Genomic DNA, 57,671 nt, shown 5'->3' on the forward strand with positions numbered 1-57,671 from the left:
GAGGCCGGCCCGATCCAGCGCCTGGCCTCCGCGCCGCGGCACCCGGTCACCCGGGCGCTGGTCGCCGCCGCGCCGCACTCGCGGACCGCCCGACTACGACCGCGCGCCGCCCCGGCCTCGCCGGGCGCCGGCGCGCGTGACCAGGCCGAAGCCAGGCCGTTGCTGCGGCTGGAGCAGGTCAACGTTGTCTACCGCCCCACCGATCGGCGGACCGAGCCGGTGCGGGCCGTCATCGACGTCGACGCGCACGTCCGACGCGGCGAGACCCTGGGCGTGGTGGGCGAGTCCGGCGCCGGCAAGTCGACGTTGGCGGCTCTCGCCCTGCGACTCGTCCCGCCGACCACGGGCCGGGTGCTCTTCGACGGCACCGACCTCGCCGGCCTGCGCGGTTCCGCCCTGCGCGCCTTCCGACGCCGGGCACAACTCGTGTTCCAGGACGCGTACGCGGCGTTGAACCCGCAGATGACGGCCGCCACCGCGATCGCCGAGCCGCTGCGGGCGCTGCGCCTGGCCAACCGGACGGAGCGCCGGATCCGGGTGCGCGAGGCCGCCGACCTCGTCGGCCTGCCGACGTCCACCCTGGACCGGCGGCCGCGCGAGCTGTCCGGCGGGGAGTGCCAGCGGGTCGTCCTGGCCCGCGCCCTGGTGCTCCGTCCCGACCTGCTGATCTGCGACGAACCGGCCTCGGCGCTCGACGCCGCCATGCAGGCCCAGGTGCTGCAACTGCTTGTCGACGTGCAGGCCGAACTCGACCTCGGCTACCTGTTCATCTCCCACGACCTGGCCGCTGTCCGGCAGGTCGCCGACCGGGTCCTGGTTCTCCGGCACGGCCAGGTCGTCGAACAGGGGGTGGCCGCCGACGTGCTCGAACGCCCGGCACATCCCTACACCACCGCGCTGGTCATGGCCACCCCCGGGTGCCGGCCCGCGCCGGAGCTCCCCGTGCACCACGTTCCAACAGGAGGTACGTAACCCATGTCCGTCAACCCCCGCGCCGCCTCGGCCGTCGACGTCGAGCAGTACGGCCCGTACCTGCCGAAGAACCGGGCCGGCGAACTGCTCAAGCGCAGCGACCCGGCATTTCGCGCGCGGATCACCGCTGACGGCTCCAGCGGTCACCCGGCCGAGCCCGGGCGGTACCACCTCTACGTGGCGGCGCCCTGCCCGTTCTCCCAGCGCTCCACCATCGTCCTGCACCTCAAGGGTCTGCGCGACGTGGTGACGGTCTCGGTCGCCGACCCGCTGCGCGACGGGCGCGGGTGGGCGTTCCGCGAGGGGACCGGCCACGGGCTGGACGAGGTGAACGGCTTCGCGTTCCTGTCCGAGGCATACGCGGCGACCGACCCCGAGTACGACAGCCACGTCTCGGTCCCGGCGCTCTGGGACCGGCAGACCGGCCGGATCGTCTGCAACGACTACCGGGTCCTCAGCACCGACCTCGCCACGGCGTTCGACAAGTACGCGACGAACGACATCGACCTCTACCCGGAGGACCTGCGCGCCGAGATCGACGAGCTGAACGATTTCCTCTTCACCAGGGTGCACGACGGGCCGTACCGGTGCGGCTTCGCGCGTGGTCAGGAAGCGTACGAGCGGGAGGTCCGGGACCTGTTCGAGGCACTGGACCAGCTCGAGGAGCGGCTGGGCGACAGGCACTACCTCTTCGGTGACCGGCTCACCGAATCCGACATCCGCCTCTACGTCACGCTGGCGCGCTTCGACACCGTCTACGTCACGCACTTCAAGGCGAACCTGCGGCGGATCGCCGACTATCCGCGACTGCGCGGCTACTTCCGCGATCTCTACCAGCTGCCGGCGTTCCGCGAGACCACCGACTTCGACCAGATCAAGACCCACTACTACCGGACGCACCCGTGGCTCAACCCCACCGGCATCGTCCCGGCCGGACCCACGCTCGAGGACCTGCTGGGCGACTGAGCGCGACCGGCCGCGGGGCGGGCCCCATCAGCGAATTCGATCCGAACAAGCCCGAGTGGATGATCCGTTGTTACGGTCGGCACCGCCGTCGGCGCGATGGCGCGGACGGCCGAAACGCTGAGGGGGCCTTCTCTGAACGCGCGATCGACAGGTTCTCTGTACGCGATCAGCGACCTGCACGTGTCCTATGCCGACAACCGCGCCCTGGTCGACCGACTGGAACCGGAGTCGGCCGACGACTGGCTCCTCGTCGGTGGCGACGTCGCCGACCTGTTCGGTGACGTCGAGCGCACCCTGCGGCAGCTGCGCGGCCGCTTCGCCACCGTGGTCTGGGCGCCGGGAAACCACGAGCTGTGGACCCATCCCAGTGACCCCGTGCAACTGCGCGGCGCGGAGCGCTACGAGGCGCTGGTCCAGATGTGCCGGGACAACGGTGTGCTCACCCCTGAGGACCCGTACCCGGTGTGGACCGGCCCGGACGGTCCGGTGGTGGTGGCGCCGCTGTTCCTGCTCTACGACTACACGTTCCGCGCCCCGGGCACGCACACGAAGGAGGAGTCGCTGCGCAAGGCGTACGACTCCGGTGTGGTCTGCACCGACGAGATGCTGCTGCACCCCGACCCGTACCCGGACCGCGAGTCGTGGTGCTGGGACCGGATCGCCGCGACCGAGGCGAAGCTCGACGCCGTCGACCCGGCGCTGCCCACCGTCCTGCTCAGCCACTGGCCGTTGGACCGCCGCCCGACCGACGTGCTGTGGTACCCGGAGTTCGCGCAGTGGTGCGGCACCGAGCGCACCGCCGGCTGGCACCTGCGCTTCCGGGCCACCGCTGCGGTCTACGGTCACCTGCACATCCCCCGCACCACCCACTACGACGGGGTGCGGTTCGAGGAGGTGTCCCTCGGCTATCCCCGCGAGTGGGGCCGTCGTGGCGGCCCACCGCTACAGCCCCGTCGCATCCTGGCCGGGTCGTCGTGATCGCGCACCTGCTGCCCCGTACGGTCGTGGCGGTCGAGACCTTCACCGACCGCCCCGGCGAGGCGGTCTTCCCCGGTGAGGCGGATCTGATCGCGAACGCCGTGGACGGGCGGCGTCGGGAGTTCATCACCGCGCGCCGGTGCGCCCGGGAGGCCCTGCTTCAGCTCGGCCGCCCGCCGGCCCCGATCCGCCCGGGTCCGCGCCGGGAGCCGCTGTGGCCGCCGGGCGTCGTGGGCAGCATCACGCACTGCGCCGGCTACCGGGCCGCCGCCGTCGGGCTGGCGACGGACATCGCCGCGTTGGGCATCGACGCCGAGCCGCACGGTCCCCTGCCGGACGGCGTCCTGGACTCGGTGACCGCCGCCGGCGACGCCGACCTGCTGACCGACCTCGCCCGGCACGATCCCACGACGCACTGGGACCGGCTGCTGTTCAGCGCGAAGGAGTCGATCTACAAGGCGTGGTACCCGCTCACCCGCCGCTGGCTCGGGTTCGAGGACGCGAGCCTGACGATCGACAGGGCCACCGCGACGTTCACCGGGCGGCTGCACGTGCCCGGCGACCGGCACGACGGTGGCCCGGACCTGCGCGAGCTGCGCGGCCGCTATGTCGTCACCGGTGGCCTGGTGCTGACGGCGGTGACGGTGCCGGACTGACCCGGCACCGGGCCGGCCGCGCACCGAGGTCCGCAGCGGGTGCCGGCCCCGACAGCGACGCCGGGGTCACCCCGGCAGCATGGTCACCCCGGCAGCGTGGTCAGGCCGGCGCGGGGGGCGTTGATGAGGACCGCGAGGTTGCCCGGCGGGTGCGCGTTGTCGCGCATCAGCTGGTGCGCCCGCCCGAGATCGTCCATCGTGCCCGTCCAGGCCAGGCAGGGGTCGACGCGTCCGGCGTCCACCAGCGCGGTGATCGCCCGGCACTCGGCGACGTTGGCGAAGTGCGAGCCCTGCAGCCGCTTCTGCCGCATCCAGAGGAAACGCAGGTCGACGTCGGCGTGGTAGCCGCTGGTGCCACCGCAGATGACCACCATGCCGGCGGTGTCGCAGAGGTACATGGACGTCGGGATGGTGTCCTGGCCCGGGTGCTCCAGCACGATGCGGGGCGCGCGCCGCTCGCCGAGGATCTCCCAGAACCGCTGCCCGAAGGCCCGCACCTGCTTGAGCCACACCTCGACGGCGGGTTGGTCGCCGAGGTCCGGCAGCCGGCCCCAGTGGTCGAACTCCCGCCGGTCGATGACCCCGGCCGCGCCCAGGCGGAGGCAGTGCTCGCGGCGCTCGTCACCGGAGACCACGGCGACCGGCACGCCCCCGTGCGCGCGGACGATCTGGATCGCCATGGACCCGAGCCCGCCGGCGCCACCCCAGATGAGCACCGGGTCGCCCGGGCGGACCACGTGCGGCGGCCAGCCGCAGAGCTGCCGGTAGGCGGTCGCCCCGGTCAGCAGGTACGCCGCCGCCTCCTCCCAGGTCAGCCGCGCCGGCTTGGGATGACACTGGTACTCGTCGACGACTGTGAACTGCGCGAACGCGCCGTAGTTCGCCTCGTACCCCCAGACCCGCTGGGTGGACGAGGTCATCGGGTCCGCGCCGGCCCGGATGTCCGGCGCCGACTCGTCCCACTGGCAGCCGGAGAGGACGACGTGGTCACCGGGCTTCACCTGGCGGGCGCCCTCGCCCACCGCCCACACCACGCCCGCTCCCTCGGAACCGCCGATGTGGAACCCGGTGTCGTCGTGCCGGCGGCGCGCGGCGATCACGTCGAGCGGCTTGCCCAGCGCCGCCCAGACGTTGTTGTAGTTGACCCCCGCGGCCATCATCATGACCAGCACCTGACCCGGCCCCAGCGGCGGGACGTCCACCACCTCGGTGCGGAAGGCGTCGACCGGTGGGCCGTAGCGTTCCGGCCTGATGACGGAGGCGTACATCCGCGCGGGCACGTCGCCCAGCGGCGGGATGTCCCCGATCTCGTAGCAGCTGGTGGTCATGGTGCTCCTCCCCGTTCGATGAGCCAGTCGTGCACTGTCCGTGCCGTCTCGACGGCGTGCGTCTCGAGCATCGTGAAGTGGTCGCCGGCGACCGTGAGCGTGGTCAGCGCGGACGGCCAGTCGGCCTGCCAGGCGCCCTCGGCGGTACGACCGGGCATCGGCTCGGCGGCCCGCACCAGCAGGGTCGGGGCCTTGATCGACGTCGGTGTCCAGTCGAACCGCAGGTAGCGCGCCATCGCGGTGAGCCACGCGTCGCCCCCGGAGTCCTCGCCGTCGCCGGTCATCCGGGCCTGCCGTTCGAGCAGGCCGCGCAGCACCTGCGGGATCAGCTCCCCGATCAGCTCGGTGTCGTCCGGTCGGTAGGTGTCCAGCAGGACCAGCGCGGCGCAGCGCTCGCCGCGCCGCTCCAGCTCGGCCGCCACCGCGTGCGCCACCAGGCCGCCGGACGAGTAGCCGGCGAGCGCGACGGGCTGCGCCGCCGCCTGCCGCAGGACGGCGTCGGCGTGCGCCCGCACCACCGCCTCGTACGTGGCGGGCAGCGGCTCACCGTCACGGAAGCCGCTGTGCGGCAGGACCGTCACGGCGCGCACCCCGCGCAACCCGGCGGCGAAGCGGGCGTACTGGTGCGGTCCGGAGCGGCCGACGATGGGCGGCAGGCAGACCAACGCGGGGCCGTCGCCGTCGGCCAGACGCACCGGACCGGGCCCGTCCACCAGGTCGGTCGGGTCCGTGAACGCCGGCCGGAAGTCCGCGAGCGTCCGCAACGAGGCCACGAACTCCGGTGTCCGACCGGTCTCGACGGCCGACCGGAGCAGCGCCGGCAGGCCGGTGCCCGCGCGTCGGTCACCGTCCGGTGCGGTCGGCGCGCCGTCCGGGAGCAGCAGTCGGGCGAGCAGGACGTCGGCGAGAGCGCCGGGGGTGGGGTGGTCGAAGACGAGGGCCGGCGGCAGTCGCAACCCGGTCGCCGCGGCGAGCCGGTTGCGCAGCTCCACAGCGGTCAGCGAGTCGAACCCGAGTTCCAGGAAGGCGGCCGTGGCGCCGACCGCCTCCGGGTCTCCGTGCCCCAGCGCCGTGGCGGCCTGCGCGCGTACCAACGAGAGCACGGCGGCGGCCCGCTCGGACGGCGGCAGCCCGGCCAGCCGGCGGCGCAGGGCGGTCCCGCCGTCGGCGGCGACCGCGCCGGGCTGGCTCACCCGGCGGCGGGTGGCGGCGCCGGTGACGCCGGTCAGCAGCGGCGGCAGGGCCGGCCCCTGCGCCCGCAGCGCGGCCCTGTCGAAACGGATCGGCAGCAGCACCGGCGCGTCCCGGGTCAGCGCCGCGTCGAGCAGCGCGAGCCCCTGCTCGGCGTCGAGGGGCAGGATTCCACCCCGGGCCATCCGGTGCCGGTCGGCGTCGCTCAGGTCGGCCATGCCGCTGTCCGCCGCCCACAGACCCCAGGCGAGCGACGTGGCGCTGAGGCCCTGGGCGCGTCGGTGCCCGGCGAGCGCGTCGAGGAACGTGTTGGCGGCGGCGTAGTTCGCCTGCCCCGGCCCGCCGAGCACCCCGGAGGCCGCCGAGAAGAGCACGAACGCCCGCAGCCCCGAGGTCAGGTGGTGCAGGTTCAGCGCCCCGTCGACCTTGGGCTGGAGCACCCTGTCGACCTGGTCGGTGGTGAGCGCGTCGGCCAGGCCGTCGGCCAGCACGCCGGCGACGTGGAACACGGCGTCCACCGGGTGCTCGGCGAGCACCGCGGCCAGCGCGGCGCGGTCGGCCACGTCGCAGGCGCGCATCGTCACGTCGACGCCGAGCGCGGTCAGCTCGGCCACCAGGTCGTCCGCCTGGCCGCGACGGCTGAGCAGCAGCAGGCGGCGCACGCCGTGCGCGGTGACGAGGTGGCGCGCCACCAGCCGGCCGAGCGCGCCGGTGGCGCCGGTGACCAGGACTGTGGCGTCCCCGTCCAGCACCGGCACGGTCAGCACGACCTTGCCGACGTGCCGGGCCTGGCTGAGGTGGCGCAGCGCGGCCGGCGCGCGTCGGACGTTCCACGCGGTCACCGGCAGCGGCCGCAGCGCACCGCTGGCGAACAGGTCGAGCAGCGTGCGCAGCATCGACCCGAGCCGGTCCGGGCCGGCCTCGTTGAGGTCGAACGCCCGGTAGCGCACGCCCTGCGGCATCGTCGCGGGATCACGCAGGTCGGTCTTGCCCATCTCCAGGAACCGTCCGCCGCGCGGCAGCAACCGCACCGACGCGTCGACGAAGTCGCCGGCGAGGGCGTTGAGCACGACGTCGACGCCCCGCCCGTCGGTCACCTGCCGGAACGACTCGGCGAAGTCCAGCGTGCGCGAGTCGCCGATCCGCTCGTCCGGCAGCCCGGCCGCGCGCAACACCGGCCACTTCGCCGCGCTGGCCGTGGCGTAGACCTCGGCCCCGAGATGCGTGGCGATCTGCACGGCGGCCATCCCCACCCCGCCCGTTGCCGCGTGGATCAGCACCGCCTCGCCGGCCCGCAGCCCACCCAACTCGACCAGGCCCCGGTAGGCGGTGAGGAACGCGACCGGCACGGTGGCCGCCTCGGCGAAGGACCACCCGGGCGGCATCGGGGCCACCACCCGGTGATCGGTGACGGCCACCGGCCCGAACGCGCCACAGGCGGCGAAGAGCCCCAGCACCCGGTCGCCGGGGGCCAGGCCCGTCACGTCCGGCCCCACCTCCAGCACCACGCCGGCACCCTCCCCGCCGAGCAGGGACTGCTCCGGATACATGCCGAGGGTGATCAGCACGTCGCGGAAGTTGACACCGGCGGCGTGCACGGCGACGCGTACCTGCCCCTCGGCGAGCGGCGCGACGGCCTCGGGAGCGGGCGCGAGCACCAGATCCTCCACGCCGGTGCCATCGTTCCCGGCCACGTCGAGCCGCCACGCGTCGGTTCCCGGTGGGGGCGCGAGGGCGCCCCCCGCGTCGTCCGGGACCACCCGCGGGACGTACCCGACCCCGCCGCGCAGCGCCACCTGCGGTTCGCCCGCCGCGAGCGCGGCGACCACGGCGCCGGGGAGCGCGGCCCAGGAGTCGTCGTCGATGTCGAGCACCGTGAGACGTCCCGGGTTCTCGGTCTGCGCGGAGCGCAGCAGACCCCACACCGGCGCGTGGACGAGGTCGGTGGCGGCCCGGTCCCGGACCGACACCGCGCCGCGGGTGACCACCACCAGGCGCGCGTCGGGGGCGGCCGTGGCCAGCCAGGTCCGCACGATGCCGAGAACCCGGTGTACGGCGGCGTGCACGGCCGCCGCGTCGAGAACGTCGGACCCGGGGTTACCGACGGCGGCGAGCGTGACGGCGGGCCGCGGATCGGCGGCGGCGGGCCGTGCATCCGCGGCGGCCACCAGGCGGACACCGGCGGTGAACAGGGCGGCGGCGAGGCCGAGGTCGTCGTCCAGCACCGCCCACGGCCGGTCCGGACCCGTCGGGGCGGTCGGCAACGCGACCCAGTCGAGCCGGTGCAGGAGGTCCCGCCGGGCCGGTCCGGTGGCGGCCGGCAGCCCGGCCGAGATCGTCCGGGTGGTCAGCGCCTCGACCGAGGCGACCGGACGGCCGCTCTCGTCCGCCACCTGCACGGCGAGCTGGTCGACGGCGGTCGGGACCAGTCGGACCCGGAGCGCGGCAGCGCCCACCGCGTACAGGTGAACGCCGGTCCAGGCGAACGGGAGCCGGGGCGCCGCGGTGTCCTCGGCCACCGCGACCACGGCGTGCAGGGCGGCGTCGAGCAGCGCCGGGTGCAGCCCGTACCGGGCGGCGTCGGTGTGCAGCGGACCCGGGAGCCGGACCTCGGCGAAGATCTCACCGGCGCGACGCCAGACCGCCCGCAGACCGCGGAACGCCGGCCCGTACCCGTGACCGGTGCCGGCCAGCCTGTCGTAGAGGCCGTCGACGGGCACCGGCTCGGCGTCCGGCGGCGGCCAGGCGGACAGGTCGAAGGTGGGCACGGGTGCGCCGGAGCGGAGCATCCCGGTGGCGTGCGCGGTCCAGTCCTCGTCGCCGTCGGTCGGCCGGGAGTGCACGGAGACCGGACGGCCACCGGACGGGTCGGCGGACCCGACGACGACCTGCACCTGGACGGCGCCACGGCCCGGCGTCAACGGTGTCTGGAGCACGAGTTCGTCGACCCGGTCGACGCCGGCCTCCTCGGCGGCGCGCAGTGCCAGTTCGAGCAGCGCCGTGCCGGGGACGAGCACCGTGCCGTCGATCGCGTGGTCGGCGAGCCACGGCACGTCGCGTACCCCGAGCCGACCGGTCAGCAGCAGGTCGTCACCGGCGGCGGCGGCGACCACCGCGCCCAGCAGCGGATGGTCGGCGGCGGTCAGCCCCGCCGCGCCCACGTCGGTGGCGCGCGCCGGCCCGGCCGCCAGCCAGTACCGCTGGCCCTGGAACGGGTACGTGGGCAGCTCGGCCCGGCGCGCCCCGGTGCCGGCGAAGACCCGTTCCCAGTCGACGTCGACCCCGTGCGCGTACGCCGCACCGAGCGACGTCAGGTACCGCCGCGCGCCGCCCTCGTCGCGGCGCAGCGTCCCGAGCACACCGGCCTGGTGGCCGACCGCCGCGGCGACCGCGTGCAGACCGAGCGTCAGCACGGGGTGCGGGCTCATCTCGATGAAGACGGTGTGCCCCGCCGCCATCAGCGCGCGGGCGGCGGGTTCGAAGCGGACCGTCTGGCGTACGTTGCGCCACCAGTAGCCCGGGTCGAGGCAGGTGGTGTCGAGGCGTTCGCCGGTCACCGTGGAGTAGAAGTCCACGTCGCTGGAGGTCGGCACGATCCCCTCGAACGCGGCCGCGAACGTCGGCCGCAGCGGGTCCAGGTGCGCGCTGTGACCGGCGGCGGTCGCCTCCACCCGGCGGGTCCGTACGCCCTCACCCGCCAGCCGCTCCAGCAGGTCGTCGACGGCGTCGACGTCGCCGGAGACCACCACCGACTCGGGGCCGTTGACGGCGGCGACGGTGACCCGTCCGCCCCACTCGGGCAGCCGCGCCGACAGCTCATCGTGCGACATCAGCACCGAACCCATCGCCCCGGTGCCGGCCAGCGTGACCAGCGCGGCGCTGCGCAGGGCCACCATCCGGGCGGCCTCGGTCAGCCCGATCGCCCCCGCCACGCAGGCGGCGGCCAGCTCTCCCTGACTGTGCCCCAGCACCGCCGCGGGCCGTACGCCGTGACTGCGCCACACCTCGGCGAGGGACACCATCACGGCGAACAGCACCGGCTGGATGACATCGGTCCGGGTCAGCGACGGGGCGTCCGGCTCGCCGCGCAGGACGGCGACCAGGGACCAGTCCACGTACGGGGCCAGCGCGGCGGCGCACTCACGCATCCGCGCCGCGAACACCGGCTCGGTGTCCAGCAGCTCCACGGCCATGCCGGGCCACTGTCCGCCCTGTCCGGGGAAGACGAACACCGGCCGGTCGGCGTTGGGCAGCGCGGTCCCCCGCGTCAGCCCGGACGGGGTCTCCCCCCGGGCCAGCGCGCGCAGGGCGGCCGGCACCTCGTCCGGGTCGGAGCTGACGAGCACGGCCCGGTGCGGCAGGTGGGCGCGGGTGGTCGCCAGCGAGTACGCCAGGTCCACGCCGGCCCGCCCGCTCGTCGGCAGGTACCCGCCGACCCGCTCCGCCCAGGCGTCCAGCGCCTCCGGGGTACGCGCGGAGAGCACCCAGGGCAGCGGCCGGTCGACGTCGGTCGACGTCGGCGGCGCGACGTCGGGCTCCGCGACGCTCTCCAGGATGGCGTGCGCGTTGGTGCCGCTGGCCCCGAACGACGAGATCGCGACCCGGCGGGCGCGGCCGGTGTCCGGCCACGGCACCGTCTCGGTGAGCAGCCGCACCGTGCCGGACGACCAGTCGACGTGCCCGGTGGGCTCGTCCACGTGCAGCGTGGGCGGCAGGACGCCGTGCCGCATCGCCTCGACCATCTTGAGCAGCCCGGCCATCCCGGAGGCCGCCTGGGTGTGCCCGATGTTGGACTTCACCGAGCCCAGCCAGAGGGGCCGGTCGGCGGGCCGGTCCTGCCCGTAGGTGGCCAGCAGCGCCTGCGCCTCGATCGGGTCACCGAGTCGGGTGCCGGTGCCGTGCGCCTCGACCGCGTCCACGTCGACGGGGGTCAGCCCGGCGTTCGCCAGCGCCTGCCGGATCACCCGCTGCTGGGCGGGGCCGCTGGGCGCGGTCAGACCGTTGCTCGCGCCGTCGGAGTTGACTGCCGAGCCGCGCAACCGGGCCAGGACCGGGTGACCGTGCCGCCGGGCCGTGGAGAGCCGCTCCAGCAGCACCAGGCCGGCGCCCTCGGACCAGCCGGTGCCGTCGGCCGCGGCGGCGAACGGTTTGCACCGCCCGTCCGGCGCGAGCCCGCGCTGGCGGCTGAACTCGATGAACGGCAGCGGCGTCGGCATCACCATCACCCCGCCCACCAGTGCGGTATCGCACTCGCCGTCGCGCAGCGACCGGGCGGCGAGGTGCAGCGCGACCAGCGACGACGAGCAGGCGGTGTCGATGGTGAGCGCCGGCCCGACCAGCCCGTAGGTGTAGGCGAGCCGCCCGGAGATGATGCTCGTGGCGTTGCCGGTGAGCAGGTACCCGCCGACGCCGTCGGGCACCTCGGTCAGGTCGGCCCCGTAGCCCTGCCCGGCCGCGCCCACGAAGACACCGACCCGACTGCCGCGCACTGTCGTCGGGTCGATCCCGGCCCGCTCGAAGACCTCCCACGACGTCTCCAGCAGCAACCGCTGCTGCGGGTCCATGGCCAGCGCCTCGCGCGGGTTGACGCCGAACAGCGCCGCGTCGAAGCGGTCGACGTCGGCGAGGAAACCACCCTGGTTCGCGTACGTGGTGCCGCCGTGGTCGGGGTCCGGGTGGTAGATCCCGTCGAGGTCCCAACCGCGATCGGTCGGGAAGGGGCCGATCGCGTCGATCCCGGCGGCGACCAGTCGCCACAGGTCGTCGGCGGAGCGGACGCCGCCGGGGAACCGGCAGCCGCTCGCCACGATGACCAGCGGATCGTCGTCGCCGGTGGACACGGTGGGCGTCGGGTCCGACCGTTCGCCTCCCTCGCCCAGCTCCGCGCCCAGGTGGCGGGCGAGAGCCGCGGCGGTCGGGTGGTCGAAGACGACGGTGCTCGGCAGCGTCAACCCGGTGGCCGTGGCCAGGGCGTCGCGCAGCTCCACGGCGGTCAGCGACTCCAGACCCAGCTCCCGCAGCGGCCGGTCGGCGACGACGTCAGCCGCGGACGGCAGGTCCAGCACCACAGCGACCTGCTCGCGCACGAGGTCGAGCAGCGGTCGGGCCCGGGGCGCGGCGGGCGGCGCGGGCGCGGACGCGGGTGGCGCGGCCGACACCAGGTCCTGGATCAGCGGGCGCGGCCGGGCGAGGGTGTACGAGGCGGCGAAGCGGTCCCAGTCCACGTCGGCGACGACGCGGGTGGCCGCGCCGGACTCGACGGACCGGCGCATCGCCTCCAGCGCCACCGTGGGCGCCATCGGGCCCAGGCCGGCGCGGCGCAGCAGCGGCTCGGCGCCCTCCGCCATGCCGCCGCCCGCCCACGGTCCCCACGCGATCGATGTCGCCGGTAGGCCCCGGGCGCGACGGCGTTCGGCGAGGGCGTCGAGGTGGGCGTTGGCGGCGGCGTACCCGGCCTGACCGGCGCTGCCCCAGGTGCCGGCGACCGACGAGAAGAGCACGAACGCGTCCAGCGCGACGCCGTCGAGCAGCTCGTCGAGCAGGTCCGCGCCGTCCACCTTGGCGCCCCGGGCGTCCGCCAGGACGTCGAGACCCGGATCGGCGAGCGGCATCGGACGACTGGTGCCGGCGGTGTGCACGACGGCGGTCGGCGGGTGGTCGCGGAGCAGCCCGGCCAGGAACTCCCGGTCGGTGACGTCGCCGGAGAGGATGGTCACGGCGGCCCCCTGCGCGACGAGATCGTCGCGCAGGGCGCCGGCCCCGGGCGCCTCGGCGCCCGAGCGGCTGGTCAGTACCAGGTGGGTGGCCCCGTTGGCGGCGAGCCAGCGGGCGGCACGCGCACCGAGCGCACCGGTGCCGCCGGTGACCCACACGGTGCCCCGGGGCGTCCAGGGCCGGGACGCGGGCGCGTCGGTGATCCGGCTCAGGCGGCGCACGAACACACCGTCGGGCCGGAGCGCGTACTGGTCCTCGTGGCCGGGGGCGGCCAGGATCGCCGGCAGTCGGTGCCAGGTGTCGCCGGACACGTCGACGAGACCGCCCCACCGGTCCGGGTGTTCCAGACCGATCACCCGGCCCAGCCCCCAGAGCTGCGCCTGGAGCGGGTCCGGTGGCGGATCGCCCGGCGCGACGGTCACCGCGTTTGTCGTCACCACCCACAGTGGCGCGTCGAGGTCGCTGGCCAGGGCGGCGGTGCCGGCCGCGTCCAGCAGGGAGAGCACCGCCTGCGGGCGGTCGCCGGGGCACACACCCCGACCGACGGTACGGACCTCCGCGCCGGCGGCGGTCAACGCCGCCACCACAGGTTCGGCGGCCTGCTCGGTGGGCGCGGCGACGAGCCAGATGCCGTCCAGCGACGCGGGTTCGGGTGCGGGCAGGGAGCGCCAGGTGACCCGGTAGTGCCAGCCGTCATCCGGCACCGGGGCGACCGGTTTCGGCGTGAGCCAGTGCCGCTGGCGCTGGAACGCGTACGTCGGCAGCGGCACCGGGTGACCGCCGGCCAGCACGGACGGCCAGTCCACGGGTACCCCGGCGAGGTGGACGCGGGCGAGCGCGGACAGCGCCTCGTCGGCCTCGTCCCGGTCGCGCCGCGACGACGGTACGAACAGCCCGTCGCGCCCCTGGGCGGACAGCACCCCGTCCGGGCCGACCTCCACGAAGACGCCGACACCGCGACCCGCGAGCAGGTCCAGACCCGCGCCGAACCGGACCGTCGACCGGACGTGCCGCACCCAGTAGTCGGCGCTGAACTCGCGGATCGGCTCACCGGTCACGTTGGAGATCACCGCGAGGGTCGGGCGTTCGTACCGGATGCCGGCGGCCACCTCGCCGAACTCGTCGAGCATCGGCTCCATCTGGGCGGAGTGGAACGCGTGCGAGACGTTCAGCCGCCGCACCCGGCGGCCACGGGCCCGCCACCGCGCCGCGACGTCCTCGATGAGCGACACCGGCCCGGAGATCACTACCGATCGCGGGCCGTTCACCGCCGCGACGGGCAGGCCGGCCACCTCCTCCTCGGTCGCCTCCACGGCGAGCATCGCGCCGCCGGCGGGCAGGGCCTCCATCAGCCGGCCGCGCGCGGACACCAGGCGGCAGGCGTCGGGCAGCGACATCACGCCGGCGACGTGCGCGGCGGCCAGCTCGCCGATCGAGTGGCCCAGCAGGTACTCCGGTCGCACCCCCCAGGACGCCCACAGCCGGCACATGGCGACCTCGAACGCGAAGAGCGCCTTCTGCGCGGCGGACGTGCGGGCCAGCGCCGCCTCGTCGGCGGTACGGACCTCCGCGCCGTCCAGCAGCGCCAGCGCCTCCTCCCACACCCGCGCGAAGACCGGGAAGGCGGCCGCCAACCCGCCACCCATGCCGGCGCGCTGACCGCCCTGACCGGTGAACAGGAACGCGGTCCGGTGCCGGCCGGCGACGCCACGCAGCACGCCGTGCGACGGTCGGTCCTCGGCCAGCGCGGCGAGTCGCTCGCGCAGTTCGGCGCGCCCCCGGCCGAGCACGGCGGCGCGCTGCGGCAGGGCGGCCCGTCCCACGGCGAGGGTGTACGCCACGTCGAGCGGGGACAGCTCCGGTCGGGCGTCCACCCGCTCCAGCAGTCGGGCCGCCTGCGCGCGCAGCGCCGGCTCGGTGTGCCCGGAGAGCAGCCACGGCAGGACCGGGCCGGCCGGCGGGGCCTCGGGCGGCTCCTCCGCCGGGGGCTCCTCGACGACGACGTGGGCGTTGGTGCCGCTCACCCCGAACGAGGACACGCCCGCCCGCCGGGGACGCCCGGACGCCGGCCACGGGTGCGCCTCGGTGAGCAGCCGGACCGCGCCGGCCGCCCAGTCCACGTGCGGGGTCGGCTGCGCGGCGTGCAGCGTACGCGGCAGCAGGCCGTGCCGCAGGGCGAGGACCATCTTGATCACCCCGCCGATGCCGGCGGCGGCCTGGGTGTGGCCGATGTTCGACTTCAGCGAGCCGAGCCACAGCGGACGGTCGCGGTCCGCGCCGAACACACCGATCAACGCGTCCGCCTCGATGGGGTCACCGAGGGCGGTGCCGGTGCCGTGCGCCTCGACCGCGTCCACGTCCTGCGGCGTGAGCCCGGCGGTGGCCAGCGCGTCCCGGATCACCCGCTGCTGCGCCAGGCCGTTCGGCGCGGTCAGGCCGTTGCTGGCCCCGTCGGAGTTGACGGCGCTGCCGCGCAGCAGGGCCAGCACGGGGTGACCGAGGCGGCGGGCCTCGGAGAGCCGTTCCAGCAGGACGAGCCCCACACCCTCGCCCCAGGAGGTGCCGTCGGCGGCGGCGGCGAACGCCTTGCACCGCCCGTCCGCCGCCAGGCCGCCCTGCCGGCTGAACTCGGTGAACGCCGTCGGGGTGGCCATCACCGTGGCGCCGCCGGCCAACGCCAGGTGGCACTCCCCCTGCCGCAGCGCCTGCGCGGCCAGGTGCAGCGCGACGAGCGACGCCGAGCAGGCCGTGTCCACGGTGACGGCGGGACCCTCGAACCCGAAGGTGTACGACAGCCGTCCGGACACGATGCTCGCCGCGTTGCCGGTGATCAGGTAGCCCTCGGCGCCGGCGTCGGCCTGTGCCAGCGCGCCGTAGTCCTGGCCGTTCGTCCCCACGAACACCCCGGTACGGCTGCCCCGCAGTCCGGTCGGGTCGACACCGGCGTTCTCCAACGTCTCCCAGGCCACCTCGAGCAGCAGTCGCTGCTGCGGGTCCATCGACCGGGCCTCGCGGGGGCTGATGCCGAAGAAGCCGGGGTCGAAGCCACCGGCGTCGGCGAGGAATCCGCCCTCGGTGTGCCCGACGGCCGGAACCGCCCAGCCCCGGTCGGCCGGGACCGGCCCGATGGCGTCCGCGCCCTCGGCCAGCAGCTCCCAGAACTCGTCCGGGCCCGTGACGCCGCCCGGGAAACGGCAGCCGAGCGCCACTATCGCGATCGGCTCGGTCGCCGTCTCGGTGAGCCGCTGGTTGGTCTCCTTGAGGCGCTTGTTGTCCCGCAGCGCGGCGCGTAGCGCCTGCACCAGTTCGGTGGTGTCGCTCACCGGTCCCCGCCTTCCAGTGCCAGGCGGACCAGTGCCGCGGCGGACATGCTGTCGAACTCGTCGGCGGCCCCGGCGGTCCCCGCGTCGTCGGTGGACTCCGCTTCGGCCGGTGCGAGCAGCCCGTGCAGATGCTCGGCGAGTGCCGCCGGTGTCGGATGGTCGTAGAGGACGGTCGCGGGTAGCCGTACTCCGGTGACGGCGGCGAGTCGGTTGCGCAACTCCATGAGGGTGAGGGAGTCGAAACCCAGTTCCCGGAAGACGACGTCCGGACCGACGGTCTGCGTCGGGTCGTGCCGCAACACCGTCGCGGTGTGCGTCCGCACGACGTCGAGGAGCAGGTCGGCCCGTTCGGCCGGGGTGCGCGCCGCGAGCTGGTCCGCGAGTGCCGGACCGGTCGGCACGTCCGCGTCGGGCGGCACGAGATCGCGGAGCAGCGGGCTGGGGCGCGCCTCGGTGAAGGCCGCGCCGAACCGGGTCCAGTCGATGTCGGCCACCGCGACGCAGGTCTCGTCGGCGTCGAGGACGCCCCGCAGCGCGGACAGCGCCCGCTCCGGCGCCATCGGCACGATCCCGCGCTGGCGCAACCGCTCGCCGACCTCGCCGTCGGCCAGCCCGCCGTCGGCCCAGGCGCCCCAGGCCACCGACGTCGCGGTGCGACCCTCCGTGCGCCGGTGCCGGGCCAGGGCGTCCAGGTAGGCGTTGGCCGCCGCGTAGTTCGCCTGACCGGCGTTGCCGACCAGGCCGGCGAAGGAGGAGAACAGCACGAACGCGTCCAGGTCGTACCCGGCGGTCAGCTCGTGCAGGTGGCGGGCGGCAGCGGCCTTCGGCGCGTCCACGGCGGCGAACCGCTGCGGGGTCAGGTCCGCGACGACCCCGTCGTCGAGGATGCCGGCGGTGTGGAAGACGGCGGTCAGCGGCACCTCCTGCGGCACGCCGTCGAGCACCCGGGCCAGCGCCGACCGGTCGCCCGCGTCGGCGGCGCACACGGTGACGCGACTACCGAGCGCTGTCAACTCCTCGGTCAGCGCCGCCGCGCCGGGCGCGTCCGGGCCGCGTCGGCTGAGCAGGATCAGGTGGGGCGCGCCGGCCCGGGCCAGCCAGCGGGCCACGTGGGCGCCGAGCGCGCCGGTGCCGCCGGTGACGAGCACGGTGCCGCGCGGGGTCCAGTGGCGTCGGGCGGCCTGGGGTCCGGCGACGCCGAGGCGGCGGGCGTACGCGCCGGTGCGGCGCACCGCGACCTGGTCCTCCGCACCGCCGAGGACGGCGACCAGAGCCGACGGGTCGACGTCGTCGGTGATGTCGACGAGGCCGCCCCACTGTCCTTCGAGGGCCGCCGCGCGACCGAATCCCCACAGTCGTGCCCGGTCCGGGTCGGTGAGCGGGTCGTCCGGCGCGATCGACACGGCGCCCCTGGTGACGCACCAGAGCGGCGCCTCGCCGAGCAGGGCGACGGTCTCCGGGATCTCCGCGTGCAGGGAGAGAATCCCGTCGAGGCGGGCACCGGCCGGGGCGTCGCGGACGGCGTCGGCGCCGGCTGCCCGGATCGCCGCGACGCAGGCGTCGGCGAGACCGTCGCCGGAGTCCCCGGCCACCAGCCAGGTGCCGGTCAGCGCCGCCGGCGCTCCGGTCAGCGGTTCCCATCGTTCCTGGTAGCGCCACCCGGTGACGGCGGAGCGCTCGCGCCAGGTGGCGAGCGCGGGCAGCACCCGCTGCCAGGCGTCCCGGTCGGCTCCGGTGGCCAGCGTGGCGAGGTCGCCGGCCTCGACGGCGGCCCAGAAGGCGGTGTCGGACGCGGCGCGGGGCGGTACGTCCAGCCAGTAGCGGCGGCGTTGGAACTGGTACGTCGGCAGCACCACCCGGCGGGCGTCGCGACCGGCGAACACCGCCTCCCAGTCCACGGACGCGCCGCGCGCCCAGACCCGGGCCACCGAGTCGAGGAACCGACCCAACCCACCGTCATCACGACGCACCGACCCCAACTCACGGGCCAGGATCGGATGCGGACTGACCTCGACCAGCGTCTCCAACCCGGCGGTCGCGTCGGCGTAACGGACCGTCTCGCGCAGGTTCCGAAACCAGTACTCGGCGTCCAGCCCGGCCGTGTCCAACAGCCCGCCCGTCACCGTGGAGTAGAACGGCACCTCCGCCGAGCGCGGCGCGATGTCCTTCAACGCGGTCAGGATCTCCTCGCGCACCGCGTCCACGTGCGGCGAGTGCGACGCGTAATCCACAGCGACCCGCCTCGCGCGCGGCTCGGCCGCCAGGAACCGCTGCACCGCCTCGGCGTCACCGGACAGGACCGTGGAATCCGGGCCGTTGATGGCCGCGACGGACAGCTCACCCGGATCGACGTCGGCGAACGGCACCGACACCATGCCGCCCCGACCCGCGATGGCCCGCAACGCCCGACTCCGCAACGCCACCACCCGCGCCGCGTCCTCCAACGACAACGCCCCCGCCACATACGCGGCCGCGATCTCCCCCTGCGAATGACCCACCACCGCCGACGGCTGCACACCGTGCGAGCGCCACAACGCGGCCAGCGACACCATCACGGCGAACAACGCGGGCTGCACCACGTCCACCCGGTCCAGCGGCCCCGCCAGCACGTCGCGCAACGACCACCCGGTATGCGGACGCAACGCCTCCGCACACGCCTCCATCGAGGCCGCGAACACCGGCGCGGTATCCCACAACTCCAGACCCATTCCGGTCCACTGCGAACCCTGACCCGGGAACACGAAGGCGATCCGACCGTCACCGGCCCGAACCGGCAGGTCCTCCCCCACCACCCACCGCCACGGCAACCCCGCCCGACCCACCGCCAGGGTGAACGCCACATCCACCGACCGCAAACCCGCCGACGACCGCAGCTTCGCGACCGCCCGCGCCTGCGCGTCCAGGGCCTCCCGGGACGCCGCCGACACCACCCACGGCACCTCCGGTCCGGCCGCCTCTGACGGCGACGGGGCCGGCGGTGGCGCCTCCACGATCACGTGCGCGTTCGTCCCGCTCATCCCGAACGCCGACACACCCGCCCGTCGCCTCTCCCCCGACCACGGCACCTCGTCGGTCGCCAACCGCACCGCACCCGCCGACCAGTCCACCGCCGACGACGGCGCATCCACGTGCACCGACCGCGGCAGAACACCATGACCCATGGCGAGGACCATCTTCATCAGCCCGGCAACCCCGGCCGCCGCCTGCGTATGACCCAGATTCGACTTCACCGACCCCAACCACAACGGCCGAACCCGACCCCGCCCATACGCGGCGATCACCGCCTGCGCCTCGATCGGATCACCCAACCGCGTCCCCGTACCGTGCGCCTCCACCACATCCACATCCGCCGGAGACAAACCCGCATCCGCCAACGCCGCCGCGATCACCCGCTCCTGCGCCGGACCACTCGGCGCCGTCAACCCGTTCGACGCACCGTCCTGATTCACCGCCGAACCCCGCACCACAGCGAGGACCGGGTGGCCGTGGCGGCGAGCGTCGGACAACCGCTCCAGCAGCAGCATGCCGGCCCCCTCGGACCAGCCGGTGCCGTCCGCCGCCTCCGCGAACGCCTTGCACCGGCCGTCGGCGGCCAGACCACCCTGACGGCTGAACTCCACGAACAGGCTGGGCATGGACATCACCGTCACGCCGCCGGCCAGCGCCAGGTCGCACTCGCCCTGCCGCAACGCCCGGCTCGCCAGGTGCAGCGCGACCAGCGACGAGGAGCACGCCGTGTCGACGGTGATCGCCGGTCCTTCCAGGCCCAACACGTACGCCACCCGCCCGGTCGCCACACTCCCGGCGCTGCCACTGCTCAGATAGCCCTCGAACTCCTCGGGGATCTCGTGCAGGCGGGCCGCGTAGTCGTGGTGCATGATCCCGGCGAACACCCCGGTACGGCTGCCGCGCAGCGACCTCGGATCGATCCCGGCCCGCTCGAACGCCTCCCACGACGTCTCCAACAGCAACCGCTGCTGCGGATCCATCGCCACCGCCTCGCGCGGACTGATCCCGAAGAACCCCGCGTCGAAATCGGCCGCCCCGTCCAGGAACCCGCCGTGACGGACCCGGCTGCGGCCGACGGCGTCGGGGTCCCAGCCCCGGTCGGTGGGGAACGGGCCAAGCACCTCCCCACCCTCGGCCACCAGCCGCCACAGATCCTCCGGTGCGGCGATCCCGCCGGGGTACCGGCAGGACATGGCGACGATCGCGATCGGCTCGGCGATCGGCGGCAGCGTCGGCGCGGCGTGGGTGGGTTCCGGCGCGCCGGTCAGACGGGACCGCAGGTGTACGGCGAGCGCGGCCGGGCTCGGATGGTCGAAGACGGCGGTGACCGGCAGGCGTACCCCGGTGGCGGCGGCGAGCCGGTTGCGCAGCTCCACGGCGGTCAGCGAGTCGAAGCCCAGCTCCTTGAACGCCCGGTCGGCGTCGACGGGGGTGTCCCGCCGCAGGACCGCGCCGACGTGCCGGCGGATCAGGTCCAGCAGGAGACGATCGGCGTCCTGCGCGGGCATCCGACCGAGCCGGTCGGCGAGGCCGGAATCGGTGGCGGGCGCGGCCGCTGGTCGCCGGGGGCGGGCGGGCACGAGGGCGCGGAGCACTGCGGGCGGGTCGTCGCGGAGGACGGACGGCGTCAGGCGTACGGGCACCAGCGCCGGGTCCTCGATGCCGATCGCCGCGTCGAACAGCGCCAACGCCTCGCTGGTGCTCAGCGGTTCCAGGCCGGATCGGCGCATCCGGGCCAGGTCGGTGTCGGTGAGGTGGCCGGTGAGCCCGCTCGGCTCCGCCCAGAGCCCCCAGGCCAGCGAGCTGGCCGGTAGGCCGGCGGCACGACGGTGGTGGGCCAGGGCGTCGAGGAACGCGTTCGCCCCGGCGTAGTTCGCCTGCCCGGGACTGCCCAGGACACCGGCGGTGGAGGAGAACAGCACGAACGCGGCGAGGTCGAGGTCGTGGGTCAGCTCGTGCAGGTGCCAGGCCGCGTCGATCTTCGGCCGGGCGACCCGGTTCAGGCGGTCCGGGTCCAGCGTCTCGATCAGCCCGTCGTCGACGGTTCCGGCGGCGTGCACGACGGCGCTGAGCGCACGGTCGGCCGGGATGGTGGCGAGCAGCGCCTGAAGGGCCGTACGGTCGGCCACGTCGCAGGCCGCGACGGTGACCTCGGCGTCGAGCGCGGCCAGGTCGTCGGGGACCGCGCCCCCGCGACGCGAGACCAGCAACAGGTGGCGGACGCCGTGCGCGGTCACCAGGTGCCGGGCCAGCCGGCGGCCCAGGGTGCCGGTGCCACCGGTGACCAGCACCGTGCCCGCCGCGATCGGGGGCGTCGTACCCCTGTCCCGCTGCCGGACGAGGCGCGGCGCGTGCCAGGTGTCGCCGCGCAGCGCCAGCTCGGACTCGTCCGGCGGGACCGCCGTCGGCAGCGGCGCGTCGGTCGGGAGGTCGAGCAGCAGGAACCGGTCGGGATGCTCCCGTTGCGCCGACCGGACCAGCCCCCACACCGGCGCGGCGGCCAGGTCGGTGAGCGGGCCCGGGCCGGCGGCGCCACGCGTGACGACGGCCAGGCGACTGTCGTCGTCGTGGTCGTCGGCGAGCCAACGCTGGATGCCGTCGAGGACCACCCGGGTGGCGGTGGCGGCCCGCTCGGGCAGCGGGGTGTCCGGATCGGCGGTGGCGACGGACAGGAACTCGATCCGGGGGTCGGTGACCACCGGGGCGGTGAGTTCCGGCCAGGCGACCCGGAACAGGTGGTCACTGCCGGGTACCTGCCGGAACTCCCGGGTGATCAGGGCGTCGACCGAGACGACTGGCGTGCCGCTCGGGTCGGTGCCGTGCAGGGCCACCGAACCGTCGGCGCGCACGCTCGCCCGTACCCGCAGGGCGCTCGCGCCGGTGGCGTGCAGTCGTACGCCGCTCCAGCTGAACGGCAGCCGCCCGGGACCGGCGGCGTCACCGGCGGGGACCAGCGCCACGGCGTGCAGGGCGGCGTCCAGCAGCGCCGGGTGCACGCCGAAGAGGTGGGCGTCGAGGCCGTCCGGGAGGATCACCTCGGCGAGGACGTCGTCACCGTGCCGCCACACCGCGCGCAGACCCCGGAACGCCGGCCCGTAGTCAAAGCCGGCGGCCGCCGCGCGCTCGTAGACGCCGTCGAGCGGCACCGGCTCGGCGTCGGCGGGTGGCCAGGGCGCGTCGTCGTTCGGCGGCGCGGGGGCGTCGTCGGGCAGCAGGGTGCCGGAGGCGTGCAGTGTCCAGTCCTGGCCGGTGCGGGAGTGCACCGACGCGGCGCGTCGGCCGGTGTCGTCGGGCCGCCCGACGACCATCTGCACCGTCGCCGGTGGGTGCAGCGGGGCGTGCAGTGTCAGCTCCTCGACCCGACCGCCCGCGCGCAGCACCAACTCCACCAGCCCGGTGCCGGGCACCAGCGCGGTCCCGTCGACAGCGTGGTGGGCCAGCCAGTCCCCGTCCACCCGACCGTCGAAGACGGTGCCCTGCGCCCCCTCGACGGGCTCGTCGAGCCAGCCGCCGCCGGTCAGCCAGTACCGGCGGCGCTGGAACGGGTACGTCGGCAGCACCACCCGCCGGGCGTCCCGACCGGCGAACACCGCAGGCCAGTCGACCGACGCCCCCCGCGCCCAGGCGCGGGCGACCGAGTCGAGGAACCGGCCCGACCCGCCGTCGTCGCGGCGCAACGACCCCAGCTCGCGGGCCAGGATCGGGTGCGGGCTCACCTCGATCAGGGTGTCCATCCCGGCGGTCGCGTCGGCGTAGCGGACCGTCTCGCGCAGGTTCCGGAACCAGTAGTCGGCATCCAACCCGGCCGTGTCCAACAGCCCTCCGGTCACCGTCGAGGAGAACGGCACCGCCGACGTCCGGGGTTCGATGTCCTTCAGCGCGGTGAGGATGTCGTCGCGGACGCCGTCGACGTGCGGCGAGTGCGAGGCGTAGTCCACGGCGATCCGCCTCGCGCGCGGTTCGGACGCCAGGAACCGCTCCACCGCGTCGGTGTCACCGGACAGGATCGTCGAGTCCGGGCCGTTGATGGCCGCGACCGACAACTCCCCCGGCTCCACGTCGGCGAACGGCACCGACACCATGCCACCCCGCCCGGCGATGGCCCGCAACGCCCGACTGCGCAGCGCGACGACCCGCGCCGCGTCGTCCAACGACAGCGCCCCGGCGACGTAGGCCGCCGCGATCTCACCCTGCGAGTGCCCCACCACCGCCGACGGTTCGACACCGTAGGACCGCCACAGCGCGGCGAGGGACACCATCACCGCGAACAACGCCGGCTGCACCACGTCCACCCGGTCCAACGGGCCCGCCAGCGCCTCGCGCAACGACCAACCGGTGTACGGGCGCAACGCCTCCTCGCACGCCCGCATCTCGGCGGCGAACACCGGCGAGGTGTCCCACAGCTCCAGACCCATCCCGGTCCACTGCGAACCCTGACCCGGGAACACGAACAGCACCCGGCCGTCACCGGCACGAACCGGCAGGTCCTCCCCCACCACCCACCGCCACGGCAACCCCGCCCGACCCACCGCCAACGTGAAACCCACATCCACCGGCCGCAAACCCGATCCGGAACGCAGCGCGGACAGCGCCCGCACCTGCGCGTCCAACGCCTCCGGCGTCGCCGCCGAGGCCACCCACGGCACCTCGGGACCGGCGTCGCCGCCCGGCGGAGCGTCGAGCGGGGCCGCCTCCACGATCACGTGCGCGTTCGTCCCACTCATCCCGAACGCCGACACACCCGCCCGCCGCACGTCACCCGACCACGGCACCTCATCGGTCAACAACCGCACCGCACCCGCCGACCAGTCCACCGCCGACGACGGCGAATCCACATGCAACGACCGCGGCAACACACCATGCCGCATCGCCAGGACCGTCTTGATCACCCCGGCTACACCCGCCGCCGCCTGCGTGTGACCCAGGTTCGACTTCACCGACCCCAACCACAACGGCCGATCCCGACCCCGCCCATACACGGCGATCACCGCCTGCGCCTCGATCGGATCACCCAACCGCGTCCCCGTACCGTGCGCCTCCACCACATCCACATCCGCCGGAGAGAGGCGCGCGTCGGCCAGCGCCCGTTCGATGACCCGCTGCTGAGCCGGCCCGTTCGGCGCGGTCAGGCCACTGCTGGCACCGTCGGAGTTCACCGCCGAACCCCGGACCACGGCGAGGACGGGGTGGCCGTGGCGGCGGGCGTCGGACAACCGCTCCAGCAGCAGCATGCCGGCGCCCTCGGACCAGCCGGTGCCGTCCGCCGCCTCCGCGAACGGCTTGCACCGCCCGTCGGCGGCCAACCCCCGCTGCCGGCTGAACTCCACGAACATCCCGGGGGTCGCCATCACCGTGACGCCGCCGGCCAACGCCAGGTCGCACTCGCCCTGCCGCAACGCCCGGCTCGCCAGGTGGATCGCCACCAGCGACGAGGAGCATGCCGTGTCCACGGTGACCGCCGGACCCTCCAGGCCCAACACGTACGCCACCCGCCCGGTCGCCACACTCCCGGCGCTGCCACTGCCCAGGTAGCCCTCCAACTGGGGGTCCGCTCGGCCGGCCGAGGTGTAGTCGCTGTAGGCGACGCCCGCGTACACGCCGACGGGACGACCGCGCAACGAGCCCGGGTCGATGCCGGCGCGCTCGATCGCCTCCCAGGACGTCTCCAGCAGCAGCCGTTGCTGCGGGTCCATTGCCTGGGCCTCGCGGGGACTGATCCCGAAGAAGTCGGCGTCGAAGAGGTCGACGCCGTCGAGGAAACCGCCGTGCCGGGCGTACGACGTGCCGGCACGTTCCGGGTCCGGGTCGTACACCGCGTCCAGGTCCCAACCCCTGTCGGTCGGGAACCCGGTGACGGCGTCGCGCCCCTCGGCGAGCAGACGCCACAGGTCCTCCGGGGAGCGGACACCGCCGGGCAGCCGGCAGCTCATCGCCACGATGGCGACGGGCTCCGGCTCCTCCAGCTCCCGAACGCGTTGCCGGGTCCGGCGCAGGTCGTCGGTGACCAGCCGCAGGTACTCGCGGAGCTTGTTCTCGTTCGACATCCCTGTGGCTCCCCGGTTCACGACAGTCCGAGCTCGTGGTCGATGAGGGCGAACAACTCGTCGTCGTCGGCCGGTGCCGGTGCGTCCGTCTCCGGTCCGGCACGCCGTACCTTCGACAGCAGCGCCTCCAGACGCGCGGCGACCCGACGCCGCGTGTCCTCGTCGGCGGCGGCCGACGCGACCGCCGTCGCCAGCCGGTCCAGCTCGACGAGCGCGTCCGCGCCGGCCGTCCCGCCCAGCTCGGCGTCGAGTTGGCGGGCCAGTGCGCTGGGCGTGGGGTGGTCGAACAGCACGGTGGCCGGCAGCGGCAGCCCGGTGCTCCGCACGAGCTGGTTACGCAGCTCCACGGCGGTCAGCGAGTCGAAGCCGGCGTCGAGGAAACCCTTGTCCGGGTCCACGCCGGAGGCGTCGGGATGGCCGAGCACGGCGGCGGCGGTCGCGCGTACCAGATCGAGCAGGACCTCGGTGCGCGCGGACGCGGACCGGCCGGTCAGCCGCCGCCGCAGCGCGGCCCCGCCGGACACCGTGCCGGCGGCGGTCCGGCGGGCCGGGCGGACCAGGCCGCGCAGCACGGCCGGCAGGCCGTCGGCACGGGAACCCCAGGCGGCCAGGTCGAGGCGGGCCGGCAGCAGGCAGGGCGGCGCGTCCGCGCCGGTGGCCGCGTCGAAGAGGGCGAGCGCGGTGTCCAGGTCGAGCGGCAGCACACCGGTACGCGCGAGGCGGGCCCGGGCCGCGTCGTCGAGGCGGCCGGCCATGCCGTCCGGCGCGTGCCACGCGCCCCAGGCGAGGGAGTGCGCCGGCAGCCCGGCGGCCCGGCGGTGCGCGGCGAGCGCGTCGAGGTAGGCGTTGCCGGCCGCGTACGGTGACTGACCCGCCGCGCCCAACACCCCGGCGGCGGAGGAAAACAGCACGAAGGCGGTGAGGGGCAGGTCCCGGGTCAGCTCGTGCAGGTGCCGGGCGCCGTCCACCTTGGCCCGCAGTACCCGGTCCAGGTGCTCGGGGGTCACGTTGGCCAGCACCGCGTCCTCGACCACACCGGCGGCGTGCACGACACCCCGCAGCGGGCGGTCCGCCGCGATGCCACCGATCAGCGCTGCCAGCGCGGCCCGGTCCCCCACGTCGCACGCGACCACCCGCGCCTCGACGCCGGGCGCGGTCAGCTCGGCGACGAGCCCGCCGTCGTCGCCGGAGCGGCTGACCAGGAGCAGGTGGCGCACGCCGTGCCGGGCGACGAGGTGTCGGGCGACGTGCCCGCCGAGCGCGCCGACGCCGCCGGTGACCAGGACCGTCCCGTCCGGGTCCCACGGCGGCGGGCCTGACCCGTCGGCGCGCGCCGGGCTGAGGCGGGGCACGAGGACGACACCGTCGCGGATCGCGACCTGGTCCTCGCCGGTCGCGGCGAGCAGCCGGTCGAGGGATTCGGGCGCGGCTGCGGCGTCAAGGTCGACGAGCGCGAAACGGCCCGGCTGCTCGGCCTGCGCGGCGCGCAGCAGCCCCCAGACCGGCGCCGCGTCCAGCCCGCCGACCCGGTCGCCGTCGCGGGCCGCGAGCGCGTCGCGGGTGACGAAGGCCAGTCGGGTGCCGGGTTCGCGCTGCGCGATCTCCAACGCCCGGTGTACGTCGTCGACGTGGTGCACGGCGACCGGCGGACCGTCGCCGGTGCTGGCGCTGGCGCTGGCGCTGGCGCTGGCGGGCAGCGGCACCCAGTCCAGCCGGTACAGCGCTCCGGCGCGCCGATCCGGCCCGGCGGCCGGCAACGCCCGGGTGACCAACCGGTCGACGTCCGCCACCGGCGCGCCCGTCGGGTCGGTCATGGTGATCGCCATCCCGTCGCCGGACGGGTCCGGGGTGAGGCGTACGCGCAGCGCTGTCGCCCCGGTCGCGTACAGGCGCACCCCCCGCCAGGCGAACGGCACCCGGCCGCGTACGGCGTCGGCCCCCTCGGCCAGCGCGGTGAGCCCACCGGCGTGCAGGGCGGCGTCGAACAGGGCCGGGTGGACGCCGAAGCGGCTGGCCCCCTGGTGTTCCGGCTGCGGGAGGACCACCTCGGCGTAGGTGTGCCCGCCGTGCCGCCAGGCGGCGCGCAGCCCCTGGAAGGCCGGGCCCAACGCGAAGCCGGCGTCGGCGAACCGCGCGTAGTGGTCGTGCACGTCGATCGGCTCGGCCCCCTCCGGCGGCCACACCGGCTCCGGCGTGGCGGGCGCGTCGACGGTCCCGGCCAGCCGGCCGGTGGCGTGCCGGGTCCACGACTCGCCGGGCCGGCGGGCGTGCACGGCGAAGGTTCGCCCGCCGTCCGGACCGGCCGGCCCGACCCGCACCTGCACGGCGACCGGGACGCCGTCCGGCACCGTCAGCGGCGCGTCGTGGACCAGCTCGGCGAGGCCCTCGGCGCCGGCCCGCTCGGCGGCGTACAGGGCCAGCTCGGTCAGCGCGACACCGGGCACGATGACCGTGTCGGCGATGACGTGGTCGGCGAGCCACCGCTGCTCCGCCGTCGACAGGTGGCCGGTGAGCAGCAGGCCGTCGTCGTCGGCGAGTTCCGCGACGCCGTCGACGAGCGGGTGGCCGGTCTTTGTCGATGGCGCGGTGGAGAGCCAGTACCGCCCACGCTGGAACGGGTACGTCGGCACCGGCGCCGGCGGACCGGCCGGCAGCACCGCCGCCCAGTCGACGGGCACACCGGCCACGTGCGCCCGGGCCAGCGCCGCCACCACCGTCTCCACCTCGTCGCGGTCCCGGCGCGACGACGGCACGTACCGGCCGTGCCGACCGTACGCGCAGAGCGCGCCGTCGGGGCCGACCTCCACGAATGTCGACACACCACGGGCGGTCAGCAGGTCCAGCCCGTCGCCGAAGCGGACGGTCTCGCGCACCTGCCGCACCCAGTAGTCGGCGTCGAACTCCCGGATCAGGTCACCGGTCACGTTGGACACGACGGCGATGCGCGGCCGTTCGTAGGTGATGCCGGCGGCCACCTCGCCGAACTCCGCGAGCATCGGCTCCATCGCCGCGGAGTGGAAGGCGTGCGAGACGGTCAGCCGGCGGACCCGGCGACCCCGGGCGCGCCACCGGTCGGCGGCCTCGTCGATCAGCTCCACCGGCCCGGAGATCACCACCGCGTCGGGGCCGTTGACTGCGGCCACCGGCAGGCCCGCCACCTCGGCCTCGGACGCCTCGATCGCCAGCATCGCGCCGCCGGCCGGCAGCGCCTGCATCAGCCGGGCGCGGGCCGACACCAGGCGACACGCGTCGGCCAGCGACAGCGCGCCCGCGACGTGCGCGGCGGCCAGCTCACCGATCGAGTGGCCGAGCAGGTAGGCGGGGGTCACGCCGTACGACTCCCAGAGTCGGAACATGGCGACCTCGAACGCGAACAGCGCCGGCTGCGCCAGCCCGGTACGGGCCAGTGTCGCGTCGTCGGCGGTGCGGACGGCGTCGGCGTCCAGCAGCGCCAGCGTCTCGTCCCAGACCCGGGCGAAGACGCCGAAGCTGGCCGCCAACCCGCCACCCATGCCGGGCCGCTGCGCGCCCTGCCCAGAGAAGAGGAAGGCGAGGTCGCCACCGGCGGTGTCCGGTCCGATGACGCCGGGAGCGGTGCCGCCGTTCGCGAGCGCGTCGAGGCCACGGCGCAGCGCCGCCGGGTCGCGGGAGACGACAGCGGCGCGGTGCTCGAGCGCGGCCCGGCCGGTCGCCAGCGTGGCGGCGATCCGCAGAGGCCCGGTGTCGTCCGCGTCGTCGCTGTCGTCCGCGTCGTCGAGGAACGCGCGCAGCCGGGTGGCCTGCGCGCGCAACGCCGCCTCGGAATGGCCGGACAGCAGCCAGGGCGCCGGCAGGTCCGGGCCGGGCTCGGCGGGCGGCGGCCCGGCCGGGGCCTCCTCCACGATCACGTGCGCGTTGGTGCCGCTCACTCCGAACGACGAGACGCCGGCCCGTCGGGGACGGTCGCCGGCCGGCCACGGTGTCGCGGCGGTCAGCAGCCGCACGGCGCCGGCCGACCAGTCGACGTGTGCGGACGGGCGGTCCGCGTGCAGTGTGCGCGGCAGCAGGCCGTGCCGCAGGGCGAGGACCATCTTGATGACGCCGCCCACCCCGGCGGCGGCCTGGGCGTGCCCGATGTTCGACTTCAGCGAGCCCAGCAGCAGCGGCTCGGCGCGGTCGACGCCGTAGGTGGCGAGGATCGCGTCCGCCTCGATCGGGTCGCCGAGGGTGGTGCCGGTGCCGTGCGCCTCGACGGCGTCCACGTCGGCGGGGGTCAGGCGGGCGCTGGCCAGCGCCTCGCGGATCACCCGCTGCTGGGCGAGGCCGTTCGGCGCGGTGAGTCCGTTGCTGGCGCCGTCGGAGTTGACGGCGCTGCCGCGCAGGACGGCGAGCACCGGCTGCCCGTCGCGCCGGGCGTCGGCGAGGCGGCGCAGCAGCAGGACGCCGGCGCCCTCGGCCCAGGCGGTGCCGTCGGCGTCCGCGCCGAACGCCTTGCACCGTCCGTCGGGCGCGAGCCCTCGCTGGCGACTGAACTCGACGAACGCGCCCGGAGTGGCCATCACCGTGACGCCGCCGGCCAGCGCCGCGTCGCACTCGCCCTGCCGTAGCGACTGCACGGCCAGGTGCAGCGCGACGAGCGACGAGGAGCAGGCGGTGTCGACGGTGAGCGCCGGGCCCTCCAGACCCAGCGTGTACGCCACCCGGCCGGAGGCGACGCTGCCGGCGCTGCCCTGCCCGAGGTAGCCCTCGACGTCGCCGGGCGCGGGGCCGGCCTGGGCGGCGTACCCGCCGGGGATCAGGCCGGTGAAGACGCCGGTTCGGCTACCCCGGGCCGAGGTGGGGTCGATGCCGGCCCGTTCGAAGACCTCCCACGCCACCTCCAGGAACAGCCGTTGCTGCGGGTCCATCGCGACCGCCTCGCGGGGGCTGATGCCGAAGAAACCCGGGTCGAACAGCGCCGCGTCGTGCAGGAATCCCCCGTGCCGGGTGTACGTGGTGCCGGCCCGACCGGGGTCCGGGTCGTAGAGCGCGTCCAGGTCCCAGCCCCGGTCGACGGGGAAGCCGGTGATCGCGTCCCGGCCCTCGACCACCAACCGCCAGAGCGCCTCGGGGCTGTCCACGCCGCCGGGGTAGCGGCAGGCCATCGCCACGATGGCGATGTCCGCGCCAGCGGCGTCCCCGCCGGCCGGCCGGTCGGCGGTCGGGTCGGCGGTCGGCGCGCCGGTGAGCAGGCCCGCCAGGTGGGCGGCGAGCCGGGCCGGGGTCGGCTGATCGAAGACGACAGTGGCGGGCAGCCGTAGCCCGGTGGCGGCGGCGACCCGGTTGCGCAGCTCCAGCGCGGTGAGCGAGTCGAAACCGAGGCTCTTGAACGGGCGGTCGTCCAGGCCCTCCGCGCTGGGGTGCCCGAGGACGGCCGCGGCCTGCGTACGGATCAGGTCGGTGAGGACCCGGGCCCGCTCCGCGCCGGTCAGCGGGCCCAGCCGGGCGGCGAGGTCGCCGGTCGGCGCTGCCGCCGCCCGCTGTAGCTCGCGGCGTCGGGCGGCGAAGCGGGCCGGCACGAGCAGCGCGTCCGGCGCGACGCTGCCGACGTCGAACAGCCGCAGCCCGTCCGCCACGGCAAGCGGCCGGACGTCGGCGCGGGCGAGCTGACGCCGGTCCAGGTGCCCGGTCATCGCGCTGGGCGGCGCCCACAGGCCCCAGGCCAGGGAGACCGCCGGCAGGCCGAGGGTACGACGGTGCGCGGCGAGCGCGTCGAGGTAGCTGTTCGCCGCCGCGTAGCCGGCCTGCCCCGGGCTGCCCAGCACCCCGGCCGCCGAGGAGAACAGCACGAACGCGCGGAAGTCCGCGTCCCGGGTCAGCTCGTGCAGGTGCCGGGCCCCGTCCACCTTGGGCCGCAGCACCCGGTCCAGCCGGTCGTCGGTGAGTTCGGTGACCAGCCCGTCGTCGAGGACGCCGGCGGTGTGCACGACGATCCGCAGCGGATGGTCGGCGGGGATCGCGGCGAGCGCGGCGGCCAACGCGGCCCGGTCGGCGACGTCGCACGCCACCGCCGTCGCCTCCGCCCCCAGGGCGGTCAGCTCCTCGGCGAGGCGGTCGGCCGGTTGCCGGCTGAGCAGCAGCAGACGGCGGACGCCCCAGCCGGTCACCAGGTGCCGGGCCACGATGCCGCCGAGGGTGCCGCGCGCCCCGGTGACCACCGCGGTGCCCGCCGCGTCGACCGGCCGGGGCATGGTGAGCACGATCTTGCCGATGTGTCGGGCCTGGCTGAGCTGCCGGAACGCGTCGCGGGCCCGGCGCACGTCGACAGCCGTGTACGGCAGCGGGCGCAGCGTCCCGGCCGCGAAGACCGTCAGCAGGGTGTCGAGCAGCTCGGCGATCCGGTCCGGCCCCGCCTCCTTGAGGTCGAACGCCCGGTAGCGCAGCCGCTGGTGCGCGGCCGGGTCGCGGATGTCGGTCTTGCCCATCTCGATGAACCGGCCGCCGTCGCGGACCAGCCGCAGCGAGGCGTCGGCGAACTCGTGCGCGAGGCTGTTGAGGACGACGTCGACGCCGCGTCCGCCGGTGACCGCCCGGATGTGCTCCTCGAAGCCGAGGTCGCGGGAGGAGGCGATCCGCTCCGCCGGCACCCCCAGCGCCCGGACGGCGGCGTGCTTGCCGGGGCTGGCGGTCGCGTACACCTCGGCGCCGAGGAACTGGGCGAGCTGGACGGCGGCCATCCCGACCCCGCCAGCGGCGGCGTGCACGAGGACCGTCTCGCCGGGACTGATCGCGGCCAGGTCGACCAGGCCGTAGTAGGCGGTGAGGAAAGCGATCGGCGCGGTGGCCGCCTCGGCGAACGACCAGGCCGCGGGGATCGGCGCGAGCAGCCGACGGTCGGTCACCGCGACCGGGCCGAACGAGCCGGACAGCAGGCCGAACACCCGGTCGCCGGGGCGCAGGCCGGTGACGTCGGGGCCGGTCTCCAGGACGACGCCGGCGCCCTCGCCGCCCAACCCGGTCTCCCCGGGTACGGCCCCCAGCGCGACCATGACGTCGCGGAAGTTGAGGCCGGCGGCCCGGACGGCGACGCGTACCTGACCGGCCTCCAGCGGACCGGTCGGGGCCGGATCGGTGGCCAGCCGCAGGTTCTCCAGGGTGCCCGGCTCGCTGATGTCGAGGTGCCAGGGCGTGGGCGGAACCGGTTCGGCGGTGGCCGGCACGAGGTGGGGCACGAGGACCGCACCGGCGCGGACCGCCACCCGGGCGTCGGGCCCGGCGACGATCCGCGCCAGGGCGCGGGGCAGCACGGCGTCATCCGGGTCGGCGTCGTCCAGGTCGACAAGTCCGAACCGGGCGGGATGCTCGGCGGCGGCGGCGGTGAGCAGCCCCCAGAGCGGGGCGGTGACCGGGTCGGGCCCCTCGCAGGGGCCGGTGGCGACCGCGTGGCGGGTGGTGACCACCAGCCGGGAACCGGCGAACCGTTCGTCGGCGAGCCAGGCCCGGGTCAGCGCGAGGCCGTGGCGCAGCACCTCCCGGACCGTGCCGCCCGACGCCGGCCGCACGACCACCAGCGGCGGCACCGGGTCGGGCACCTCGGCCAGGTCGTCGACGACCGGCGCGCCGGGGTGCTCAGCGACCACCGGCGCCGGCGTCCAGGCCACCCGGTGCAGGGCACCGACGGGGTCCGGGCCGGCGCTCAGGTCGGCGGCGGCGAACGGTCGCAGCGCCAGCGCCGCCACCGTGGCGACCGGCGCGCCCGCGTGGTCGGCCACGTCGATGCCGAACCGGTCCGCACCGGCGCGGCGCAGGCGTACCCGCAGCCCGGTCGCGCCGACCGCGTGCACGGTGACGCCGCTGAAGGCGAACGGCAGGCGGCCCTCGCCGGTCTCGTCCAGCACCGACCCGGCGCGTACCGCCTGGACCGCCGCGTCGAGCAACGCCGGATGCACCAGGTACCCGGCGGCGTCGGTGTGCTCGTCCGCCGGCAGCGACACCTCGGCGTACACCTCGTCGCCGCGTCGCCACGCGGCCCGCAGCCCCTGGAAGGCCGGCCCGTAGTGGAAACCGTCGGCGGCGGCGCGCCGGTAGAAGTCGTCGAGCGCGACGGCGGTGGCACCGGCCGGCGGCCAGGCGGTCAGCTCGGCCCCCGGCGAGCCGGTCGGGGCGAGCACGCCGGTGGCGTGCCGACGCCACGGCCCGTCCGGCGCGTCCACCTGTGCGTGCAGGCTGATCGGACGGCGTCCGGTCTGGTCGGCCTCGTCGACCCGGACCTGGATCGGTACGCCGCCGGACGCGGGCAGCGCCAGCGGCGCCTCCAGGGTCAACTCCTCCACAGCCGCGCAGTCGGTCTGCTCGGCGGCGGCGAGGGCGAGTTCGAGGAACGCCGTGCCGGGCAGCAGGACGGTGTCGCCGACGGCGTGGTCGGCCAGCCACCGGTGGTCCTGGGGGGAGAGCCGGCCGGTGAACAGGCGACCGCCGGTGCCGGCCAGCGGTGTGCTGGTCGCCAGCAGCGGATGACCGGCGGTGCCGGCGGCCGGCGCGCCGGTCAGCCAGTACCGCTCCCCCTGGAACGGGTAGGTGGGCAGGTCGGCGAGCCGGGCGTCGGCACCCGCGTACGCCGGGTGCCAGTCGACGGTGAGCCCGTGGGCGTACCCGGTGGCGAGCGACTCGAGCAGCCGCTGCGGACCGCCGTCGTCACGGCGCAGCGACCCGGTGCCGACGGCGTCGTCCGGCAGCGCCGGCAGCAGGACGGGGTGCGGGCTGATCTCGACGAACACCGTCGGCTCGGCGTCGGCCAACTCCCGCACCACCGGCCCGAAGAGCACCGTCTCGCGCAGGTTGCGGAACCAGTACCCGGCGTCCAGCCCGCTCGGGTCGACCGGCGCGCCGGTGACCGTGGAGTGCAGCGGCACCGTGCCGGCGCGGGGAGCGAGGTCGGCGAGCGCGTGCAGCAGGTCGTCGCGGACGGCGTCCATCTCCGGCGAGTGGGAGGCGTAGTCGACCGGGATGCGCCGGGCGTGGACGTCGGCGGCGGCGCAGGTGGCAAGCAGCCGGTCCAGGACGTCCACCGCCCCGGAGACGACAGTCGCGCGGGGGCCGTTGACCGCGGCGATCGACACCTCGGGGCCGAAGCGGGTGGCGACCTCGTCCGCCGGCAGCGACACCGACACCATCCCGCCCCTGCCGGTGAGGGCGGCCAGGCACCGGCTGCGCAGCGCGACGACACGCGCCGCGTCCTCCAACGACAGGGCGCCCGCGACGTACGCGGCGGCGATCTCGCCCTGCGAGTGGCCGACGACGGCGGACGGCCGCACGCCGTACGACCGCCACAGCGCGGCGAGGGACACCAGCACCGCGAACAGAGCGGGTTGCACCACGTCGACCCGGTCCAGCGGACCGGCCAGCGCCTCCCGCAGCGACCAGCCGGTGTGCGGGCGCAACGCCTCGTCGCACGCCCGCATCTGCGCGGCGAACACCGGCGAGGAGTCCCACAGCTCGAGGCCCATCCCGGTCCACTGGGAACCCTGCCCGGGGAAGACGAAGACGGCCCGGCGGGGCGTCGCGGCGGTGGCCGGGGTGGTCGTCAGCTCGTCGAGTCGGCGTACCAGCGTGTCCCGGTCGGCGGCGACGGCGACCGCCCGGTACGGCAGCGCCGCCCGTCCGGCGAGGGTGTGCGCCACGTCCCGCAGCGGCGGGGCGTCCGGCTCGGCCACGACGGCGGCCAGCCGTGCCGCCTGGGCGTGCAGCGCGGCCTCGCTGCGGGCCGACAGGACGAACGGCAGGGCCTCGCCGCCCGGGTCGTCCGGGGTCGGCGTCGGCTCCGGTGCCTGCTCCAGGATGACGTGCGCGTTGGTGCCGCTGACGCCGAACGACGAGACACCCGCCCGGCGTGTGCCGGCGCGCCACTCGACCGGCTCGGTGAGCAGCCGCACCGGGCCCGCCGACCAGTCCACGTGCGGCGACGGTTCGGTGGCGTGCAGGGTGCGGGGCAGCGTCGCGTGCCGCAGGGCCAGGGCCATCTTGATGATCCCGCCGACACCGGCGGCGGCCTGGGTGTGCCCGACGTTCGACTTCAGCGAGCCGAGCCACAGTGGTCGGTCGCGGCCCTGCCCGTACGTGGCGAGCACCGCCCGCGCCTCGATCGGGTCGCCGAGGGTGGTGCCGGTGCCGTGCGCCTCGACGGCGTCGATGTCGGCGGGCGTCAACCCGGCGTCGGCGAGCGCCGCCCGGATCACCCGCTCCTGCGCCGGCCCGCTCGGGGCGGTCAGACCGTTGCTCGCGCCGTCGGAGTTCACCGCGCTGCCGCGCAGCACGGCGACCACCGGGTAGCCGAGCCGGCGCGCGTCGGAGAGCCGGGCCAGCAGCAGCACGCCGGCGCCCTCGGCGAAGCCGGCCCCGTCCGCGTCGGCCGAGAAGGACCGGCAGCGGCCGTCCGGTGACAGCCCTCGCTGCCGGCTGAACTCGGTGAACAGCCTCGGCGTCGCCATGACCGTGACGCCACCGGCCAGGGCGGTGTCGCACTCGCCGCGACGCAGCGCCTGGGCGGCCAGGTGCACGGCGACGAGCGACGACGAGCAGGCCGTGTCGATCGTGAGAGCCGGCCCTTCCAGCCCGAAGGTGTAGGCGACCCGGCCGGAGACCACGCTGCTCGACCCGCCGGTGCCGAGGAAGCCCTCCACCTCCGGGGACACCTGCGGCAGCCGGCTCGCGTAGTCGTGGTACATGACACCGGCGAAGACGCCGGTACGGCTGCCGCGTACGCCGGTGGGGTCGATGCCGGCCCGCTCGAACACCTCCCAGCACAGCTCCAGCAGGATGCGTTGCTGCGGGTCCATGGCGAGGGCCTCGCGGGGGCTGATGCCGAAGAACCCGGCGTCGAACCGGCCCACGTCGTCCAGGAAGCCGCCCCGCCGGGTGTACGAGGTGCCCGGGTGCTCCGGGTCGCTGTGGTACAGGGAGTCGACGTCCCAGCCCCGGTCCTCGGGGAAGCCGGTGGTCGCGTCGACGCCGTCGGCCAGCAGCCGCCACAGGTCGTCGGGCGTGCCGACACCACCCGGGTAGCGGCAGCCCATCGCGACGATGGCGATCGGCTCGTCGGCGGACGCCGGACCCACCGGCGCGGCCGGGCCGGTGACGGCGCGGCCGGCCAGCCGGTCGGCGAGGTGGGCGGCGAGGGCGTTCGTCGTCGGATGGTCGAAGACCAGCGTCGCCGGCAGGGTCAGCCCGGTCGCGGCGGCCAGGCGGTTGCGCAGCTCGACGGCGGTGAGCGAGTCGAACCCCAGGTCGCGGAAGGCGAGGTCGGCGTCGATGGCGTTCGGCGCGCCGTGCCGCAGCACCGCCGCGACGTGCTGGCGGACGAGGACCAGCGGGTCGCCGACGGGTCCCCGCGGCAACTGCCGTGCCGCGTCGATCCGGTCCCGGCGGCCGCCGGCACGGCCCTGGTCGGCGGTGTCGAGGCGGGCGGCGACGACGGCGGCCTCGTCGGCGTCCAGGGCGGCGTCGAGCAGGGCGAGACCGTCGGCGTCGCTCAGCGGGGCCATGCCGGACGCGGCCATCCGGGCGAGGTCGACCTCGCCCAGCCCGGCGGTGAGGCCGCTGGGGCCCGCCCACAGTCCCCAGGCGATCGAGACCGCCGGACGGCCGGCGGCCCGCAGGTGCCCGGCGTACGCGTCCAGCGCGGCGTTGGCGGCGGCGTACCCGGCCTGGCCCGGCGCTCCGGCCGTCCCGGCGTACGAGGAGAACAGCACGAACGCCGCCAGGTCGGTGTCAGCGGTCAGCTCGTGCAGCAGGCGGGCAGCGTCGATCTTGGGCCGCAGGACGGTGTCCACCCGTTGCGGCGTCAGCGCGGTGACCACCCCGTCGTCGAGCACGCCCGCCGCGTGCACCACGACCCGCGGCCGGTGACCGGTCAGCGCCGCCCGCAGCGCGTCGGCGTCGGTGACGTCCGCCGTCACCACCGTCACCTCGGCGCCCAACCCGGTCAGCTCGTCGGCGAGAGTGGTCGCCGGGGTTCGGCTGAGCAGCAGCACCCGGCGCACCCCGTGTGCGGTCACCAGGTGCCGCGCGGCGAGCCCGCCGAGCCGGCCGCTCGCGCCGGTGACCAGGGCGACGTCGTCGTCGCCGAACCGGTCGACTCGGCTGCCGTTCCCGTCGGACCGGCCGGCGGCGGGGCCGGCCGGCAGGACCTCCAGCCGGGGAGCGTGGGGGCGGCCGTCGCGGACCGCCACCTCCGTCGCGCCGGCCGCGACCGCCGGCACCGCTACCGAACCGTCGCCGTCGTCGTCGACCAGCGCGAACCGGTCCGGGTGCTCGGCGCGGGCCGAGCGGATCAGGCCCCACACCGCGGCCCCGGCGACCCCGGTGGCCGGGATCGGGTCGTCCGGGCCGACGGAGACCGCGCCCCGGGTCACGAAGACCAGTCGCGAGCAGGCGTTCCGCTCGTCGGCGAGCCACGCCTGCGCGGCGGCGAGCGCGGCGTGCGCGGCGGCGTGCGGCTCGTCCGCGACCACCGGCAGGAGCACTGTGGCGGGTACCGGGTCGACGCCGGTGAACGTGGTCGGGTCACCGACCGCCCAGTCGCCGGCCGGCACCGGCGCGGCGACGGGCAGCGGCTCCCAGACGAGGCGGCGCAGCGGCGTCAGCGTTGCGGGCAGGGGGCGGGTGGTCAACTCCGCGACGTCGACGACCGGACGCCCGGCGGGATCGGTCACGGTCAGCGACACCGCGCCCTCGCCGGTCGGCCGGAGCCGGACCCGCAGCGCGGAGGCGCCCGTCGCGTGCAGGCTGACCCCGCTGAACGAGAACGGCAGCCGGCCCGGCGCGTCGTCGGCCGCGCCCGCCGCCATGGCCTGCACCGCGGCGTCGAGGAGAGCCGGGTGCAGACCGAATCGGCTCGCCTCGACGCCCAGCTCCGGCGGCAGCTCGACGTCGGCGTACAGGTCGGCGCCGGTCCGCCAGAGCGCCCGCAGCCCCTGGAACGCCGGGCCGTACCGGAACCCGGCCGCGCCCAGCCGGTCGCGCAGCACGTCCACGTCGACCGGCTCGGCGTCGGCGGGTGGCCAGTCACCGGCTGCGGCGGCCCCGGCCGGCGTGCCGGGCGCCAGGACGCCCGTCGCATGCGTGGTCCACGGCTCGTCGTCGCCCTCCGGCCGGGCCCAGACGGTCACGCTCCGGCGACCGGCGTCGTCCGTCGCGCCGACCGCGACCTGCAACTGGACGCCGCCGCGCTCCGGCAACGTGAGCGGCGCGGAGATCACCAGCTCGTCGACGCGCCGGCAGCCGACCGGAGCGCCCGCCTGGAACAGCAGTTCCAGCACGGCGGTGGCGGGCAGCAGCACTGTGTCGCGGACCGCGTGGTCGAGGAGCCACGGGTGGGTCAGCCGCCCGACCCGTCCGGTGCAGACCAGCTCACCGTCGCCCCCGGCCAGACTCACGGTGACGTCGAGCAGGGGGTGCCCGGTCGGCCCGGCGTACGGGGGCGCGTCCAGCCAGTGCCGTCGCCGCTGGAACGGGTAGGTCGGCAGGACGGCGGGCCGACCGCCGGGCACCGCGTCCAGCGTCACGGCGCCACGTACCTGCGCCTCGGCCAGGGCCCGCAGGAAGCGCTCCGCGTCGCCGTCGTCGCGGTGCAGCGACCCGACGGCGGCCGCCTCCACGGGCAGCGCGGCGAGCACCACCGGGTGCGGACTGACCTCGACGAACAGGTCCTTGCGCAGCCGCTGGACGACGGGACCGAACCGGACCGTCTGCCGCAGGTTGCGGTACCAGTAGTCCCCGTCCAGCGGGCCGGGTTCGTCCGCCACCGTGGAGTGGAACGGCACCAGCGGCTCGCGCGGCTGGAGTCCGGCGAGGGCGGTCCGGATCTCGTCGCGGACGACCTCGACGTGCGGCGAGTGCGACGCGTAGTCCACGGCGATGCGCCGGGCGCGCGGCTCGGCCGCCAGGAACCGCTCCACCGCCTCGGCGTCACCGGACAGGATCGTCGAATCCGGACCGTTCACCGCAGCGACGGACAGCTCACCCGGGTCGACGTCGGCGAACGGCACCGACACCATGCCGCCACGCCCGGCGATGGCCCGCAACGCCCGACTCCGCAACGCCACCACCCGCGCCGCGTCGTCCAACGACAACGCGCCCGCCACGTACGCGGCGGCGATCTCCCCCTGGGAGTGCCCAACGACCGCCGACGGCTCGACGCCGTAGGACCGCCACAACGCGGCCAGGGACACCATCACCGCGAACAGCGCGGGCTGCACCACGTCCACCCGGTCCAGCGGCCCCGCCAGCACGTCGCGCAACGACCAACCCGTGTACGGCTTCAGCGCCTCCGCACACGCCTCCATCGACGCGGCGAACACCGGCGCGGTGTCCCACAGCTCCAGACCCATCCCGGTCCACTGCGAACCCTGACCGGGAAAGACGAACACGACCCGGCGGGTGCCGGCCGGCGCTGTCGCGCGTACGGTGGCGGGCCCGGGAGTCCCGGCGGCGAGCGCCCGCAGCTCGTCGACGAGCGTCTCCCGGTCGCCGGCCAGCACGACCGCGCGCTCGGCGAAGCGGGCCCGGCCGGCGGCGAGCGTGTGCGCCACGTCGACCAGCCGGGGGGCGGTCGGGACGTGCGCGGCGAGCCGGGCCGCCTGCTCGCGCAGCGCCGCGTCGTCGCGGGCCGACAGCAGGTACGGCAGCACCCCGCCCACCGGGGGCAGCTCGGGCTCGGCGGGGGCCTCCTCGATGATGGCGTGGGCGTTCGTGCCACTCGCTCCGAACGACGAGACGCCGCCCCGGCGGAGCCGGTCGTTGCCGCCCGGCCAGGGCGTCTGCTCGGTCAGCAGCGACACCGCGCCGGCCGACCAGTCGATCCGGCTGGACGCCTCGCCGGCGTGCAGGGTGCGCGGCAGCACCCCGTTGCGCAGGGCCAGCACGGTCTTGATCACACCGCCGACACCGGCGGCGGCCTGGGTGTGGCCGATGTTCGACTTCAACGACCCCAGCCACAGTGGCCGGTCCCGGTCCTGCCCGTACGTGGCGAGCAGCGCCTGCGCCTCGATCGGATCGCCGAGCGGGGTGCCGGTGCCGTGCGCCTCGACGACGTCGACGTCCCGGGGGGAGACTCCCGCGTCGGCGAGCGCGGCGCGGATCACGCGCTGCTGGGCGGGCCCGTTCGGGGCGGTCAGCCCGCTGCTCGCCCCGTCGGAGTTGATCGCGGTGCCCCGGACCACGGCGAGCACCGGGTGCCCGTTGCGGCGGGCGTCGTCCAGCCGTTCCAGCAGCAGGATGCCGGCGCCCTCGGCGAAGCCGGCGCCGTCCGCGCCCTCGGCGAACGCCTTGCACCGGCCGTCCCGGGCGAGGCCACGCTGCCGGGCGGCCTCGATCAGCATGTTCGGGGTGGCCATCACCGTCACGCCGCCGGCCAACGCCATCGCGCAGTCGCCGTTGCGCAGCGCCCGTACGGCCAGGTGCAGGCTGACCAGCGACGACGAGCAGGCCGTGTCGACGGTCACGGCGGGCCCCTCCAGGCCCAGGGTGTACGCGATCCGGCCGGAGGCGATGCTGCCCGCGCTGCCGTTGGCGAAGTAGCCCTCGCTGCCCTCCGGCGCCCGGGGCAGCCGGGCGGCGTAGTCGTGCGACATGACACCGGCGAACACACCGGTCTGGCTTCCCCGGGCGGCCGACGGGTCGATCCCGGCCCGTTCGAACGCCTCCCACGAGACCTCCAGCAGCAGGCGTTGCTGGGGGTCCATCGCCACCGCCTCGCGGGGGCTGATCCGGAAGAACGCCGGCTCGAAGTCGGCGGCGTCGGTCAGGAAGCCGCCCGCGCGGGCGTAGCAGGTGCCGGGCCGGTCCGGGTCGGGGTCGTAGAGGGCGTCGAGGTCCCAGCCACGGTCGGTCGGGAAGCCCGCCACCGCGTCGCCACCGGCGGTCAGCAGCGACCACAGCTCCTCGGGCGACCGCACGCCACCGGGGTACCGGCAGGCCATCGAGACGATCGCGACCGGCTCCCGCTCCCGGCTCTCCAGCTCGTGGACGCGTTCGCGTGCCGAGGCGAGGTCGGCGGTCACCCACTTGAGATAGTCGAGCAGCTTCTCCTCGTTGCTCACCGGACGCCACCTTCCCGCGCGGTACGACGACCGAGCTGCTCGTCGATGAAGGCGAACACCTCGTCGGCTGTCGCGTCGCCGAGCACCGCCGGTTCGGGTCGCGCCGGTTCGGGCCGTTCCGGCGCGGGGGCCGCAGCCGGCCCGGGTTGCACCGGCGTCAGGAGGGTCGCCAGGTGCTCGGCGAGCCGCTGCGGGGTGGGATGGTCGAACAGGAGCGTGGCCGGCAACCGCTGGCCGGTCACCGTGGCCAGGCGGTTGCGCAGTTCGACGGCGGTCAGCGAGTCGAACCCCAGCTCGAGGAATCCGTGCGTCTCCGGGACCGCGTCGGCGGCGCCGTGACCGAGCACCACCGCCGCGTGTTCACGGACCAGGTCGAGCAGCGAGGACGGACTGTGGGGGGTGCCCCGGGCCACTGGGGGGGTTTCAGCGGCCCGGGGCACCGCGCGAGCCCGGGGTTCACCGAGGCCGCGCAGGAGGGCGGACGCTCCCGTTTCGGGGAGCGCCGCCAGGTCGAGGTGGGCGGCGACGACGGCCGGCGCCGTCATCGCCAGGGCGGCGTCGAGGAGGGCGAGCCCCTGCGCCGGGGAGAGCGCCCGTACGCCGGCGCGACGGACCCGTGCGACGTCGGAGTCGGTGAGATGGCCGGTCATCCCGCCGCCGCCCGCCCACAGGCCCCAGGCGACCGCCACCGCGGGTAGCCCCTGCGCCCGGCGGTGCTGGGCGAGGGCGTCCAGGAAGGTGTTCGCCGCCGCGTAGTTGGCCTGTCCCGGTCGACCGAGCACGCCGGCCGCCGCGGAGAAGAGCACGAACGCGCTGAGCTTGTCGTCGCGGGTCAGCTCGTGCAGGTGCGCCGCACCGTCGATCTTGGGACGGGCGACCCGGTCGAGCTGCGCGGCGGTCATCGTCTCCAGGAGTCCGTCGTCGAGCACCCCGGCCAGGTGGATCACCGCGGTCAGCGGATGCGCGGCGGGAACCCGACCGAGCAGCCGGGCGGTCGCCTCCCGGTCGCCGATGTCGCACGCCACCACCGCCACGTTCGCGCCCAGCGCGCCGAGTTCGGCGACGAGGTCGTCGCCCCCGCCGCGCCGGCTCGCCAACAGCAGGTGGCGGACGCCGTGCGCGACGACCAGGTGCCGGGCGACCAGGGCGCCCAGCGTGCCGGTGCCGCCGGTGACGAGGACGGTCCCGTCGCGGTCCAGGGCGTCCCGGCGCTCCCGGGGCGCCGCCGCCCGGACGAGCCGGGGTACGAGCGGCGCGCCGGCCCGGACGGCCAGCTGCGGCTCGGTAGCGCTGAGCAGGTCGGGCAGCGCCCGCTGCGACTCGGCCGTGTCGTCCACATCGACCAGGACGAACCGGTCCGGGTGCTCCGACTGCGCCGAGCGGACGAGTCCCCAGGCGGCGGCGTGGGCCAGGTCGGTGACGTCGGCGTCCGGATCGGTGGCCACCGCGTGCCGGGTCACGATCACCAGTCGGGACGGGGTCAGCGCCGGATCGGCGAGGAACGCCTGCGTCAGGCGGAGGACCCGGTGCACCGCCGACCGCGCCGAGGCGGTCGGGTCGTTCGGATCGGACAGGCAGGTCGCCAGGACGTAGCGGGGCGCGGGCGCGCCCTGCGTGACAGCTCGACCCAACGCCGCCAGGTCGGCGTACGTCGGCGCGCCGTTGGCCAGCGCCAGCGGATCGGGGCCGACGACGACAAGGTCGCCGGGGGTCGCGGCGGCGGTGGACGGCGACCAGGCGACGCGGAACAGCGCGTCGGCCGGCAGCGCGGTCAGCGGCCGGCTGACCAGCGCGTCCACGGTGGCCACCGGCGCGCCGGTCACGTCGGACAGGGCGAGCGACACCGCCCCGGACGGGGTGTGCCGTAGCCGTACCCGGACGGTCGTCGCGCCGGTGGCGTGCAGCCGTACCCCGGTGAAGGTGAACGGCACCCGGGCCGGGTCGCCGGCGGCGACCCCGGTCAGCGCGGCGGCGTGGGTGGCGGCGTCGAGCAGCGCCGGGTGCAGCCCGAAGTGGTGGGCGTCGAGGCCGTCCGGGAGCGCCACCTCGGCGAGAGTGTCGTCGCCATGCCGCCACACCGCGCGCAGACCCCGGAACGCCGGCCCGTAGCGCAGACCGGTGTCCGCCAGCCGGTCCAGGATCTGTCGCGGGTCGACAGGTACGGCGTCGGCGGGTGGCCAGGGCGCGTCGTCGTTCGGCGGCGCGGGGGCGTCGTCGGGCAGCAGGGTGCCGGAGGCGTGCAGTGTCCAGTCCTGGCCGGTGCGGGAGTGCACCGACACGGCGCGTCGGCCGGTGTCGTCGGGCCGCCCGACGACCATCTGCACCGTCGCCGGTGGGTGCAGCGGGGCGTGCAGTGTCAACTCCTCGACCCGACCGCCCGCGCGCAGCACCATCTCCAGCAGCCCGGTGCCGGGCACCAGCGCGGTCCCGTCGACAGCGTGGTCGGCCAACCAGTCCCCGGTGACGCGGCCGTCGAATTTCAGGCCCTGCGCCCAGGAGACGGGCTCGCCCAGCCAGCCGGGCAGGCTGCCGTCCAGCCAGTAGCGGCGGCGTTGGAACGCATACGTCGGCAGCACCACCCGGCGGGCGTCGCGACCGGCGAACACCGCCTCCCAGTCCACGGACGCGCCGCGCGCCCAGACCCGGGCCACCGAGTCGAGGAACCGGTCCAACCCACCGTCGTCACGGCGCACCGTGCCCAACTCACGGGCCAGGATCGGATGCGGACTGACCTCGACCACCGTGCCCATCCCGGCGGTCGCGTCCGCGTACCGCACCGTCTCGCGCAGGTTCCGAAACCAGTACTCGGCATCCAGCCCCGCCGTGTCGATGAGCCCACCGGTGACCGTGGAATAGAACGGCACGTCCGCCGAGCGCGGCGCGATATCGGCCAACGCGGTCAGGATCTCCTCGCGCACCGCGTCCACGTGCGGCGAGTGCGACGCGTAATCCACAGCGACCCGCCTCGCGCGCGGCTCGGCCGCCAGGAACCGCTCGACGGCGTCGGCGTCACCGGACAGGATCGTGGAATCCGGGCCGTTGAGCGCCGCCACCGACAGCTCACCCGGATCGACGTCGGCGAAGGGGAGCGACACCATGCCGCCCCGACCCGCGATGGCCCGCAACGCCCGACTCCGCAACGCCACCACCCGCGCCGCGTCGTCCAACGACAACGCGCCCGCCACGTACGCGGCGGCGATCTCCCCCTGCGAATGCCCCACCACCGCCGACGGCTGCACACCGTAGGACCGCCACAACGCGGCCAGCGACACCATCACCGCGAACAACGCCGGCTGCACCACATCCACCCGGTCCAGCGGCCCCGCCAGCACGTCGCGCAACGACCACCCGGTATGCGGACGCAACGCCTCCGCACACGCCTCCATCGAGGCCGCGAACACCGGGGCGGTATCCCACAACTGAAGACCCATCCCGGTCCACTGCGAACCCTGACCCGGGAACACGAACGTCACCCGACCGTCACCGGCCCGAACCGGCAGGTCCTCCCCCACCACCCACCGCCACGGCAACCCCGCCCGACCCACGGCGAGGGTGAACGCCACATCCACCGACCGCAGACCCGATCCACCGGTCGGGGCCGGCCGCAGCGTCGACTCGGGGGAAGACGATGCCGGCCGCAGCTCGGCGACGGCCCGCACCTGCGCGGACAGGGCCTCCGGCGTCGCCGCCGACACCACCCACGGCACCTCCGGTCCGGCCGCCTCTGACGGCGACGGGGCTGGCGGTGGCGCCTCCACGATCACGTGCGCGTTCGTCCCGCTCATCCCGAACGCCGACACACCCGCCCGCCGGGTCTCCCCCGACCAGGGCACCTCGTCGGTCACCAACCGCACCGCACCCGCCGACCAGTCCACCGCCGACGACGGCGCATCCACGTGCACCGTCCGCGGCAGAACACCATGGCCCATGGCGAGGACCATCTTCATCAGCCCGGCAACCCCGGCCGCCGCCTGCGTATGACCCAGATTCGACTTCACCGACCCCAACCACAACGGCCGATCCCGACCCCGCCCATACGCGGCGATCACCGCCCCCGCCTCGATCGGATCACCCAACCGCGTCCCCGTACCGTGCGCCTCCACCACATCCACATCCGCCGGAGACAAACCCGCATCCGCCAACGCCGCCGCGATCACCCGCTCCTGCGCCGGACCACTCGGCGCCGTCAACCCGTTCGACGCACCGTCCTGATTCACCGCCGAACCCCGCACCACAGCGAGGACCGGGTGGCCGTGGCGGCGAGCGTCGGACAACCGCTCCACCACCAACCAACCCACACCCTCCGACCAACCGGTGCCGTCCGCCGTTTCCGCGAACGCCTTGCACCGGCCGTCGGCGGCCAGACCACCCTGACGGCTGAACTCCACGAAGACGTCAGGGGTCGCCATCACCGCGACGCCGCCGGCCAGCGCCAGGTCGCACTCGCCGCGCCGGAGCGCCTGACTCGCCAGGTGCAGCGCGACCAGCGACGACGAACACGCGGTGTCGACGGTCAGTGCCGGACCCTGCAAGCCGAGGACGTACGACACGCGTCCGGAGAAGACGCTCGTGGCGCTGCCGGTGAGCTGGTAGCCCTTCACCTCGGCGGGCACGGCGACGGCCGCGCTGCCGTACCCCTGGGGCGCGGCGCCGACGAACACCCCGGTACGGCTGCCGCGCAGCGACCTCGGATCGATCCCGGCCCGCTCGAACGCCTCCCACGACGTCTCCAACAGCAACCGCTGCTGCGGATCCATCGCCACCGCCTCGCGCGGACTGATCCCGAAGAACCCCGCGTCGAAATCGGCCGCCCCCTCCAGGAACCCGCCCACCCGCACGTCGCTGCGCGCGGCGCGGTCCGGGTCCCAGCCCCGGTCCTGCGGGAACGGCCCGCGCACGTCGCCGCCCTCGCGGACCAGCCGCCACAGGTCCTCCGGCGCGGAGACCCCGCCCGGGTACCGGCAGGACATGGCGACAATCGCGATCGGCTCGGTGGGGTCCGAGTGCGCCACCGGTACGGCGTCGGTGACCTCGTCGTCGAGCCGGGCGGCGAGCGCCGCCGCCAGCGCGGCCGGGGTGGGGTGGTCGAAGACGACGGTGACGGGCAACGGCAGGCCGGTCCGCTCCTGCACCAACCGGCGGAGCTCCACTGCGGTCAGCGAGTCGAAGCCCAGGTCGCTGAAGGCGCGGTCGGCCTCGATGGCGTCGGTCGTGTCGTGTCCGAGGACGGCCGCCGCGTGCTCGCGGACCATGTCGAGCAGGAACCGGTCGCGGTGCGCGGTCGGTATCGGTGTCGGGTGGGTCGTGCTCGTCGTGGCCGGCTCGACCAGGTCGGCGAGCAGGGGGCGGGGGCGGGCGGCGGCGAAGGTGGCGGCGAACGTGTCCCAGTCGACGTCGGCCACCGCGCAGGTGGTCTCGTCGTCGGCGAGCACCCGCCGGAGCGCGGCCAGCGCGTCGGCCGGGCTGAGCGCCGCCACTCCGCGGCGACGCAGGCGTTCGGTGGACGCCTCGTCCGCCATGCCGCCGCCCGACCAGGGGCCCCAGGCGACGGACGTGGCGGTCAGTCCCCGGGCCCGGCGGCGCTCGGCGACGGCGTCCAACGCGGCGTTGGCGGCGGCGTACGCGGCCTGCCCGCCGCTGCCCCACACTCCCGCGACGGACGAGAACAGCACGAACGCGTCGAGCGGGGTGTCGGCGAGCAGGTCGTCGAGGTGTTCGGCCCCGGCCACCTTCGCGGCGGCCACCTCGTGCAGGTCGGCGACGTCGGTGTCGCGCAGCGGGGCTTCCCGCACGATGCCGGCGGTGTGCACGACGGCGCTCAGCGGCTCGTCGGCCGGCACCGACGCGAGGAGCCCGGCGACCGCCTCCCGGTCGGCCAGGTCGCAGGCGGCGACGGTGACCCGGGCACCGAGCGCGGTGAGGTCCGCGCGCAGTTCGGCGACGCCGGGCGCGTCCTCGCCCCGACGGGAGGCGAGCAGCAGGTGCGCCGCCCCGGCGCGGGCCAGCCACCGGGCGACGTGGCCGCCGAGCGCCCCGGTGCCGCCGGTGATCAGCACGGTGCCGCGCGGCTGCCAGACCGGTCGCGCCACACCCGCCGTGGTGGCGCGCTCCAGACGCCGGGCGAAGCCGCCGGTCTCGCGTACGGCGATCTGGTCCTCGTCGCCGGCCCCGCCACCCAGGATGCCCAGCAACCGGTCGAGCGCGGCGCGGTCCGGGCGCTCCGGCAGATCGACGAGGCCGCCCCAGAGACCCGGGTGCTCCAGGGCGAACACCCGGCCGAGGCCCCACACGGCGGCGGCGCGCGGCTCCGGCGGCGCGTCGCCGTCGACGACGCGGACCGCTCGGCGGGTCACCACCCAGAGCGGGGTGTCGAGGTCCGCCGTGGCGAGCGCGCGCATCGCGGCCAGCGTGCCGTCGGGCGGAAGCAGGCTGAGCACCCCGGCGACGGGCCCGGCGGCGGCCAGCCGGGCCGGTCCGGGCACCTCCGTCGCGGCCAGCACACCGATGCCTTCGGCAACCATGAGGTCCACCAGCGGGTCCGCGCGGTCCTGAAGGACCAGCCAGGTGCCCGCCGGCCGGATCGGCGTCGGCTCCGGCAGCGCCCGCCAGCCGACCCGGTACCGCCGGCCGGCCACCGCGTCGGCGGACCCGCCGCCCGCGCCCGGCCAGAAGCGGCGACGCTGGAAGGCGTACGTGGGCAGCGCCGTCCGACGCGCGCCGGTGCCCGCGAACAACGCGGACCAGTCCACGGGTACGCCGTTGACGTGCAGGTGGCCGACGGCGCCCAGCAGCGCGGGCACCTCGGGTCGCTGATCGCGCAGCACCGGCACCCCGGCCACGCCGACGCACTGCTCGACGAGGCCGGACAGCACGCCGTCCGGCCCGAGTTCCAGGTAGGTCGTCGCCCCGTCGGCGTGCAGCCGGCGTACGGCGTCGAGGAACCGCACCGGCTCGCGGAGCTGGCGTACCCAGTGATCCGGGTCGGTGGCCTGCTCGGCGGTGAGCGGCGCACCGGTGACTGTGGACACCAGCGGGATGTCCGGCGGCGCGTACCGGAGGCTCGCGGCGACCCGGCGGTAGTCGTCGAGCACGGCGTCCAGGTGCGGCGAGTGGAACGCGTGGCTGACCCGCAGCGCCCGGACCTTGCGGCCCATCTCCCGCAGGTGGGTGGTGATCCGCTGGACGTGGTCCGGGTCGCCGGAGACGACGCAGGCGTGGGGCGCGTTGACGGCGGCGAGCCCCACGGCGGTGTCGTGGCCGTCCAGCAGCGGCAGCACCTCCTCGACGGTGGCCTCGACGGCGGTCATCGCCCCGGGGCGGCGCACCGCCTGGATGAGCCGGCCGCGCGCGGCCACCAGCGCGGTGGCGTCGTCGAGGTCGAGCACACCGGCGACGTGGGCGGCGGCCAGCTCGCCGATGGAGTGCCCGGTGACCCGGGCCGGCCGGACACCCCAGCTCTCCAGGAGCCGGAACTGGGCGACCTCCACGGCGAACAGGGCGGGTTGGGCGAACTCGGTGCGGTCGAGCGCCACGGGATCATCGCGCAGCACGTCGCGGATCGGACGGTCGAGGTGCCGGTCCAGCCGGTCGCAGACCGCGTCGAACGACTCGGCGTACGCGCCGAACGCGTCGTACAGCGCGAGGCCCATGCCGGCGCGCTGGCTGCCCTGACCGGTGAACAGGTAGGCGAGCCCGTCGTCCCCGCCGGCCGGTACGCCCCGGACGAGTCGCGCGGAGGGCCTGTCGTCGGCGAGGGCGTCGAGCCCGCGGAGCAGTTCGTCGCGGTCGGCGGCCACGACGACGGCGCGATGGTCGAGCGCGGCCCTGGTGGTGGCCAGCGAGTACGCCACGTCGACGTCGGCGACGGCCGGCTCGGCGCGCAGCGCGACGCGCAACCGGTCGGCCTGCGCCCGCAGCGCCGCACCGCTCTGCCCGGCGAGGGGGAACGGCAGCGCCGCCGGCGCCGACCGGGAAGAGGCCTCAGGGACCTCCACGTCGGCCGGTGGCGCTTCCAGGACGGCGTGGGCGTTGGTGCCGCTGATGCCGAACGCGGAGATGCCGAACCGGCGCGGCTCCCCGTCGCGCGGCTGCCACGGCGTCGGCTCGGTGAGCAGCCGTACCGCGCCGGCGGACCAGTCCACGTGCGGCGTCGGCGCGTCCACGTGCAGCGTCGGCGGCAGGACGCCGTGTCGCAGCGCCTCCACCATCTTGATCAGGCCCGCCACGCCGGCCGCCGCCTGGGTGTGGCCGAGGTTCGACTTGACCGATCCGAGCCAGAGCGGGCGTTCCCGATCCTGCCCGTACGTCGCCAGCAGAGCCTGCGCCTCGATCGGGTCGCCGAGTGTGGTGCCGGTGCCGTGTGCCTCCACGGCGTCGACCTGGCCGGCGCTCAGGCCGGCGTCGGCCAGCGCCTGCCGGATGACGCGCTGCTGCGCGGGGCCGTTCGGGGCGGTCAGGCCGTTGCTGGCGCCGTCGGAGTTGACAGCGCTGCCGCGCAGCACGGCGAGCACCGGGTGCCCGTGCCGGCGCGCGTCGGAGAGTCGTTCGAGCAGCACCAGGCCCGCGCCCTCGCCCCAGCCCGTCCCGTCCGCGCCGGCCGCGAACGGCTTGCAGCGGCCGTCCGGGGCGAGGCCGCGTTGGCGGCTGAACTCGACGAACAGCGCCGGGGTCGACATGACGGTGACCGCGCCGGCGAGCGCGAGGTCGCATTCGCCCCGGCGCAGCGCCTGCGCGGCCAGGTGCACCGCGACGAGAGCGGACGAGCAGGCGGTGTCGACGGTGAGGGCGGGGCCCTCGAGCCCGAGGGCGTACGCGATGCGGCCGGAGAAGACGCTCGCCGCGCTGCCGGTGACCAGGTAGCCCTCACCGCCGCTCGCGGCCTCGGTGCCGGCGAGCACCGTCGGGTAGTCCTGGCCGTTGGTGCCCGCGAACACGCCGGTCCGGCTGCCGCGCAGCGTCGACGGGTCGATGCCGGCCCGCTCGGTCGCCTCCCAGGCGAGTTCCAGCAGCAGGCGTTGCTGCGGGTCCATGGCCAGCGCCTCGCGTGGGCTGATCGAGAAGAACGCCGCGTCGAATCCCGCCGCGTCGCGCAGGAACGCGCCCTCGCGGGCGTACGAGGTGCCCCGGTGTGCCGGGTCCGGGTCGTACAGGTCGTCGCGCCAGCCCCGGTCGTCGGGGAACGCGCCGACGGTGTCGTCGCCGGCGAGCACCGTACGCCAGAGGTCCTCGGGGTTGTCGATGTCGCCCGGGAAGCGGCAGCTCGCCGCCACCAGCACCACCGGATCGCCGTCGTGGCCGCCGGTCTGCGTCACGACGGCGGCCGGGGCGGCGTCGCCGAACAGCTCGCCGTGCAGCCGGTTCGCCAGCGCGCGGGGCGTCGGCTCGTCGAAGACGACGGTGACGGGCAGCCGCAGCCCGGTGGCCGCACCGAGCCGGTTGCGGATCTCCACGCCGGTGAGCGAGTCGAAGCCGAGGTCCTTGAACGAGCGGTCGGCGCGGACCTGGTCCGGCCCGGTGTGCCCGAGCGTGGCCGCCACGTGCCCGCGGACCAGGTCGAGCAGCGCGCGCCGGCGGTCCGGGGCGGCGACGGCGGTGAGCGGGGCCGGCTGCGCCCGGCGGGCCTCGGCGGCGCGGATGACGCGCACCTCGGGCACGGCGTGCAGCAGCGGCCGGACCCGGGAGGCGGTGAACGCCAGGTACAACCGGTCCCACTCGACGTCCACCACGGCGACCGAGGGGACGCCGGCCTCGACCGCCCGGCGCATGCCCTCCAGGGCGGTCTCCGGCGGCATCTGCGGCAGGCCGTGCCGGCGCAGCAGGTCCTCCACCCCGGCCTGGGCGGCCATCCCGCCGCCGGCCCAGGCGCCCCAGGCGATCGACGTGGCCGGCAGGCCGGCGGCGCGCCGACGCTCGGCGAGGGCGTCGAGGAAGGCGTTGCCGGGGGCGTAACCGGCCTGCCCGGGTACGCCGAGCGTGCCGGCGATCGAGGAGAACAGCACGAACGCCTGGAGGTCGAGGTGCCGGGTGAGGTCGTCGAGGTGGACGGCGGCGGTGGCCTTCGCGGCCAGCGCGGTGCCGAGCTGGTCCGGGCGCAGCTCCCGCACCGTGGCGTCGTCCAGCGCGGCGGCGGTGTGCACCACTGCGGTGGGCGGGTGCGCGGCGACGATCGCGGCGAGCCGCTCGCGGTCGGCGACGTCGCAGGACAGCACAGTGACCTGGGCGCCGAGCGCGGCGAGGTCGGACCGGAGCTGGTCGACGCCGGGCGCGTCCGGTCCCCGACGGCTGAGCAGCACCAGGTGCGCGGCGCCGTGCCGGGCGGCCCAGCGGGCGACGTGCGCGCCGAGCGCGCCGGTGCCGCCGGTGACCAGCACGGTGCCGGACGGTTGCCAGGGCGTGCGCGGGGTGGGGTCGGCGGGCTCGGGCACCAGCCGACGCAGCAGGACGGCGTGCGGGCGGATCGCTACCTGGTCCTCGCCGTCGCGACCGGTCAGCACCGCGGCGAGCCGGTCGCCGGCCGGGGCGTCGATCTCGTCGGGCAGGTCGACGAGGCCACCCCAGCGGTCGCCGTGCTCCAGGCCGACGACCCGGCCCAGACCCCAGATCATGGACTGGACCGGCGCGTCGAGGGGGTCGCCGGTGCCGGTGGACACCGCGGAGCGGGTGGCCAGCCAGAGCGGGGCGCCGATCTCGGTGACGCCGAGCGCCTGGGTCAGCGCCAGCGTGGCGGCCAGGCCGTTGGGCACGTCCGGGTGCGCCGGGTGCGGGCTCTCGTCGTACCCCAGGAGGGAGAGCACCCCGGCGATCGGCCCGGCGGCGGCGGCCTCGCGCAGGCCGGCGATGAGGTCGTCGCCGGCGGCGACGGCGAGGTGCCGGATCGCGGCGCCGTGCCGGGTCAGCGTCGGCGTGAGGTCGGGGTGCGGCGCGTCGGTGGGGGTGACGAGCAGCCAGGTGCCGCGCAGCGCGGCGTCCGGCAGTGTGGTCGGGTGCCAGGCGATCCGGTACCGCCCGGGGCCGCCGGTGGCCGGGGCGGCGGGCGCCTCCAGCCAGTGGCGGCGGCGTTGGAAGGGGTACGTGGGCAGCTCGACGGGCACCGGCCGGTGCGGCGCGTAGCGGCGGGCCCAGTCGACAGGTACGCCGGCGGTCCAGGCGCGGGCCAGGGCGGTGTCCAGGTCGTGCTGGTCGCGGCGCAGGGTGCCGAGGGTGAGGCCGAGTACGGGGTGTGGGCTGACCTCGATGAGTGTGTCCATCTCCGCGACAGCGTCGGCGAAGCGGACGGTCTGCCGTAGGTTGCGGTACCAGTAGGCGGCATCGAGGCCGGTGGTGTCGAACCGCTCGCCGGTGACCGTGGAATAGAACGGCACCCGCGCGGGCCGCGGCGCGATGTCCGCCAGCGCGGTCAGGATCTCCTCGCGGACGGCCTCGACGTGCGGCGAGTGCGACGCGTAGTCCACGGCGATCCGCCTCGCGCGCGGCTCGGCCGCCAGGAACCGCTGCACCGCGTCGGCGTCACCGGACAGGATCGTCGAGTCCGGACCGTTGAGCGCCGCCACCGACAGCTCACCCGGATCGGGATCGGCGAACGGCACCGACACCATGCCACCCCGACCCGCGATGGTCCGCAACGCCCGACTCCGCAACGCCACCACCCGCGCCGCGTCGTCCAACGACAACGCGCCCGCCACGTACGCGGCGGCGATCTCCCCCTGCGAGTGCCCAACGACCGCCGACGGCTCGACGCCATAGGAGCGCCACAACGCAGCGAGGGACACCATCACCGCGAACAACGCGGGCTGCACCACGTCCACCCGATCCAGCGGCCCCGCCAGCACCTCCCGCAACGACCACCCCGTGTGCGGACGCAACGCCTCCGCACACGCCTCCATCGACGCGGCGAACACCGGCGCGGTATCCCACAGCTCCAGACCCATGCCGGTCCACTGCGAACCCTGACCCGGGAAGACGAAGACCGGTCGTGCCACCGCCTCCGCGGTGCCGTGGACCAGGCCCGGGTGCTCCCGTCCGGCGATCAGCGCGGCCAGGGCATCGTCGTCCGCGACGACAGCGCGGTGCGCGAACGCGGTCCGGGCCGCCAGCGCCGCACCGACGTCGACAGGTCGGTGACCGGTCACCGACCGCAGCCGTACGGCCTGGTCGCGCAGCGCCTCCGCGGAGTGTCCGGAGAGGACCCACGGCACCTGCGGCCCCGGGTCGTCGGGGGCGACGGTGTCCGGCTCGACCCCCTCGACGATGACGTGCGCGTTGGTGCCGCTCACCCCGAACGACGACACGCCGGCCCGGCGTGGGCGCTCCCGCGCCGGCCACGGCTCGGCCCGCTCCAGCAGCGACACGGTGCCGGCGGACCAGTCCACGTGCGGGCTGGGCGCGTCCACGTGCAGGGTGCGGGGCAGCATGCCGTGCCGCATCGCGAGCACCATCTTGATCACCCCGGCGACGCCGGAGGCGGCCTGGGTGTGCCCGATGTTCGACTTCACCGAGCCGAGCCGCAGCGGACGCGCGCGACGCTCGCCGTACGCGGCGATCACCGCCTGCGCCTCGATCGGGTCGCCGAGGGTGGTGCCGGTGCCGTGCGCCTCCACCGCGTCCACGTCCGCCGGCGTCAACCCGGCCGCGTCCAGGGCGGCCCGGATGACCCGCTGCTGGGCCGGCCCGCTCGGCGCGCTCAACCCGTTCGACGCGCCGTCCTGATTGACCGCCGAGCCGCGTAGCACCGCCAGCACCGGGTGCCCGAGCCGGCGCGCGTCGCTCAGCCGCTCCAGCAGCAGCACGCCGGCGCCCTCGGACCATCCCGTCCCGTCGGCCGCCGCCGCGAACGGCTTGCACCGACCGTCGGCGGAGAGCCCGCCCTGGCGGCTGAACTCCACGAACGTGGTCGGGGTGGCCATCACCGCGACGCCACCGGCCAGCGCCATCGCGCACTCGCCGCGCCGCAGCGACTCCGCCGCCAGGTGCAGCGCCACCAGCGACGACGAACAGGCGGTGTCGACGGTGACGGCCGGACCCTGGAAACCGAAGGTGTACGCGACCCGCCCGGACAGCACGCTGCCGGTGTTGCCGGTCAGCAGGTGCCCCTCGTAGCCCTCCGGCGCGGTGGCGAACCGGCCGGCGTAGTCGTGGTACATGGCACCGGCGAACACCCCGACCTGCTGGCCGTGCAGCGCACGGGGGTCGAGGCCGGCCCGTTCGAAGGTCTCCCAGGAGATCTCCAGCAGCAGCCGTTGCTGCGGGTCCATCGCTGTCGCCTCACGCGGGCTGATGCCGAAGAACTCGGCGTCGAAGTCGGCGACGTCGTACAGGAAACCGCCGTGCCGGGTGTACGAGTGCCCGGCGCGTGCCGGGTCCGGGTCGTAGAGGCGTTCGTCCCAGCCGCGATCGGCGGGGAACACGGAGATGGCGTCGGTCTCGGTGGCGACGAGCCGCCACAGGTCCTCGGGCGAGCGCACGTCGCCGGGGTAGCGGCAACCCATGGCGACGATGGCGATCGGCTCGTCGACGGCCCGGTCGGCGACGGGGGCGGCGACGACGGCAGCCCTGCCGGCGAGCAGGCCGTCGAGGTGGCCGGCGAGCGCGGAGACCGTGGGGTGGTCGAAGACCAGCGTCGCGGGCAGTCGCAGGCCGACGGCGGCGGCGAGCTGGTTGCGCAGTTCCAGGGCGGTGAGCGATTCGAACCCGAGCGCCTTGAACGGGCGGTCCTCGTCGATCGGGTGGTCGGCAGGGTGCCCGAGGACGGTGGCGACGGCCCGCCGTACGACAGCGCGCAGGGCGTCGCCACGCTCGGCGACCGGCAGGTGACGCAGCCGCCGGGACGGGCGGGACGTCGGCGCGGCGCGGTCCAGGCGGGCCGGTACGGCCACCGCGACGTCCAGGGCGCAGGCCCGGTCGAGCAGGTCCAGGCCCTCCTCGGTGTCGAGCGGCAGCAGGCCGTTGCGGGCCAGCCGACGCCTGTCCACGTCGCTCAGGTCGCCGGTCATCCCGCTGCGCTCGGCCCACAGGCCCCAGGCAAGCGACAGCGCGGGCCGTCCGGCGGCACGCCGGTGCTGGGCGAGGGCGTCGAGGAACGTGTTCGCCGCCGCGTACCCGGCCTGGCCGGGGCCGCCGATGACGCCGAGCACCGAGGAGAACAGCCAGAAGGCCCGCAGGTCCGCGTCGGTGGTCAGCTCGTGCAGGTGGACCGCGGCGTCGAGCTTGGGCCGCAGTACCGTCGCGACCCGTTCCGGGGTGAGCGACCCGATCACCCCGTCGTCGAGGACGCCGGCCAGGTGCACGACAGCGGTCAGCGGGTGGTCGGCCGGGATGGTGGCCACCGCCGCGGCGAGGGCGTCCCGGTCGCTGACGTCGCAGGCGACGAACCGGGCATCCGCACCGAGGTCGGCGAGTTCGCCGGCCAGGTCGGCGACGTATCCGCGCCGGCTGAGCAGCAGCAGGTGGCGGACACCACGGGTGGTCACCAGGTGCCGGGCGACAAGCCGGCCGAGGGTGCCGGTCGCGCCGGTGATCAGGACGGTGCCGTCCGGATCGAGGGCGGGCGGCGTCGCATCCACCGGCGGCATCGCCGGCACGAGCCGCGGCACGTACGCGGCGCCGGCGCGGACTGCCACCTGCGGCTCGCCGGGCGGCAACGCGGCCGGCAGGTCCGCGCCGGGTTCCAGGTCGAGCAGCACGAACCGGTCCGGGTTCTCGCTCTGCGCGGACCGGATGAGGCCCCACACCCCGGCGGCGGCCAGCCCGGACACGGCGTCCGCGTCGGTGACGGCCACCGCGCCGCGCGTGACGACCACCAGCGGGCCGCCGTCGCCGGCCAGGTGTTCCTGCGCGAGCCGCAGCGCGTCCACGACGGCGGCGTGGGCGGCGGTGGCCAGGTCCGCGCCGGCCGGCCTGTCGACCGCCACGACCTTCGTTCCGGGTACGCCGTCCGGCGGCAGCGGCACAGCGGTCCACTCGATCCGGTGCAGCGCGTTGGTGACCGCGCCGAGTTGGGCGGGGGTGACCGGGCGGGCGCGCATCGCCGCGACTGTCAGCACCGGTTCGCCGTCGTCGTCGAAGAACGTCAGCCCCACCGCGTCCGGTCCCGCCGGCGTGACGCGTACGCGTAGGCCGTGGGTGGGCGTGGCCGCGTGTCGGGTCACCCCGGTCCAGGTGAACGGGAGCCAGGTGCGCCCGGCGAGCGAAAACGGGCCGAGCCCGAGCGCGTGCAGGGCGCCGTCGAGCAGCGCGGACGTCGCGGCAGCGGTGTCGGCGGCGGACTCGACAGCGGCGTACAGCTCGTCGCCGTGCCGCCACACCGCCCGCAGCGTCCGGAACGCCGGTCCGTAGTCGAACCCGTCGTCGGCCAGGTCGTCGTACCGCCCGTCCAGGTCGACGGCGACGGCGCCCGGGGGCGGCCACGCGGCGAGCGGTGCCGGCGGCGGGTCGGCGGGGCCGGTTGCGACGCTGCCCTGGGCGTGTCGGGTCCACGGCTCGTCGGCACCGGCGCGGGAGTGCACCTCCAGCGAGCGCCGGCCGTCCGCGTCGGCGGCGGCAACGGCGACCTGGACCTGCACCGGGACGCCGGGCGGCAGGCGCAGCGGCGCTTCGAGGGCCAGCTCGGCGACGGTGTCTCCGCCGGCGGCGTGCACTGCGAGTTCGAGCAGCGCGGTGCCGGGCAACAGGACGGTGCCCAGGACGGCGTGGTCGGCGAGCCACCGGTGGTCGTCGGTGCGGAGCCGGGCGGTGCAGAGGCGTCCGCCGCCGGGCAGGTCGATCACCGCGTCGAGCAGCGGATGGCCGGTGTCCGGGTTGCCGCCGCGGCGCCGGGTCGACCAGTAGCGCCGCCGCTGGAACGGGTAGGTGGGCAGCTCGACGCGGCGCGGGCGGTGTGGCGCGTACACGGTGGCCCAGTCGACCGGCGCGCCGTGGGTCCAGGCGCGGGCCAGGGCGGTGCGCATGTCGTGCTGGTCGCGGCGCAGGGTGCCGAGGGTGAGGCCGAGTACGGGGTGCGGGCTGACCTCGACCAGCATCCCGGGCAGCGCGGTGGTCGCGTCGGCGAACCGGACGGTCTGCCGCAGGTTGCGGTACCAGTAGGCGGCGTCGAGGCCGGTGGTGTCGAACCGCTCGCCGGTGACCGTGGAACAGAACGGCACCCGCGCGGGCCGCGGCGCGATGTCCGCCAGCGCGGTCAGGATCTCCTCGCGGACGGCCTCGACGTGCGGCGAGTGCGACGCGTAGTCCACGGCGATCCGCCTCGCGCGCGGCTCGGCCGCCAGGAACCGCTGCACCGCGTCGGCGTCACCGGACAGGATCGTCGAGTCCGGGCCGTTGATGGCCGCGACGGACAGCTCACCCGGATCGGGATCGGCGAACGGCACCGACACCATGCCACCCCGACCCGCGATGGCCCGCAACGCCCGACTCCGCAACGCCACCACCCGCGCCGCGTCAT

At 75.7% G+C, this 57,671-nt stretch carries 9 protein-coding genes (2 of these 9 only partly in view); 4 read left to right on the forward strand and 5 right to left on the reverse strand.

Annotated features, from left to right (window positions below):
• The 4 genes from O7634_RS28870 to O7634_RS28885 all read left to right on the forward strand — a co-directional run.
• Nucleotides 1-972: the 3' portion of an ABC transporter ATP-binding protein gene (locus tag O7634_RS28870; protein ID WP_278153286.1), read on the forward strand. It extends 699 nt beyond the left edge of the window; only the last 972 of its 1,671 coding nucleotides appear in the window; the start codon falls outside the window, past its left edge; its stop codon occupies nucleotides 970-972.
• 3 nt (nucleotides 973-975) lie between these two features.
• Nucleotides 976-1,938, forward strand: a complete 963-nt coding sequence (locus tag O7634_RS28875) for a glutathione S-transferase C-terminal domain-containing protein (protein WP_278153287.1) — start codon at nucleotides 976-978, stop codon at nucleotides 1,936-1,938.
• 96 nt (nucleotides 1,939-2,034) lie between these two features.
• Nucleotides 2,035-2,916 (forward strand): metallophosphoesterase, encoded by an 882-nt coding sequence (locus tag O7634_RS28880; RefSeq protein ID WP_278153288.1) that lies wholly within the window; start codon nucleotides 2,035-2,037, stop codon nucleotides 2,914-2,916.
• Nucleotides 2,913-3,572: a 4'-phosphopantetheinyl transferase superfamily protein gene (locus O7634_RS28885; protein WP_278153289.1), complete on the forward strand. Its 660-nt coding sequence runs from the start codon at nucleotides 2,913-2,915 to the stop codon at nucleotides 3,570-3,572. The genes O7634_RS28880 and O7634_RS28885 overlap by 4 nt, the downstream gene beginning before the upstream one ends.
• Before the next feature lie 83 nt (nucleotides 3,573-3,655).
• On the opposite strand, the gene ccrA is transcribed toward O7634_RS28885, so the two are convergent.
• The 5 genes in view from ccrA to O7634_RS28910 are tightly spaced (at most 17 nt apart) and all read right to left on the reverse strand, a layout consistent with a single transcriptional unit that may run on beyond the window.
• Entirely contained in the window at nucleotides 3,656-4,900 is a 1,245-nt protein-coding gene (gene ccrA, locus O7634_RS28890) for a crotonyl-CoA carboxylase/reductase (RefSeq protein WP_278153290.1), read from the reverse strand.
• Nucleotides 4,897-16,128: a type I polyketide synthase gene (locus O7634_RS28895; protein ID WP_278153291.1), complete on the reverse strand. Its 11,232-nt coding sequence runs from the start codon at nucleotides 16,126-16,128 to the stop codon at nucleotides 4,897-4,899. The genes ccrA and O7634_RS28895 overlap by 4 nt, the downstream gene beginning before the upstream one ends.
• On the reverse strand, nucleotides 16,125-25,181 hold the full coding sequence (locus O7634_RS28900) for a type I polyketide synthase (RefSeq protein ID WP_278153292.1): 9,057 nt from the start codon (nucleotides 25,179-25,181) through the stop codon (nucleotides 16,125-16,127). The genes O7634_RS28895 and O7634_RS28900 overlap by 4 nt, the downstream gene beginning before the upstream one ends.
• 17 nt (nucleotides 25,182-25,198) lie before the next feature.
• Entirely contained in the window at nucleotides 25,199-41,236 is a 16,038-nt protein-coding gene (locus O7634_RS28905; protein WP_278153293.1) for a type I polyketide synthase, read from the reverse strand.
• Nucleotides 41,233-57,671 carry the 3' portion of a type I polyketide synthase gene (locus O7634_RS28910; RefSeq protein WP_278153294.1) on the reverse strand. 4,720 nt of this gene lie beyond the right edge of the window, so the window shows 16,439 of its 21,159 coding nt (coding positions 4,721-21,159); its start codon lies off the right edge, out of view; the stop codon is at nucleotides 41,233-41,235. The genes O7634_RS28905 and O7634_RS28910 overlap by 4 nt, the downstream gene beginning before the upstream one ends.

This window comes from Micromonospora sp. WMMD1120 (genome assembly GCF_029626235.1).
Classification (GTDB): domain Bacteria; phylum Actinomycetota; class Actinomycetes; order Mycobacteriales; family Micromonosporaceae; genus Micromonospora.

What these genes read in the sequence shown, in the direction of transcription:
- O7634_RS28900 (WP_278153292.1), bottom strand. Translation starts at nt 25,181, where the DNA reads ATGTCGAACGAGAACAAGCTCCGCGAGTACCTGCGGCTGGTCACCGAC.
- O7634_RS28875 (WP_278153287.1), top strand. Translation starts at nt 976, where the DNA reads ATGTCCGTCAACCCCCGCGCCGCCTCGGCCGTCGACGTCGAGCAGTAC.
- O7634_RS28880 (WP_278153288.1), top strand. Translation starts at nt 2,035, where the DNA reads ATGGCGCGGACGGCCGAAACGCTGAGGGGGCCTTCTCTGAACGCGCGA.
- ccrA (WP_278153290.1), bottom strand. Translation starts at nt 4,900, where the DNA reads ATGACCACCAGCTGCTACGAGATCGGGGACATCCCGCCGCTGGGCGAC.